Origin of the sequence: Sutterella wadsworthensis 2_1_59BFAA (assembly GCF_000297775.1) — a bacterium.
Taxonomy (GTDB): Bacteria; Pseudomonadota; Gammaproteobacteria; order Burkholderiales; family Burkholderiaceae_F; genus Sutterella; species Sutterella wadsworthensis_A.
In genome coordinates this window covers 229035-280016 of sequence record NZ_JH815513.1, presented here as the reverse complement: position 1 = coordinate 280016, position 50982 = coordinate 229035, and the positions used below count along the sequence as shown (strand labels likewise).

Below are 50982 nucleotides of genomic sequence, written 5' to 3'. Positions count from 1 at the left end.
TGTTCTTCTCGAGCACTTTGACGGCGGCGTCGAAGGATTCGGTCAGATCAGGCTGGTTCGGGAACTTCTTGACGGTGTTGCCCTTCCACTGGTGGCGGTCGACCCAGCCGTCCATGTTGCCGGTGTGAAAGAGGCCGAGCAGGCGGTCGGGCGTCTGGCCGGAGACGGCGCTGAGCATTTCCGTGCGGTCCGTGACGAGCTTGTAGCCGGCGTCGCCGAACTTCTGGATGTAGTTGATGCTGTCCTTGCGCTTGGAGCCGGCGGTTTCCTTCGGGAGGAAGTAGGCGGAGCCGCCGCCGAGGATGACCTCGGGCTTGACGTTGTAGAACATCCCGACGATGTCGGCCTTGTCGGCGCGGCGGCGGGTGTGGGAGACGACGGAGGCGGGCGTGGCGTCCTCGATCTCGGCGTCGCTCACGACGCCGATGGCCTTGTTGGTCTTGCGGCGCAGAAGCTCGGCGATCGTCTCCTGCTTCGGATCGTCCTGGCTGGCCTGGGTGCGGTCGGCGTAGACGCCGAGGGCGTTGACGCTCGACTTGTGGCCCGTCATGTAGGCGGAGGCGGTGTTGGCGCTGTCGGCGGCGATCGTGTCGACGGAGCTCGTGCCGAGAAGAGCCATGTGCGGCATGTCGTCCATGGCGAGCGGAGCGTTGTACATGCCGTTCGTCACGCCCTTGGAGAGGATGCGGGCGGCGGTGCGGTGACCGACGGAGAGGCCGTCGGCAAGAAGAATGATGACGTTCTTGGCAACCGGCTTTTCTGGCGTCGTGTAGATGTCCCAGTTGGCGCGCATTTCGCCTTCGGGGCTCTTGACGATGACTTCGTAGCGGCCGGGCTTCTTGATCTCGACGTCGCGGACGACGAGGGCGGAACCGTGGACGTTATCCTCCTTCTCCATCCAGACTTCCTTGCCGGAGAGCGTCTTGGAGTAGTCGGCACCGTTGATCTGAACGGTGACGTCCTTGCGGGCGAGGCTCTTGTCAAGCTCGATCTTGAAGTCGAAGCGGGCGTTCGTCATGAAGCGGGCCTGATCGACGGGATAGATCTGGGCGGCGCCGGCCTGGCCGGCGGCAATGAGGGAGAGAAGCGCTGCGGAGACGGCAGCGGTCGCGGTCTTGATTTTCACAATGAATTCCTTCAACAAACAATGGTCCGAAGGCGCCGGGCCTTCGGATGGAGCAAAGTCTAGGAATTCGATTTGACGATCCCGTGTCGGCTTCGTGAATTGATGATGACCGCGAGGAGGAAATGATGACGGAACCGTGTCGGACGGGACTCAGTCGGCGAGAAGGCTCCAGATGCCCGCAAGGCAGAGGCCGATGAAGGCGAGGAGCGCGATGCACTTGAGAAGCGCGACGGCGGACTTAAGACCGCCTGGCGCACGGGCGGGCGCCTCGGGCGCGGCGGCGCTTTCCGTCACGGGATCCGTCTGCTCGGGCGCTTCGATCTCCGCGTTCGTCTTTCCTGCGCTGCGGCGTCGGCCTGCAGGCTTGTCGAGGCGGGTGCGGCTGTAGATGCCCGTGCCCGGCAGCCCAGCGTTGAGGTAGGTGCCGCGCTTGCCGACCGAGACGCTCGCGCCCTTGCGGCCGACCGTGGCGCTGACGCCCGACTTGGAGAGGTTGAGCGTGACGCCGGGAAGAATCTTGATGCGCTTTCTGAAAAAGAGTGCCATGGCTGTTCGGGAAGCTTGGGAAGCTCTTCAAAAGCCCTCTTTAACTTTGCGCCCCGAGAACTTTTGTCTATTACACAGGCTAAATTTCTATGCAAACGATTGTTCAGGGTACTTTTGAAGAGCTTCCCTTGTTTGCCGGGAGGATTCAGGCTCGGACGGCGCAGGCGTGCGCGGCCAGAGCCCAATAGCAAAAAAGGCAGAAAGCCGAAGCTTTCTGCCTTTCGAATTCTGGCGGAAGGGGAGGGATTCGAACCCTCGATACGGAATTTCCGTATGCCGCCTTTCCAGGGCGGTACATTCAACCACTCTGCCACCCTTCCATAGGTGTTCAGCGAACATGCCGGCCGTGGTGATTGGCTTTGTCGACACGTCGAATTTGCTGAGGAGACGAAGTATGCCTGAGTTTTTTGAAAAAGTCAAGAAACGTTTGAAAAAAAAACTGCAGACGGCATGCGGGATGTGCCGGGACGCCGCCGCACGCATGAAAAAAGGCAGGAAGCCGAAGCTTCCTGCCTTTCTGAATCTTGGCGGAAGGGGAGGAATTCATGAATTAAGGCATAGCAACGGTTGTAGAGGCTTTAATGTCAAAAGACCCACCAAAAGACCCACCGACGAAAAAAAGAAGACTAACGGTTTTTTTTGCTTGTGGCGTTGCGAGATTCTCTGGCTACGCGACTCAGGAACTCGCGTAGAGCTGCGATGGGGTACGCAGTAATGCCTGGATAGGCTACAGGGTCCGGGAAGCCGCTTTCCAATGCCCAACGTCGAAGTGTCGGCTCTGATGTATCAAAGGCGGCGATGACTTCATCTCGCGTTAGAAATGCATAGTCAGGAACTGCCGGATCAAAGAGCATCGCGCGAATGCTCTTTCCGTCTAGTGTATTACCTATTGCCATAGTTTGGTCCTCACGATGCCAGTTCAAGCCGTTCGTTCCTGGTGATCTTGCCTTCCTTCAACAGCTCCTTGTAAAGCCGGAAAAGCCCCTTCGGCGTCACGTGCGCCGTGACGGACACGCTCGGTCCTTTTTCAGGATGATCGAAGTTCGACACGCGCGGGCGAAGAACACCTTGCTTGACTCTGTCGGCATAGGGTTCGTTCTTCGCAGTGAGCCACGAGTGCGTGCGCAGCCAGTCGAAGAGGTGCTTGGCCGGATAGCCGAGCGTCTTTGCCGCCTCTCGAATGAGCATGTCGCCGTAGGAGGCCTCGACAGTCTCAGCAAAGGCAACCTTAGGAGCGTCCTCGGCGATCTTGTGTTCAAGCGCTGCGGTCTTCTCCAGAGATGAGGCCAGCTGTCGCAGCGCCGTCGGATAGTCCGGCAACGCGGGAGCGGATACCTTGGCCTTCGCAAGTTCGTCGCGACAATCGCTGAATGCTTTGACGAGGCGAATTTTGAAGGTGCGGGCGATCTCTGTGTTCTTCAGGTAGGTGAAGAGGAGCATTGCCTGGTTTTCGTTGAATAAGGCGACCTCGCGTTTTTGAGTGCCGCCATTCGTTTCAAAGGGTCGGGTTTCAAATCCAACCCTTCCGAAGGAGTTGAAGTCGTCCTCATACTTGCGCGTTAGCTTCATCACCGAAGCGTGTTCGATTTGAGCGCCGTCAGCGATGGTGAGAGAGTCGACGACCGGTTGGCCGTTGGTGAGTTTGATGATTTCATTCATTTGCGTTTTCATCCGTTACGGAAACGACAAGTTCAGCGGTCTCGATGAGGGCAGCCGCTGTTGCGATAGACGATTGGATGTCTTTGTAGGAGCTGAGAACTTGAGGGTTTTCGGTGGCGTCGAAAACCATTGTCAGGATGCTGCGTGCCTCTTGGCAGAGCGAAAGCGCCTGAGAGTGGGCCTCAGCTGAGGACAGAGAGTTGGAGAGCAACCCTCTGATGACGAAGGGCAAATTGAATGTTGACAGTGTCGCGGACGCGACAGCAGATTGACTGGCTTGCATAGCGAGTCTCCTTTGGGTGTTGCTGGAGCCTCGCGACCACTTTCCACGGTGGTGAGCGAGGCGCTACGGGGTGGAAATACCGTCCCAAAGGTGCCGGCCGCCGCAAGGGCGCCCGTAGGCCTCACTCGTAAAAGTGATATGCACGCACACAAAAAATCCGCTCGAACGAGAAGACGTAAGGCGGTTGTGCGCCTTTGGGGTTCGTCCGGGTTTCCACGCCCGATCACGCTTTTTCTCACGTGATGGGCTCATTGTATGCATGCGTTTGTCAGTTTGTCAACATTCGTTGCCGTATGATGTTGGGTGAGCTCGCGTCGTCACACGCGAGCCCACCATTTCTCACACTCGGAGTAAGCGAGCATGAAAACGTACCCGTACCCACAAGACCAGATCATGGAATACCTGCAGGAAGCGGCTGATAATGGAGAAGTGATTCAGCTGACCTATTACGGCGGAACTCGTCCTGGTGAGGCGCGTTCTGTTGTTCCGACAACGGTTTATAAAACTCGTTTTCATGGAATTTGCATAGACTCCAATATTGAAAAAACATATCTGTACGAAAAATGCTACTTTCCGAAGATGTTTGGTGTTCAAAAGCGTAATGCTTTAGCAGATACTCCATCACGGTTTGCGGGAAGTTCAAAAAGGTTCGATACCTTTTCTGAAAGTGACTCAAATGCACGAGAAATCCGTAGATTGGAAGACCTAAAGAGAAGCAAAGAGAAACTTGAGAAAAGCAAGAAGGAGCTTGCAGACTCTGTGGGAGAGCTTAAGGAGTCTTGGAACGACTTGGCTCATATCGTCAAGACACGGGGCGGTACAAGACCGATTCGTCAGACAGCCCAGGAGCCGTTAACCACAGAAGAAAAGCCTTCAATCAGTCAGCGCGGCTGGTTCATCTTGGTTTGGTATGTTGTTTTCTTTCCGGTTGGTGTCACACTCACCTTGGTGAATCCGAGATACAGCAAGCAAAAGAAAGCAGTCATCGTGTTGTTGTTCGTTGCATTTTTATGCGTGATTTGGTCGATGCCTCAGCCTCAAACTCCGCCAGCGTAGTTCCCTTAAAACGGTACTTCGCCGTCGTCATAGGTCTGGGTATGCTCTTGTGCGCGTGATCGCCTTGCCGGCTCTTCCTGTCGCTGTTCTCCACGATCCTTCGCGCTCTGGACGAACTGGAAGTGTTCGCAGATGACTTCCGTCACCCATCGGTCGGCGCCGTTTTTGTCTTTGTACTTTCTCGTTTGAAGACGGCCACGTACCCAGATCGGCGACCCCTTGTGCAGATACTCGGCAATCGTCTCGGCAGTCTTGCCAAAGGCGACGACGGTGTTCCAGTCTGTGACGTTTTCGTATTGACCGTCCGCGTTTTTTACTCTACGGTTTGTGGCGACGGCCAGGGAAACGAAAGCGAGGTTGTTCGTCCCATATCGGAGGTCAGGGTCGCGGCCAAGGCAGCCGCAAATGGTCACTTCGTTGATGTTCAGCATTGTTGTTCCTTTGAAATTCGGTTGATTTGTCGTTCGATCTTTTCGTGCATTACCCGGTCGACCTTGGCGCTGAAGCCGGGAATCAGAATGCGGAGCTGACTGATCATTACGAGGCAGTCGGCGCATTCCTCTGCAAGGTCGTTTTCAAGCACGGTGATGCACCGGTACTTGCCGCCGGATGCTTCAGCCTGTCGTGCGAGCGCAAGACGTGAAGCCGCAGTTGCAGCCTCTCCGAACTCTTCGGCAGCCTTGAGCGTCTGATGGTCTCGCCCGTAGTGTCTGGCAATGTCTTTCAGTTCTGCGTCGATCATTCTTCGTAGTCCTCACACCAAGGACGGAAAGAAAGCTGATACCTGCTGACGTCCAGCTGTCGATTGTGCTCGTCGAACCAGTCCCGTCCGTTGAAGTACGCGTACATGCAGAATCCTTTGTGTCCGTCACGAGGGACGAGGCTGATCTGGTAGTGCCCGCGTTCCGGGCGCTCTTTCTTAAAGGAGCGCCATTGTTCGTTGTCATGTTTGTTCATTGCTGCTCCTTGATCTCTTCAATGTCCTGCCACTCAATTCGGACGTGCGCGAGGCAGGCGCCTATCCAGATGCCGACCGTGATGCCCTCGGCAAACTCCTCGTCCGTCACACGACCGGCTTTGTGAGCATCCGCAAAGGAGGCTGCATACTTGTTCAGACGCTCGTGGAATTTGCCACCGGACAACGTCTCTAGTTTTCTTCGCGCTTTTTCATCGCGCACTCGGTACTTCATTCGATCAGTCCTTCCTCTTTCATGACACGGACCGGCTTCAGGTGATGCTTCATCACGTAGTGAAGAGCCTGGTCCATCTCTTTGTAGGTGAAGCCCTTGAATAGCTCGATCAGGCTCTGCAACAGGGCTTCTGCTTGCAGAAGGTTTTCTTTCGCAATAACGTGCTTCTCTTGCCAGATGCGCCAGGCGGCATCGACCTGACGCCATGCCGGCTCAATCTCACGCCTGAACTCTTCGCCTTCTTCGAGGTCGTAGGACAGGCGATCCGCGAGAAGCAGAAGCCCAACGAGGTAAGCCCACGATTCGTGCGAAGGCTCCGTTCTGAAGGACTGCAGGTGAATGCGGTAGTCAAGCTCGATACTGGCGGCGGCGCGATCGCTGAGCCCCTTATTCGCCGAGATGTCGAGCATGTCGAGGTAGCCGATGCGGTGTTTCTTCGGGTTGTATTTCTTTGTTCGCTTTTTCTTGGCTTTCATTCCTCGCTCTCCTTCTGTTTGACGAAGCAATCAAGCGGGTAAAGCGTTGGCTCAATCTTTCCTTTGACTGGAATGTGGAGGAGATAAAAGCCGCCAAGCGTTCCTGTTGCGTCGATTGGACCCATGTACAACCGTCCATCGCACTCCGCTTCGGCTTTGCGAATCGCTTCTTGCGTTGTGCCTATCATGCAAGCGACCCGCTTGCGGATTTCCTTTTTCATTTCGACTGGCATTCTTCGTTCTCCTTGATCTTCGATAGCAAGAACGTCTTGAGCACGAACGCCGCATCCTCGTGCGAAACACGGCGCACGTCCTCCGTTACCTTTGTGAATATCGTCGTTCCGGCTTTGTTCAGGATGACGCATGTACGGGTTTTCTCGTCAGTCGTGAAGCGGACTTCGTAATGCTCGCGGTTCACGTAGAACCGATAACCCCACACGGACTGGACGCCTTCAATCTCGCAGTTGAGACGCCGCATTTGCGATCTCGACCACTCTTGTTGAGCTTTCATGAATGTCTTTGCGTCATTCGCTGCGTTGAGAATAGCCTTACCGATTTGCTCTGCTTCGAAGTACCACATGTCGGCGAGATAGCCCGATTCTTCGACAAGCACTCTTACAGAGACTCCGCTCCTTTCAATAATCGCGAGACAGTCGCGATCCTCGTCATGCGTGTTGTCGTAGTAGTCCTTTGTCCACGGCATGCCGACGATCTCAGAAATCGCGGCCTGAGCGGCCTCATCAATTTTTACTGTCTGGCTCATTCTTCGTCCTCCCACAGAGCGTATCTGGCGGTCACATCCTTATGCCCAAAGGCGTTTAGCCGGCCGTCCCAAAAAATCGGCAGCCGGTGGAACGAGCCGAACGGGATGAAGTCTTGGCCGTCGAAAACCGCAAACCCCTGAAAAAGGGTCTTGCCGAAGTAGGGTTCCGGCGTGCCAGTGTTTTGATCCTTTTCTTTGACTTCGAGCCTGAGCGGCAAGCCGCGCGGCGGCGTCGTGTCCGGATACGTTTTCCATTGCGTCATTCCTTATCCTCCTTACGGAAAGCCCCGCACGAGGCGGGGCATGAGTGGGTTACTGGTGCTTGAAGCTCAAGCGAATGTCGCCGTTGTCTTCAACAGTCATGGACGTTCCAGCGATCTTTTTCAACGCTTCTGGATCAAACGCGGGCGTCTGTTCAACGGGCACCGTTTCAGCTGTGGGTTGTTCGTCGAACTCCTCCTCTTCTTCAGCTTTTTCTTCAGTGTCGTCATAAGCAAACAACAGAGCGCTGATCTCGTCGCTTTCGATTTTGGCGCGCTCGATTGTGAGTGCGTAGTTGCAGACGGAATGGGCGATATTCTGGAGGACTTCCTTGTGTTCGCTTTTGTGGCTTTCGAAGGCGATCAAGAGAGCAGATTCGACGAGGAGAGAAGTGTCGATGTCGTCGATCCGGTTGTCATACTGATTGTTGATGTCGAACAGAGCGGACCGGATGATTTCATGGGAGGTTGCTTTTTTAAGCATGAGCTTCTCCTTGTAGAGATAATGGATTAATTGTTTTCGTGGATTTCGTCGTCAACGACCGGGGCTTCGAGATACTGCTCTGCAGCGGTGCCCTTCTCTATGAACTCGCCTTCAATGAAGTCCTGCTGCGTTACTGCTTCGCCACGGTCCGACTTCTCGTCGATCTCGACGGCGCGGACGGCCTCGATGCTGACGGGGAGGTACTTGAATAGGCGACGAATGACGGTCTTCTTTGCCATCTCGTCCCAATGCGAGGACCAGGGGCCAGAGGTGCCGGCTTTTGAGGTCTTGCGCACAGCTTCAATCTCTGCGCGAGACATAACCTCGAATTGAACCCCACCGCCCTTGAGCTTCGCGACGGCATAGACGTGAGTGACCTTTCCTCGATCCGCAACCGATGCAGGGATGTGCTCGATGTCCGGATCAAGACCGAGCTTGTAGTTGAAGGTGTCCTGTTCGTGCACGCAGTATGCGGAGAGGCTGACGATCTGGCCGGATCGACGTGCGAGGTCGATCATTCCTCGGTAGCCGATGATGAGCTGGGCGTTCGGACGACCAGCCTTGTCTTTGCCATTCCCGAAGGGCAGCAGGTAGCAATGCCCGAGCGCGGAACCGGGCTCAAGGCCGAGAGCAGCGCACTGGAGGACGGCGCCGTAAAAGCTCTCAGGGGCGCACTTCAGAAGAGCCGGTGCCTTGCGGCACTCAGTCATGACGATGCGCGTCAGGCGATCAGCAGTCATGCTCTTCGGAAGTGCCAGGGCCATCTGAGCCTGAAACTTTTTCGAGCGCACGACGTCGATGACGGTTGCGGCTTTGACCTGTTGCACGACGGCGGTCTGTTCGGCGGCAGGTGCGACCTGAGATTTGAGAACATCAGTTGTGGACATTGGTTTTCCTTTGTGTTAAGCGAGTCGAAGGATGCGGGTGGTGGAGGTCTGTACGAAGTCCCTGTACAGGTCCGGGTGTTCTTTCTTGAATGCGGTGGATGCGAAGCGGGAGCTGTTCTGCGCCTTGTAGGTCACGGCCTTCTCGCCGCCAATGAGTAGTCCTGACTTCTCGCCGATGGCTAAAATCACGCGGTTTGCGACGGCCTTTTCCTGGTCTTGGAGCTCCTTGATGCGCTCTCTGATCGTGCGCAACTCGCCAATGTCGGCCGCTTCATCGTTGCTGGCCTCGACCATCTCGCCGTCATCGCGGGCGTACAGCTTCTTGATGTCGTCGGCATTGATCGGATCGGGAGGGACGTCAGCGAGGACCTTCTTGAACCAGAAGGCGTGGCACTTTTCGACGATGGCTTTGATCACGTCCTCGTCGCGCCGCACTTCGTACATTCGGAAGTCTTGTCCGCCGATGAGAACAGCGACATAGAACTTCTTGATTCCGGTAACGGCCATGTACCACTGAATCTGCGTTTCGTAGTAGAGCGGAATCTGGTGCTCGGTGACGACATTGCCGGACACGATCTCAGCTTCCTGCGAAGGTCCCCACTTGTCAGCCATGAAGGCGTTGGCGGTCTTGCATTCAAGGCCAACGTCGGTCGAAAGCATGAGGCCTGTTTCGGCTGCCTTTTCGGGCTTGTGGACGCGGACCGTCTTAGCAATCTGCTCGTTGACGATCGCCCGGTCGATGTTGCCGCGCATCCAGCCTCCCTCGCCGGTTGAGAGTAGGAAGTTCACGCGTTGAATTTTCATTCCGGTGCGCTTGCTGAACTCTTTTGCAACCACGTCTTCAAGCGTCGTTCCCCAGTAGGCTGCCTCACCTGCCTGTGAGCCTTTTGTCTTGCCGGTCTTCTCTTCCCACAAGCTCAATGGCGTCTTGTAAGGGTTGAGTCCGAGGACCGTTGCAACGTCTGAGCCGCCGATGCCCTTCGTGCGTTCTTGCAGCCAGGCATCGCGTTCCATCTCTGCAGTCTTAATTGCTGCCATTCAAAACTCCTTGAAAGAGCGCGGCCGCGACAATTGCGAGCGCTCCTACGAGAACAACGACCTTCCAGATCAGCGAGGGGTGTTCACACGAAAAAGGCTCGACGTTCTGCCGAGCCTGCTTTGCTGCGCGCCGCTGTTCGAGCGGTCGCTTTCGAGTAATTCGTTTCATGTCGAAGTCCCTTGGAATGTGGTCAATGATCTTGACTGGGGCTGAGTAGCTCATTGTGTTACCTTGAAAATCCCGCGTTGAAAAGCTTTGTAGACTGCTTCTGCGGCAGTTCTCGCGCAAAGCACGCTCATCATTTCTTCGTGGTAGTACTTGACGGTCGTTATCGCGATGCCCATCTTTTCGGCGATTTCGCGTCGTCTGAGACCTTTCGCGACGAGCGTGAGGTACTCGATTTCGCGCGGTCTCAGGTTTTTGCGCGGTTCTGCCTTCATTCGAGCACCTCGCCTTCGTCTTCGTCATCTTCGTCGTAACCGTGTTCGTCCTCGTCTTCTTCGTCAGGGTCGGGGCCGCACCATTTTTCGTAGTCGTCAGGACCACATCCGTCAGGGTAGTTCCATGCCATGCCGATCTCCTTAGTCAAAAATCCAGTGGTAGAGAGTGGCCGCAGCCATTGCCGGCAGGATCACCAGACCGAAGAAGCCGATTAGCCCTTCGAACGCGTCGAGGAAAAAGCCTGCAGCGCCAGAGCGGTGATATTCCGTGCCATCAGCGCCAAAGAGGGTGCGCTTTGCAAGGGTTTCGAGGTAGTTGAAAAAGCGCTTCATGACGCCTCCGAAAAAAGAAAAGACATTCAGACGCCCTCGCTCGGAAGAACTGCCGGCTCGTGATGGCACGGGCAAGGGCGCGTGAATGTCCTTTTTGTTAGTGGTGGGTGAGGGAGCAGGGGTGAACGCAAAAGCCTCTCGTCTGCAGATGCCCCTGCTTTGGAATCTGGCTCGAGTCATCGACCAGACCGGCTCATATCTGCGTCAAGCCGTTTTCCCTCGAAGTCGTTACGGAAGTTCGTCCAGGATGCACTGGACGTTGCACGCGACCTGCTCGTACTTCTCCGCTGCGGGGCAGTGGATGACGGTCGGCTCGGTCTTCATGTAGAAAGCGAGCGCGGCGGCGTTCGCGATGCTCATGAGCGCGTACTCGTGGACATCAGCTTCGCTGCAGGTCTCGCGACCGATCGAACGGAGGTGATGCGCCAGTCGGGCGTCGAAGTCGTTGCGCTTCATTCTTCGCCCTCCTCGTCGTCATCGTTGAGCAAACCAGTCAGAAGGGCGTCAGCGGAGTTGAGTGCACCGATGTACGCATCGTCGTCGCCCCGGATGTAGGCCTTAGCGGCCTCATCCATGAAGTCTTTGATGTACTCGAGGTAGTCGAGCTTGTCCTTGTCCGTCATTGTGTTCTCCTGATAAGCCGTCCCGCGTGTCGCTCTTTGCGTGTGCCTGCGAGACGGCTGTGATCTTTATGAAAGTCCATCCAAGCGCTCTCGCGCCAGCCCCCTACGCATTGAACACATGCGCAAGAACGCTTGAATCGACTTTCTGCTGTGCACGGTCCCGCGTTTTCCGCAGGCAACCGCTCGGGTCTTCGTGACCTCTGCCTCTCTCGGCTGCATCAGCTACGTCCGCCGCTCCACGTCCCTCAACGTCTGCCACCTCGCGTCCGCGTTTTCATGTCGGCCCTCCCGGTTGTTGCCGGTAGGTTGGTGTTGAATGGTTTCTTCTTGCTATGTGCTGTTGAAACCAATCAACACCATCGATGTTACACCAAAATAAAACCAATATGGTTGCCGTAGGGTGTTGGTGAGGTGTATAAATTGGGGAGTTATTGACGCGCATCAATGGCACTGAAATTAAGACAAAAAAAGCCCGCCTTGAGTGGCGGGCTTGATTTGGTTGTGTTATGGGGTTTGGTTTAGTAGGTGTTGAATGATCCGCAAACGACGCCGACGACCTCTAAACCGTGTTGCATGGAGTGAAGGATTGGATAGTCTGGGTTCAGCGGCTTCAGATCAAAGAGTTCTCGACCTTGATCGTCGTATCCGGTGACGACGTATTTCTTGAAAGTCGTCTCTGTGAGAATGCCAGACGTAGAACGTGCGATGACGAAGTCTCCAGGTTTTGGCAGCCTATTGGGGTCGACGAAGAGCAGTTGTCCTTCTTGGAAATTTGGCGACATGGAGTCGCCTCTTACGCGAAGAGCAAAAGTTTTCTCCGGCAATGTTTCTGGGACGATCGCCCATTCATCGTATTGTTCTTGTCCGTTGTCTGTAAGCATTCCCGCCTGCACATATGAAAGGATTGGTATGCGCTTGAAACGTATCGTGCTTACTTGGGGGTTGCCGAGTTCTGCGTTTTCCGTGTCAAGTGTTCCTGGAGGAAGGCCAAGCTTATCTTCAATCTCTCTAGCGATTCGTGCTCCAAAAGACTTCGTTCCTCTGATCATGTCATTGATCTGCTGCGGAGCTTTGCCCAGTATCTCGGCCAATCGAGACCGCGAGCCATTCAGCTCTGCCAGACGACTCAGGTTTGCAATGCGTATCCGCTTCAGGGCGTCTTTTTCATTCGTACTCATAAGAAGTACCTCCCTTCCGCAATAGTAGTGTGAAAGGTGTATGCGCGGCAACATGTTCGGCAACCAACAAAAGCGGCGAAAATGTTGTATTATGGTTTAACACCAAAACAACACCGAGAGGTCTGAGATGACGCCTCGAGCGCTCGAATATTTCAAATCGCTAAAGCCTATCGAGAAGAAGGCCTTGTGCCAAAAAGCAGGCATTTCTGTCCGCTGGCTTCACAACTGCATGTATGTCCCGTCGAAGAACTTCAGCCCGGAAGTCGCTGAGAAGATCGAGATGGTTTCTTGTCGAAAAGTGACGCGCGAAGACCTGCGCCCAGATATTGACTGGTCGCTTATTCGCTAAGGGGACGCCATGAGCTTCAAGGTTTCCGCACTGGCATGGATGGTTCCGGTTGAGAAGTCAACCGAACGTCTTGTGCTCCTCGCTCTTGCCGACCGGGCCGATGACGAAGGCAAGAACTGCTACCCGTCCGTCGAGACCATTTGCAACATGACGCAGATGAATCGAAAGACGGTCTTTGCTGTGATTTCGAGGCTTGCGGAACGTGGCGTTTTGTCCGTGCGCAAGCGAGAGGTACACAACTCAAATGAGTACCTTCTGCACATAGAGGATTGGCCCAAAAACGGAAGTACCGAAAACGGGACAACCCAAAAACGGGACGACCCAAAAACGGTACGCCAGTTGTCCCGAAAACGGTACGCCAGTTGTCCCGAAAACGGTACGCCAGTAGTACCGAAAACGGGACACGAACCTATCAATGAACCTATCAAGAACCAATCAATAACCAGTAGAGAAGACGCGCCGCCAAAAACCAGAGCCAAGAAAGGCGAAGCCTGGAAAAAGTGGATCAAGGTCGAAAAACCGGACGAAGTTCCTGATGACCTCTGGAAGCAATTCGGAGAGATTCGCGCCCTGAAAAAGCGGGCTTTGACTGAAAGTGCGCTTGAGCTTCTTCGATCCGAAGGGGAGAAGGCTCACATGACGCTGCTTCAGGTCATCGAGCATTGCTGCGCCAATGCCTGGGCAGGCTTCAGAGCCTCCTGGTTGACGAGGACGAGCGGTAGCACCTACCGAAAGCCTCAGAACGTCACCCAGACGGCTGAATACCGAGAACGACTTCAGGCCTGCTGCCGAGGTGAAGGCAGAACCGAAAAACTCGCCGACGACGGCGTAACGATCATCGTGGATTGAGGAAAACAACATGAAAAAAGCAGAAGGCTTGGTCGGCCTGTTGGGCTTTGCCGAGGGTGAGGAGGAGCGGGAATGCCCCGTGCACGGGCGATATATCTCTCACCTGACCTACCTGAAGGGAGAGCTCAAGAACGCGAGCGGATGTCCGAAGTGCCGAGCGATCCAGTTGCAAAAGCAGCGGGAAGCTGAAGAGCGCGAGCGCAGGGAACGCGAAGAGCTTGAAAAGCGCCGCGCGTATGAGCAGACGCTGGACCGAACGGCCATCCCGACCAAGTACCGATCCAGAACGCTTGCATCCTTCAGAACCGATGGGAACGACCAGAAAGCGAAGGTGCTCAAGATCGCCGAGTCCTACATCACAAAGTTCGACGCGCTTCGCCAGTCCGGCATAGGGATGGTTTTCATCGGCGAATGCGGGACCGGCAAGACCCATCTGGCGTGTGCGGTGCTTCAGGAACTCTTGAGCAAGTGTGCCGGCATCTACACGACGGCGCATGAGATGGGGCAGACGGTTGCTGACTCCTGGGGATGCCGAGAGCCGGGAAAGACGACCGCAGACGTGAAAAGAGCCTACAAAACCTGTCCGCTGCTTGTCGTCGATGAGGTCGCAAAGGAAGACGCGAAGCCGATCACAAAGGAAGTTCTCTCAGAGGTCTTGTACGCCCGCTACGACACTCAGCTTCCGACCATCTGGATCACCAACGCCGATCCGGCGCTGCTGAAGACCGCGATAGGAGAGCAGGAGTACGACCGGCTCAAAGAAACGTGCAAGTTCATCCGGCTCTCGTGGCCGAGCATGCGGAAGAACGACATCGATTTTTAACAAAGGAGAGGTCATGACAGACCAGAAATCAAATGAGCGAGACGGGCAACCGGAAGCAGTCCAGTCGCCCGAAATCACAACGGATTTCAGTTCTCTTGAGCTGGAGACGCTAGATACCGCCGAAGAAGAAGGAAAACGTCTTATTCGTCATTACGTGCAACGCGCGAAACAGCTTCATCGAGAACATCTTCGTCGCTGGGGCAGACCTGATCAAGCCAAGCAAGAACTGCCTCAAGGCGTGAAACGTTGATCGAAACCAAAGACTGGACTTCTTCTGTGCCTGTGTCGCCCGTTGCGGAAATGTCGATCGGTTCGAGTTTCACCGCACCTGCAGCGCACATGGCGAGTAAGGCTGTTTTGGGGTCGAGTTTAGTAACAGGCATTTGTTTAAACCTCCGTGGGTTGGTTGATGGACGTGTTGGGGAACACAGCCTCAATCATCTCACGGGGGACCTAAAAAGGAGGAGTCATGAAAGAAAGTGACGAATACCGCCTCGGACGATCTGCCGCACAACGCGGTGAGCCGATGGCGAAATATCAGGGCTTGACGGCTCGAATGAATCCCAAAAAGAGAGCGGCCTTTATTCAAGGCTATTACGACGGACTGAGGAGAAAGGAAAAATGATTAGTTTCACGATTGAGGGGGTTCCAGTCCCCAAAGGACGCCCGCGCTTCACTCGCAGCGGCCACACGTACACGCCGGACACGACGCGAAAGTATGAGGCGCTCGTGACGGCCAGGGCAAAGGAGGCAATGATTGGCAAGAGAAAGATCGAAAAGCCGAACGCAGTCCGTGTGGACATTCTCGCCATCTTTCCTGTGCCCTCGTCATGGTCTAAGAAACGCCGCACAGCGGCTCTGCAAGGTGTCGAGCATCACGTCTCAAAGCCGGACCTTGACAACGTGCAGAAGGCGATTCTTGACGGCATGAACGGGATCGTTTTTGAGGACGACTCGCAGGTGATCGACAGCCGGACCAGAAAGGCATACGGACCCGAGCCGGGTGTAAAAGTTTTTATTGACGAGGTGAAGCATGGATGATGCAGACCGAGCCGCCAGAAGCGATGAGTGGATCATGCGAGCGGCAAGAGAAGAGCGCAGACCTGAAGGCCCGAGGCCTAAGATCGTGTCGGTATGCCTTTTTTGCGGAGAAGAGATCGAACAGATCCCTGCTACGATGGAAGGCATCAAGCACGCTCGTCGATGGTGTGATGCTGAGTGCAGGAATTTGTGGGAGAGAGACCATGAACGAATTAAGTAACTTTAGGCGTGTCGACCTTACGGGGAGAAAAATTGGATTTCTGACTGTCCTGTGTTTCGATCATACTGACGGCTCTCGATATTGGAAGTGTCGGTGTGAATGCGGCAATGAGGTTGTGAGAAGCGGAAAGAATCTCCTTCGCTACGAGCGTGAAGGAAAGATGCCGTCTTGCGGGTGTCACTCTCGCGATAATTACAAGCCGCACCAAAAGCACGGTCTTAGCCAACACAGGCTTCACAAAATCTGGCGAGGGATGCGCGACCGTTGCCACAACCCGCGGAACAAATACTGGCGTCATTACGGTGGCAGGGGCATTGTGGTTTGTGAGCGATGGGCGGATTTTCAGAATTTTTTCGACGACATGGCTGCGTCATGGAGTCCTGGACTTACGTTGGATCGAATCGATGTAAACGGGAACTATTGCCAAGAGAATTGTCGATGGGTTACGCAGAAGGAGCAAACAAGAAACACTCGCCGAAGCGTGAAAGTTAATGGGGTAGCGCTTTGCGACCTGGCCGAGCGAACGGGGATGAATGTCTACACGCTGTACGACAGGCATAAGAGCGGATGCCCTGATGAGTTTTTGACGTTGCCTCACGACGAATACGTGAAAGCGAAGAAGATCTGGAGCAAGGAAAACGAATGAACGCTGAAGAAAAGATGCTCGAAGACCGCCTGCTCAACTGGGGGCGATGGAACCAAGATCCGAAACGACAGGGACGCTCTCCGTTGTGCGCCTTTATGGAAGCCGTGCCGGACGATGATAAGGACAATGACCTGCCTGTCGAACGGCATGACGGACCGCCGCCGGTGGATGTCAGCGATGCCCTGCTTGTGCAAAGGGCGTGGGAACGACTCCCGGTTGCACCAGAGCGCTACAGAAAGGCGAAGATGGTTGTCGGTGTTGCATACGCCTTCAACGTGCCTTTCATGGACCTGAAGCGCATCCTGAGGAAGTATCACCGCATCAATCTTCACGAGCGGGAGTTTGATGGACTGGTAGAGATGGGCAGGAAGATGATTCGAAACAATCTGCTCAAACTCGAAGGAATGCCGCCTAAATGAGTTATACTAAAAGGACAATTTGAAGCTGTGTGATCAGCGGGGCCGTTTTCTGGGATAGGTGCATCTTCAGAAAACGGCATGCCTTTTTGCGTAGGCGGGTTCGAAACCCAGAAGTAAGCCTGTAGGAGTGATCCTGCGGGCTTTTTTTCGTTTACAACACCGCGCAAGCCTAGCCGGGGACGGATTGTCCCCAGGAAGCTCACTCCGCGCGGTTACCTTTTCGCTACCTTAGGGCAGTTTGCTCCGAGGTCGGGGCGGGGAGAAATCCTCGCCCTCTCTAATTCCTTGGGTTACCTATGAAGAAAGCTATTGTGGCGGCCATTGCGGTCGCCTTTTTCGTTTCTACAGCAGCTGAAGCACGAGGTGGTCGTGGGTTCAGCGGCGGTCGTTCGTTCTCCCGTCCTGCTCCCACGAAGAGCTATGCACCGAAGCGCACGACCGTTGTGAAGAAGAACACGACCGTCATCAACCAGACGGTGCATCAGGTGCCGGCTTCTTCCAACAATAGCTTCTGGTCTACTGTCGCCGGATCTTTCGCAGGATCGATGGCAGGCAACGCTGTCTACGATGCTGTGACTGATGACAAGAACCAGGAGCCTGTGCTGGCTCAACCTCAGCCTCTGCCCGCTCAGTGATGGGGCGTCGAATGAGCGACGGAGAGAGCTTGGGTCCTCCCGGGGCTTTTTGACTCATGCGGGTCGGACGAACCCCGAAAACGGTCTAGATGCAAATTTCAAAAGGGTGTTCATGAACATTTCACTTTACGCTTTCCGTGAACGCTTTACGCTTGCCGGTGCCTGCCGGTATTGAAGCGAGAGCGCGAACGCGTGAAGATGGAATCAACAAACAAATAACGAGGTGTTGGCATGGCGAACGGCGTCAGCATGCGAGAGTTTGCACGCCAAGTCGGACGTAGTGCCGCATACGTTAGCGGAAAATGCAAGACTGGCGAGCTGCCTCTTGTCGACGGAAAGATTCCGTTAGAAGAAGGCCTGAAAGCCTTCAAGGCTCTGGTCAAGTCTGAAGAAAAGAAAAAGGCGAGCCGCCGCACGTCCAGAAGGACGGCGGAAGTGTTCACGGGCGATGACGAAGACGACAAGCAAATATCGTCTGCGCTGAATGTTAACGAGGCCTTCAACAAGGCCCGGCTTGCAAAAGAGGTCGCGACCGCAAAGATCAAAGACCTCGAGTACAAAAAGCTCAAGGGTGAATACGTTGCAGTTGCTGAGGTTGAGGCGGACGCGAGGGAGGCAGCAGCGATGCTCCGAAACTTCGCGATCTCCGCCCCGACTCGTTATTCAGCGCTGCTTGAAAACAGAACGCAGCGCGAAGCTGAGGAAGTCCTTGAAGACATCTTCCGCGACCTTCTGAAAACAATCAACGGCTCGCGGTTTGCAAAGGAGTGATGACATGGGCATTTGGTCCAAGGCGTGGGCGCAAGCCTGTCGCCCGATCTCTCGTTTGACTGGGAGCCAGTGGGCTGACAAGTTCCGCGTCGTCGCTTCCGGTACGTCTCCTGAGGCTGGTATGTGGCGCACAAGCCGAACGCCGTATTTGCAAGAGCCGATGGATTCAGCAACGGATCGACGGACAGAAATGGTCGTCATGTGTTGCTCTTCGCAGCTCGGCAAGTCGGAGATGCTCCTGAACATCATGGGCTACTACGCCGACCAGGAGCCCGCCCCTCAATTGATGCTACAGCCGACCGTTGAAATGGCCGAGGCGTTCTCGAAGGAGCGCATCGAGCCCATGTTCCAGAACTCTCCCGGCTTGCAAGGAAAGCTCGAAGAGGGAAAGGACGGTCGAGGCTCTGCGAAAAAGTCCAGCACGACTATTCGCATGAAGCATTTCCCTGGCGGGTATCTGGCTTTGGTCGGTGCGAACTCACCGGCAGGCCTTGCATCTCGTCCGATCCGCGTCCTTCTTTGTGACGAAGTGGATCGATACGGCGTGACGAAGGAAGGTGATCCTCTGAAGCTCGCGATTCAACGAACGCAGAACTTCGGGAACAGAAAGATCATTCTTGTCAGCACGCCGACGATCAAAGGCGCGTCGAAGATCGACGACTGGTACGAACGCAGTGATCAACGTCGCTTTTTTGTCAAGTGCCCTCATTGTGGTGAGGAACACGTCCTTCAATGGGCGAACGTCACTTGGCAGAAAGATGATGAAGGGAACGCGTTGCCGATGACGGCAAGTATGCATTGTCCGGAGTGTGGCTGCATAACGAGAGGCGCGTACAAGCCCGACCCGAAGCTGCTGCAGAGCGGACGTTGGATTGCAACGAACCCGGGCAGCAAGATCAAGGGCTATCACGTCAACGCGCTCTATTCGCCTTGGGTCAATTTGCACGACCTGGTGGAGGAGTTCGTTTCCGTGAACCACAACCGCGACAAACACGGTTTGATGGAATTTGTGAACCTGAAGCTCGGTGAGGCATGGGAAGAAATCAACCCAGATGCCGACAACTGGGAGCAGTTGTACAACCGGCGCGAAAGCTATCCGGCAAACGGCGTCCTCCCGGAAGGCGTCTTGCTTCTGACAGCCGGCATCGACGTTCAGCATGACCGACTGGAATGCACGGTCTACGGATGGGGCGTTGGTCGAGAGTGTTGGGGCATTGAGCACCGAGTGCTTTATGGCCGTCCGGATGATCCGCGAACTTGGCAGCAGCTCGATGCGGTCCTACAGCGTCAGCATTCGATGCCGAACGGCGTCAACGTTGCAGTTGCTTGTGCCTGCGTCGACTCTGGTGACGGTACCTACACAACGAATGTCTATCAATACACAAAGGCTCGCGAGCGGATGCGCGTCTTCTCTGTGAAGGGGCGCGGCGGCATCGGTGTTCCGTTCATCAACACGCCGACGAAGAGCAACGCGATGAAGGCAACGCTCTTCACGCTCGGCGTTGACAGCGGAAAGTCGCTCGTCATGAACCGGCTTTCCGTGCAGGAGCCTGGTCCGAACTTCGCGCACTATGCGGCGCAGGAGGACAGGGGCTTTTCTGAAAACTTCTTCAAGCAGTTGACCGCTGAGGTACTTGAAAAACACTTTGAAAAAGGCGTCGTGAAAATGGCGTGGAAGAAAATCCGTGAACGAAACGAAGCCCTTGACTGCGCGGTCTACGCGACTGCCGCACTCGAATTGCTGAACCCTAACTTCGAATACCTTGCCGATTTCTACCAGAACGGCGGGGCACTCAAGCAGCAGACCGCTCCGCGTAGGTCGCGCGGAACCCTTTCAAAGGGGATCACCTTGTAAAGGAGTTGAAGCCTAGTGGCACAACAGAAAACGCAGATCGAATACATCAACGTTGACGATCTGAAAGCGTACGAGCGAAACGCCCGAACGCACAGCGACGAGCAAATAAAGCAAGTCGCAGAATCGATCAAGGAATTCGGTTTTACAAACCCAGTCTTGATTGATGAACACAATGAGCTCATTGCAGGCCACGGTCGAACATTGGCCGCGAAGTCGATCGGCATGAAGGAAGTGCCGGCGATTCGCCTGAATGGGCTCACCGATGCGCAGAAGAAAGCGCTGCGCATTGCCGACAACCAGTTGGCACTCAACGCCGGGTGGGACGAAGAGCTTCTTCGCATCGAGCTCGGCGAACTTCAGGAACTTGACTTCAATCTCGACGTTATGGGCTTCTCTGACGAGGAGCTCGACCTTCTGCTTGATGGAACCGGCTCGATTGATGACGACGAAAGCCATGGGCAGGACGCTGAGGAAATCGCGGAACCGTCTGAAGACCCTGTTGTCAAGCCCGGCGAACTTTGGCTCTTGGGCGACCATCAGCTTTTATGCGGAGACTCAACGCGCATAGATGAGCTTGTTCGCTTGTGCGAAGAAGGCAGCGTCGATCTGTATCTGACCGACCCGCCTTACAACGTCGCATACGAAGGCAAAACGAAAGACGCCCTGACGATTGAGAACGACAACATGTCGGACGAGGACTTCAGAAAGTTCTTGCTTGACGCTTTCTCTACTGCGGACTTCGCCATGAAGCCCGGGGCATCTTTTTACATCTGGCATGCGGACAACGAGGGATACAACTTCCGAGGCGCGTGCCGCGACAACGCTTGGAAGGTGCGCCAGTGCCTTGTGTGGAACAAAAACTCTCTTGTTCTTGGTCGTTCTGACTACCAGTGGAAGCACGAGCCGTGCTTGTACGGCTGGAAGGAAGGCGCGGGGCATGCCTGGTACTCGGACCGTAAACAAACGACGGTTCTCGACTTCGATAAGCCGTTGAGGAACGGGGATCACCCGACGATGAAGCCGGTTGATTTGTTTGAGTATCAGATCGGCAATTCCACAAAGAAGGGCGACGTCGTTCTCGACAGCTTTGCCGGCTCTGGCACGACCGTCATTGCTTGCGAGAACACAGGTCGTAAGGCTCGGGCGATGGAGCTCGATCCACGTTACTGCGACGTCATCATCAAGCGATGGCAGGACTTGACGGGAGAGGACGCGGTTCGTGAAGACGGCGTGACTTTCAACAACTGCAAGTAATCACAAACAAGGAGGCATCGGAATGTCTTGGATCACCATAGACGAGGCCCGCGCGAATCTTAAGATGTGGCTCGATGCCGAACGCGCGGTTGCCTCTGGCCAGTCGTACAAGATCGGCACCCGCAGTCTGACGAGAGCCTCGCTTTCGGACATTGCGGCTCGCATCAAATACTGGCGAAACGAGATTGACAAGCTCGAAACCGGACGTAAGGGGGCACGCGTGATGCGTGCCGTCCCTCGCGACCTGTAAGGAGGCTTGCAAATGAATTTGCTTGACAAAGCGATCAGGGTAATTAGTCCTGAGCGTGCGTTGAAGCGTTTTGAAGCCCGTCGAAAGCTTGAAATTCTGAATTCGGGTTATTCGCGGCACGGTGGCTCATACGCCAAGAAGTCACTTATTGGATGGCTATCTGGCGGGAGCGACGCAGACGCGGACATCGTCGACAACCTTGAGACGCTTCGAAATCGATCGCGCGACCTCTACATGGGGGCACCTCTTGCAACCGGCGCACTCAAGACCGTTCGAACGAACGTCGTTGGGTCCGGGCTTGCTTTGAACGCCCAGATCGACGCCAAGTTCCTCGGCCTCACGGAGGAGCAAGCGAAGGAGTGGGAAGAAAACACCGAACGAGAATGGCGGCTGTGGTCTGAAAGCGTGAACTGCGACGCTGAAAGGCGACAGACGTTCTTTCAGCTGCAGTCCTTGGTGCTCCTATCTGCGCTGATGAGTGGTGACGTCTTTGTGACGATGCCGATCATCCCGCGCAAGGGCTGCGCCTACGACCTGAGAATTGGCCTCATCGAAGCCGACCGCGTGTGCGATCCGCTGAATCCGCCGACGACAGCAAATGTCCTCGGCGGTATCGAAGTCGGAACTTACGGGGAGACCGTTGCCTACTGGGTTGCGAAGCATCATCCGGGCGCGATCCCTCGCATCGGCCAGAACCTGCGACAGGAATGGAAGCGCGTGCTTGCTTTCGGTACGACGACCGGGCGACGCAACGTCCTGCACATCATGTCAGACGTTGAACGTCCGGCACAACGCCGAGGCGTGCCGATGCTTGCTCCTGTCATCGAGGCCTTGAAGCAACTTTCCCGATATTCAGAGGCAGAGCTGATGGCGGCGGTCGTGTCCGGCATGTTCACGGTCTTCGTCAAGAGCAACACTCCCGATTCTCCACTCGGGCAGGCTTTCAATCCCGCGATGCAAGTCGACAAGGACCCGAACGCATATGAGATGGGGAACGGCTCGATCGTTGCTCTTGATGAAGGCGAAGAGGTGCAGATTGCGGACCCGAGTCGTCCGAATCCGAACTTTGATCCGTTCGTTATCGCTATCTGTCGTCAGATCGGTGCGGCGCTCGAGATTCCTTACGAACTTCTCGTGAAGAACTTCACAGCGTCTTATTCGGCTTCGCGTGCTTCGCTTCTCGAGGCTTGGAAGATGTTCCGTATGCGCCGCGAATGGCTTGTGGGGAACTTTTGTCAGCCGATTTACGAAGAGTGGTTGACCGAGGCCGTTTTGAAGGGGCGTGTGCAAGCGCCAGGCTTCTTTGACGACCCGGCGATCCGTGCTGCTTGGTGCGGTGCGGACTGGTACGGCGACGCGCAGGGACAGCTCGATCCGCTGAAGGAAGCCAATGCCGCGAAGGTCCGTGTCGATGAAGGCTTCAGCACTCGCGAACGTGAGGCAGCTGAGCTAACTGGCATGAAGTACGACCAAGTCCACGCGGTGCGAAAGCGCGAGGAGGCAATGCGCAGGGAAGACGGTCTGAGTGCGACAGCTCCGGCGCAACCGGCGACGGAACCGGAGAAGGAGGAAACAGATGAATAAGTTTTGGAACGTCAGGGCCGAGGGGAAACGGGCGCAGCTCGATCTCTTCGGCTATGTCGGTGGGTCGAAGGACGATCCGTGGGGGAAGGGCTTCAACGAGTCTGAATTCCTCGCGGACTTCCGAAAAATCCCGTCCGATAGCCATCTTGATATTTCGATCAATTCGTTCGGCGGGGCCGTTTATACGGGCTTGTCCATTTATTCGCTTCTCAAGGCGCATAAGGGACAGATCACCTTCCGAATTGACGGCGCTGCTATGAGTGCCGCGACGATCATCACGAGCGTGCCTGGCGCGAAAGTCATCATGCCGAGGGGCTCAATGATGATGATCCACAAGGTCAGCTCGGTTGCCATCGGTACGACGGACGACATGAGGAAGGCGGCTGACGACATGGAGAAGCTTGAGGAAAATCTCATCAACATCTATGTCGAAAAGACCGGTCGCACGGTTGACGAGATCAAGGAAAAGGTCAACGCCGAGACGTTCTTCACTGCAGAAGAGGCTGTGGAGTTTGGTCTGGCTGACGAGATTGATGAAACGACGGAAGTCAAGAACACGGCTTCTGGCAGCTTCGTCATGTTAAACGGCCTGCAGGTAGATTCGCGTTTCTTTGCGAATGCGCCGAAGGGTTTCATTCACGCGGAACAGCCTCAGGCGTCCGCAGTTCAAAAGGAGGTTCACAAGATGAATCTAGAAACGTTGAAGGCGGAACACCCTGACTTGGTGCAGGCGATCCGCAACGAAGCTATTTCCGAAGGCGCCGAACAGGAACGCGCTCGCATTCAGGCGATTGAAGACATCGCTATCGTGGGTCATGAAGACCTTGTGAACGCTGCGAAGTTTGACGGCAAGACGACCGCCGAGGCGCTTGCTGTGCAGATTCTGAAGGCGGACAAGGCTCGCGGCGCACAAATGCTAACGGCTCGCATGAAAGATGCGAAGGCACTTGAAGGCATCGAACCCGAAGGCAACGAGGGACTCAATCCGAAGGCCGAAGAAAAGGCAAAGCAGGACGCCGAAATGAAGGCTGTCATTGAAGCCGGTGCACGCGCTTTTGCGCGTAAGTAAAGGAGGGACACATCAATGTCTATGCAGGAAAAGTTTGAAACGACGATGGACAACCTGTTTGCCGCGTCGCAGATCATGCCGGTTGTTAACGACAGCATGACGATCAAGAAGAGCCAGGGTGTTCTCAAGCGTGGGGCGCTCCTGGACAAGGACGGCAATCTTTGCACTGTTGACTCAGGCAAGACGACCATTTCTGAGGTCTATGCCGTGCTCGCGGAGGATGTGGACACGGCTTCCGCTGACAAGAGCGCTCCCGTCTATCTCACGGGCGAGTTCAACGAAGACGCTCTGAGTTTTAAGACGGAAAACAGTGCCGCGATTGCGGACTTCAAGCCGTCTGCTCGAAAGGTCGGCATCTTCTTCAAGAAGAGCATCTAATCAGGAGGGACAACAATGGATATGTTTACTACTCGCACTATGCTCGCGATGGTCGAGGAAGGCCAGAAGAGCAATTCCACGTGGCTGCGCGATCGTTACTTTACGAATCGCCCTACGTTCAACACGCAGAAGATCGACTTCGACATCATCGGTCGCGGTGGTCGCAAGATTGCGCCGTTCGTCAACCCGAAGGTGGGCGGTGTCGTCCTGACGCGTGAAGGCTTCCGCACTGAAAGCTACGAAGCGCCGGAAGTTTCTCCGATGCGCGTGACGACTGCAGAAGACATGCTGAAGCGTCTGCCTGGTGAAACGATCTACTCCGCCAAGAGCCCGACGCAGCGCGCCGCAGAAATTCTTGGCAAGGACCTGTCCGACCTCGACGACATCATCACGCGTCGTGAAGAGGTCATGTGCGCCGAGGCTCTTTTCCAGGGCAAGGTGACGGTCAAGGGCGAAGGCTACGATGAAGTTCTGAACTACTGGGCTCACCTGGAGACGAAGGAGCAGCCGAAGACTACTTTGGGCACGAAGTGGGACTCTGCTGACGCCGCTCAGATCATGGGCGATCTTCGTACGCTTCGTCGCACGATGATTCAGTCCGGCGGCTTTACGCCGCACGAGCTTATCTGCGGCTCGAAGGTGCTTGATACGATCCTCGATAAGCTCACGACTGCCAAGCAGCTCGATATGCGTCGTGTTGACATGGGCGCGATTGATCCGCAGCACTTGCCGAATGGTGTGACGTACTGGGGCTATCTCAAGGACTCCGGTCTTGACGTCTACTCTTATGACGAGTGGTACACGGATGACGCCGGAAAGGAACAGCCGATGGTTCCCGAAAAACTCTGCATGCTTGCAAGCCCGAACGCCAAGACGATGCTCGCTTACGGTCTTGTTGCGCTGACTGGTGACGAAGCGATCAAGTTCTACGAAGGCGCTCGTGTGCCGGACTCTTGGGTCCAGCGTGCGAATCCTTCCGGTCGCATCGTGCAGATCAAGAGCCGTCCGCTTCCGATCATTCAGCAGATTCACGGCTTCCACGTCATCGAAGCTCTCGCTTAAGAGCGACAAAAACCGAATTAGGGCAGGCAATACGACCTGCCCTTTTTCGTAGGAGGGACAGAAATGAAAGTTGTTCTTTTAGAAAACCTTCTCATTTCCGGCAAACGCTACACGGCAGGTGAGGAGATCGAGGTTGACGAGACGGTCGGCCTTCAGCTTCTCAAGGAAAATCTGGCGCTTGTCGGCGTGAATGAGGTCGAGGACGCCCCTGTCGAAGAAGCTCCATTGCCGACGCCGGAAGCTGCTTTTGCTCCGATTCCCGAAGCAGAAGATGAGCCAGAGGTTGAAGTCAAGCAACCTGTCAAGCGTCGCACGACGAAGAAGGTGGCGGGATGAGTGCCTTTAAGGATTTCGTTGCTGCTGACGTGCAGAACGTCTTCATCAACCTCGACGAGTTTGCCGAGGAGCACGAAATCGGCCATGAGGTTGTGCCGTGCATTCTTGACAAGATCATCACGCAGGCGAACGGCGACGATTCATACCTTGGAGTTTTTGTCAACCAACTGACGATCTACGTCGAAGTCGGAGTGATTGAAACGCCTGTCGAGGGCGAGCTTCTCAACATCGACGGCGCGCTTCATCTTGTCAAGTCTGTCAGCAATGAGGGCGGCGTACTTGTCATCGTGACGGAGGGGAATGAGCAATGAGTAAACCGCTAGAGGTAATCGTTTCCGACGGGCAGGGGCGGAACAAGAACGCTCTTGAGAAGGCGGCCAAGTTGCTCTCGGAAGTTCCGAACGGATACGAGGCAGCCGTCAGTCGTTCGATGAATCGTGCGGCCACTGCCGGACGCTCTGCTGCGGTCTCGACGATCCGGCAGGAGTACACGATCAAGGCTTCAACGGTTCGCCGTAACTTCACAATCCATAAGGCGACGCGCTCAGACCTTGAAGCGCTGGTCACGAGTAAGGGGCCTCGCATCCCGTTGGTGAATTACAAGACTCGTCCGAAAACTGACACGACCGGCAATGCACGAAAGCCGGTGCGCGTCGCCGTCAAGGCACGGGGAGGCTTGAAGCCTTTGGGTAAGTCGTTCGTCTACCGGGGAAAGATTCTTCAGCGTTTGGATACGAGTTCGCTTCCTGTGCAGGAGGTCTACGGTCCAGCCATTCCGGTGCTGTCTGGGAATAACGAGGTCGTAGACAACGTCGAAAAGACGATGCAGGAGACCTTCCTCAAGCGTCTGGATCACGAAACCGGCTATCTCCTCGGCGGTGGGAAAACCAACAAATACACCAAACACAAGGGGTGATTCGTATGGTCGAAAACGAGCTGACCCGCGCACTTCGCGGGCTGTGTGCCGAAGCCGTGAAGAACTTCGCCTTGCCGACGAAGTCAGAACGCGGACAAGAGAAAGAGGAGCTTCGTGCTCCTCAAATCATAAATGGCTACCTACCGCCGAAGCGGTCAGGGCAGAAGGACGATTTTCCGTTCGTTCTCGTGCGGGCCGATGAGGGTACGACCGACCAGGACTCCACAGAAGTGCAGGTGTCGATCATAGTCGGGACCTACTCCGAAGAGTACGACGGCCACGAGTATTGCCTGAACGTCATGTCCCGCATTCGCACTGCGCTGTGCTCCTTGCCGGGGATGGTTCTTGCTAATCGGTATCGGCTGAAGCATCCGATCAAGTGGAGCACCTACGCCGAGCAGCCCTACCCGTACTGGCAGCTAGACATGCAAACGACGTGGGACATCCGCACGCCGCAGCCAATCAATCAAGAGGAGGACTTCTGATGACTACGAAGAAACCCACAACTAAAAAGGCGCAAGCCACCGAGGGAAAGGCTGTCGTTTATATCGGCCCGACTCTTGGCGGTGGTGCACTGATGCGCAATGCGGTTTTCCGTGCAGGGGAGTTTCCTCCGCACATCGTATCGATGCGCGAAAAGAGTGAGGCCCTGCGCGGTCTCTTTGTCCCGGTGTCTGAACTGGCGACAGCGCGAAAGCGCATCACGGTGCGAGGAGACATTCTCAACACCTATGCGCGTCAAGTGAAACATGACATCTAAGAAGGAGGTCATCAAATGGCATACAACCACGGGGTAAAAATCTCCGAAGTGCCGACTTCTATCCTGCCGCCGGCGCAGGTGGAGGCGGCCATTCCTTTCATCGTCGGGACGGCTCCGGTCAATATGACCGATCCGACCAACGTCAACCGCCCGACGCTTTGCTATTCGTACGATGAGGCGGTCGCTGCCTTTGGCTACGTGCCGCCGGTAGAGGACAGCGCAAGCGGTCTGAAAAAGTACGATTTCACGTTGAGTGAGGCGATTTATTCGCAATTCGCTCTCTTTGGCGTCGCACCGATCATCGTCGTAAACGTGCTTGATCCTACGAGGCACAAGAAGACGGCGACGGCAACGACAGTGACGCTTGATTCCAAGACCGGTTCTGCAACGATTGCTGAGGCCGGCATCATCCTGTCTACCTTGAAAATCTCTCAGGACGTTACGACATATCAGGAAGGCACGGATTTCGTCGCGACCTTCAATGACGCGGGTCATCTTGTCATCACGTCGAAGAAGGACGAGGACAACTTCAAGGTTCCGGTTGGCGCATCTTTGACGTTCGCGGCCGAAAAGCTCGATCCGTCTGCTGTGACGAACGATGAAATCATCGGCGGCGTATCCGTCGACGGTGCAAAGAGCGGCCTTGAACTTGTCGGAGAGTGCTTCCCGCGCTTCCGCCTTGTTCCGGGGCTGATCGTCGCTCCGAAGTATTCGAGCGATCCTGAAGTGGCGGCTGTGATGGCGGCCAAGGCTGTCAACATCAACGAACACTTCCGTGCGATTGCTCTTATCGATGTGCCGACCGACACGGTTGATGTCTATTCCAAGGTGACGGAATGGAAAAACAACAATAACGTCGTCGATGAGGCGCAGGTGACGTGTTGGCCGATGCTTGCTCTTTCCGGTACGGCGTATCACATGAGCACGCAGCTCATGGGACTCATCGGCAAGGTGGACGGGGACAACGACGGCACTCCGTATGTCAGCCCGTCGAACAATAACTTCCAGATGACTTCCATGGTCCTAGCGAACGGCAAGGAAGTCTGGTTCGGTCCTGAGACCGGTGCTTATCTGAATAGCCAGGGCGTCGTGACGGCGCTCAACTTCATCGGAGGTTGGGTGTGTTGGGGTAACCGCATGGCTTGCTACCCGGGCAATACGGACGTGAAGGATTCCTTCATCTCTGTGCGACGCATGTTCAACTGGGTCGGCAACACGCTTGTTCAGACCTTCTGGCAGCGCGTGGACGCTCCTCTGAATCGTCGTCAGGTCGACACGATTGTTGATAGCGCAAACGTCTGGTTGAATGGCCTCGCGGCTCGCCAGTACATCCTGGGCGGCCGTGTGGAGTTCCTTGAGAGCGAAAACCCGAACACGGACCTGGTGGACGGCATTGCACGTTTCCATGTGTACATCACGCCGCCGTCCCCGAATAGAGAGATTCAGTTCGTCCTTGAGTACGACGTGAACTATCTCTCGGCCTTGTTCGAGTAAAGGAGGAATGAAGAATGGCAGGAAACAACAAAGTCCCTGAAAGATTGATCAATTTCAGGGTGTATGCAGAAGGCAATGACCTTCTGGGGGTCGCAAACGTTGAATTGCCGTCTCTCGAAGCGATGAGCGACACAGTCAGCGGCGCGGGCATTGCCGGTGAGGTGGAAAGTCCGATCTTGGGCCATTACGGCTCGATGACAACGACCTTCACCTGGCGAACGATTTCTGCAGATCTGACACGACTTGCGGAGCAGAAGGCGCATGCGCTTGATCTTCGCGGGTCTCAGCAGGTTTACGACGCCGCACTTGGAGAATATTCGACGGTTCCCGTGCGTGTTTCTCTTCGTGCGGTGCCGAAGTCGATCAGCCTTGGCTCGTTCGAAGTTGGGGCCTCGACGGATAGCGAATCTGAGTTTGAAGTGCTGTACATCAAGGTCGATGTTGGCGGCAAGACGCTCGTCGAAATCGATAAGTACAACTACATCGCTCGTTTCAACGGCGAAGACAAGCTCGCAAGCGTTCGCAAGGATCTGGGGTTGTCGTAACGATAAACGCCGGTCTGCTTGAGATTGCCAGACCGGCAAGCACTAATTAAAGGAGAAATCACATGAAGTACATCCTAACGAAAGAGTACGAGTTTGAAGGTACGAAGTACACCGAAGTCGAGCTCAATATTGATGAACTGACTGGGAAGGACGTGTCTGCAGCGAAGCGCGTTTGGGCGAAATCCGGTAATTATTCGCCGCTGATGGCTTCGGATTCTGACTTCTGCATTTACCTCGCGGCTAAGAGCGCCAAGCTTCCTGTGGAGTTCATGGAAAATCTGCCGGCCAAAGACTACTGCGCAATTGCTCAGGAAGTCTCGAATTTTTTGATGGGTTAGGGTTTGAAGATTCAGACCCGGACGATCAGATAAAAAACGCGTCGGTGGCAATCGCAAGAGTCATGCGTGGTAGTGCACTGGACTGGATGCATGAGCCATTGTCAGAACTCAGCTCGTGGAATCGTGCGATTGTTAAAAGGCTGGAAGCTGAAGAGCGTGCCAGCAAAAAGAAGTAAGGGGTGGATTCGTCCACCCCTACTTGATTAGGAGGGTAACGAATGTCAAAGGTCTATGACATTGCATTCCGAATCGCCGGCAAGCTATCGAGCCAGTTCACGGGCAGTTTCAAGAACGCAGAAAAAACGGTCGGTGTATTCAACCAATCGTTGAAAGCGCTCAATGCGGGGGCTGCCAGTATGGAAGGTCTCATCAAACTACGCGAGCAGGTCAGTACAAATGCCAGAAGCGTAATCGATGCGACCAAAAAATTTAAGGGGATGCAGGCTCAGTCTGATCGACTGAATGCCAGAACCGAGGCCCTTTCACGGCAATATGCGTCGGCAAAACGTAGCGTGACTGTTTATGCAAATCAGATTTCCAAGTGTGGCGTGCCAACGCGCGAGCTTGCTGAGAAATTTGCGCGTGCTTCGGAGAAGGCGAAGGCGCTTGAAGCAGAGCTAAAAGTAGCCTCTCGTGAGAGTAAGAGCTTCGCTGTGCAAACAAACGAAGCAAAAAACGCCTTGGAAAGGGCACGGGCCGCGCTAGACCGAAACCGTTCGTCTCTTCGAGAAATGGACTCTCAGATGGGGACGACCGGCACGAAGATGCAAACGCTCATTGAACGGCAAAACAACCTTGCCAAGGCTGCAGATCGTGCTCGACAAGCTCAAGAGAGACTTGCCAAAGTGCAGGGGCTGCAGGATAAGGTCAGCTCTGCCCAGGCGTCGAGTACCGGTGCTCTAATGGGAATTGGCGCTACGGTTGCGGCTACGGCAGGCGCGCCGGTAAAGCAAGCAATGAACTTTGAAGACCAACAGGCCGAGCTTCGCAAATTCTCCGATGAATACAAGGAGGTTTTTGCAGGGATTCAGGATCTGTCTTTGAAGTACGCGAAGAGCACCGGAGACATGACGGCGATGGCCTCGAATGCCTTTCAGTCCGGGATCGCAAAAACAGGCGAAGAGGCTCTGAAGCTCATCGAAATTCAGAACCAGATGGCAATTGCCTTCGATATGACTGGCGATGAAGTAGGTTCTTCGTTTGCCGACATTCAGAGCAAGATGGGGATGACGATTGATCAAAGCCAAGAGGTTTTCGACATCGTCAATCAGATCGGCAATACCACGTCGGCTAAGTCAAAAGATGTTGTTGAGGTGCTTCAACGATCCGGTGGTGCCTTGGCGGGGCTTACAAAAATGTCAGGGAAGCAGATTGCTGCACTTGCCGGTGCGTTTCGTTCGGCTTCGGTGTCCTCAGAGACGGCAGCAACTTCGATGCAGTCTTTCATCAACACGCTGACATCTGGCTCTGGGGCTACGAAGGGGCAACGAGAAGCATTCAGCAAACTCAATATCGATGCTGAAAAACTGGCAAAGGCCATGACGAAGAGTCCGGAGAGCGCACAAAAGGCCATTCAGGATGTTTTGGCGCGACTCGGGAAATTGCCGAAGGCGGAACAGTCTCCGATGATCGGTGCGCTGTTTGGAAATGACGCGGGTATTAAAGCGGCAGTTGCGACGCTTGTTGATAAGCAGCACTTTGTAGGAGACAACTTTAAGCTCATTTCTGATCCTGCAAACTATGCGGGGTCGATGCTTAAGGAGTTTCAGGCCAGAGCAGATACGACGTCAAACTCGCTTGAGATTATGCAGAACGCCATCAAACTGGTGGCAGGTGGTATCGGGACGGCGCTTTTGCCAGCTGTTAGAAAGTCTGCTGAAAGCTTTGTTGCAAACAGCAAGGCAGTTATCACGTGGGTTAACCAGAACCAAGAGCTCATTTTGAGTGCGATGAAGGTTGCAGGGGCTGTTGTCGGGGCCGCTGCAGGATTTCACGTTTTGAGGTTGGGTTTGACTTTTATCGCGAGTCCTGTTCTTTCTCTTTACAAGGGTTTCTTGCAGGTGCATAAGGCCGCCATCTTTATGAAAACCGCAATCATGATGGCTGGTGGTCCGATGAAGGCTTTGACAATTGGTGTCAGGGCGTTTGGTACAGCGATGAAGGGATTGTTCCTAAATCCTGTCGGACTGGCGATCCTTGCTGCGACAGCTTTGGTGGCTGCAGGCGTCGCTATCTACAAAAACTGGGATTCGATCAAAGCGAAGGCGGTCGAACTATGGGCCATCTTTGCTGAACAATTTCCAAACATCGCCGCGCTAGGACAGTTGCTTTGGACCGGTCTGAAGTACGCGTTTGATGGGATTTCGAGTGTGTTTCAGTCTGCCTGGAGCGGCCTTCAGTTTTTGGGGAGTGTTTTCTCTACCTCCTTCTCGATTATGGTGAATGCCGCGAAAGTTTTTCTTGGCGGCATTGTTGATGTCTTTGCAAACGTTGCAGGCATTTTTGACAACATCATTGGTTTGGTAAAGAACGTCTTCACAGGTCAGTGGTCGGCGGCGTGGGACAACGTGAAGGGTATCTTCTCGAACGTTTTTGGCGCATTGGCCGGCATTGCGAAGGCACCGATTAACGCTGTTATTGCTCTCGTCAATGGAGCCATTGGTGCGATTAACGGAATTTCCGTTGACATCCCTGACTGGGTTCCTAAGTTCGGAGGGCAGAAGTTCGGCGTCAACCTTCCAACAATCCCTCAGCTTGCAGAGGGTGGGATTGCGACGCGTTCGACGCTTGCAAACATCGGCGAAGGCGGAGAGCCTGAGGCGGTTATTCCGCTCTCGAAGCTCTCGTCAATGCTCGGTGCCGGGGTCGGCATTGGTGGCGGTATCACTGTCAACTTTGCTCCTGTCATCAACGTTTCGGGCGGCTCTGGTGATGCCTACGCCGACGTGAAGCGCGGCCTTGATGAAGGTCGACGACAGCTTGAAAAGGACCTGCGCCGTCTTCTGTCGGATCAGCAGCGTCTGTCTTTTGCATAAGGAGGCGGGAACGTGAAAACGTATGAGACCCGCGCGATGGATACCTGGGACATCATTGCCAAGCGAGTCTATGGCTCCGAGGCGTTGATGGACAAGTTGATTCGCGCGAACCTACAGCACCGGAAGACGGTGTTCTTCAGCGCAGGCGTTGTGCTCAATGTGCCGGACATTGACACTGACTCGATGGAGTTTGCAGAGAACCTGCCGCCTTGGAAGCGTCCGGAGGGAACGCGATGAGTGGACCTATCCAGACGTATCTGAGGCTCCTCTTCACCGAAGCCGGCACTTCGGTGACGCAGGACATCCTGCCTGATCTCCTTTCCTTTTCATACGACGACAAGGAAACGAATGAGGCGGACGAAATAAGCATTACTTTGAAGGACCCGACTGGAAAGTGGGCAAGCAAATGGAAACCGGACGGCGGTGAAGTCGTCCGAGCTTACATCGCATCCGGGACGGTTGATGGGAAGAAGGGGCGCGAGCTTTTCTGCGGGAAGTTCTTCGTGGATTCGCTCCGAACCAGTGGCTCGCCTCGTGTCTTCGAGATGCGGGCTGTGTCGATCCCGATGAACACTCCGATCCGACGCAAGATGGTGACGAAGGCCTGGGAGAAAAAGACGCTCAAGGGCATTGCTCAGGAGATCGCGGCGGCCGCGAAAGTCAAGCTCCTCTTTGATTCTAAGGAGGACCCTAGCTACGACCGCCAAGACCAGAAAGCCGAAAGCAACCTGAAGTTTCTCTCGCGACTATGTGAAGACGCCGGGCTTTCGATCAAGGTGACGGACTCGCAGATCGTGATCTTTGACCAGGCTTCCTATGAAAAGAAGAAGCCTGTAAAAACACTAACGCTGGGCGTTTCGGACATTCTTTCGTGGGACTTCGAGTCGCAACAGTCTGAGACGTACAAGAGCTGCACGATTTCGTACCGCAACCCGAAGGAGAAGAAAAAGGGAAGCTCAGGAAGCTATGTCACTGGAGACTTCGGCGACATTGACAAAAAGGCGGTCGCTGTGGCTTCCGACGGAGATTACGACATCAATGCTGACCCGAAAAAGAAGGTCAACCCGGCTGTAATGACGTACACGTACACGGACCCTGATGCTGAAGAGAACGGGCAGGAGTATCAAGTCAAAAAGCGAGCGTCATCCCTTAATGAAGCTAAACGCATTGCGAAAGCCACGTTGCGGAAGCTCAACCTTCGCAGCGTAACGGGAAGTCTTTCGCTGGTTGGGGACACAACGCTTGTGGCAGGTGTCGTTGTTGAGCTCAAAGGGTTCGGCAGCTTTGATGGTCGGTTCTACATTGAGTCGGCCTCGCACTCTGTTTCAACGAGCGGATATGTGACAAGTATCTCTGTCCGGCGCGTGAACAGTAACTATTAAGGAGGTGGCCTCATGCCACTGTTTGAACAACAGTCCCTTCCCGATCTGATCAAAATCGGGGAGGTCAGTAGCGTTGACCCTGAAAAATGCACGGCCAGAGTGGTGTTCGATGACGAAGACTCGCTAGTGTCTTACGACCTTCAGATTCTGCAACGTAATACCTATGAGAACCAGGATTATCAGATGGTCCATCCGGGTGAGGACGTTGTCTGCCTCTTCTTGGGACCGGGGCAGGAAGACGGCTTCATCATCGGCTCGCTATATGCAGGGGAGATTAAACCGCCAGAGGCGTCGCTTGACAGGCGAACTGTCGTCTTTAGCGACGACACGCGCGTCTGCTACGACCGTCAGGAGCACAAGCTCACTGTGACGATCGAAGGCACAGAGATTGTTTTCGATAGGCAGGACGGCTCCATCACGGTGCCGAACGCTGTGACGATCAACTGCACAACTGCGACGGTCAAGGCGTCGTCGAGCGTAACGCTTGACACGCCGAAGACCGATGTAACCGGTGTTTTGAATGTGACAGGACTCATCACCGGGAAGGGCGGCCTCGCTGTTAGCGGTGGCGGCGGTGCGGCCGTGACGGTATCCGGAAACATGAATCTGGAAGGTCAGATCGATGCGACGAGCGATGTTGTCGCAGGCGGCATCAGCCTCATGAACCACACTCATAAAGAACAAGGCGACGGTTCTCCGACGAGTCCGCCGCTGTAAGGAGGCGAGAAGATAATGGGCCTGGGATTTTCGGCAGTTGGTCTTTTCGGCAAGCTGCCTTTTTTATGTAGTAGCGCAGTGACCTTTACGTTCAAGGACTTATCGGTTTCGCGTAGCACTCGGTGGGCGACGCACGAGATTATCGGAAAGAAGCCGGTGCTTGAGTACATCGGCCCAGGGCTTACAGAGGTCAGCTTCAACATTCAGTTGAATTCGATGCTCGGGACTCCGCCTTTGGCAGCGCTCATTCAGCTCAAGAAAATGCTCGAGAAGAAACAGGCAGAGCGTTTGCTCATCGGACCTGACTATCTCGGAAAGTTCGTCATCGAATCAATAGGTGAAGAGCGCAAGTATCACAACAACCTGGGCATCTGCGTCTCTGCAGAGGTCAGCATCACGTTAAAGGAGGCGGCATAAATGGCGCAATACACAGTAACGCTGTCCAGTCAAGTCGACTTCGCGCCGCCCGACGAGGTGCGTGAGATTCTGCAGAACGTGAGGACGATCCTCAGCACACGCAAAGGCTCCGTGCCTCTGGACCGAGACTTCGGCCTTACGTGGGCGCACGTAGATAAGCCCCTGCCAGTCGCAAAGATGTTGATGCGGTCTGAAGTGATCGATGCGATAGAAGAGTACGAGCCGAGGGCAACGGTCGTTTCTGTCGACTTTGACGAAGATACGGCGAGCGCGATGGACGGTATTTTGAAGCCGCGTGTTGTCGTCCAGATTGGAGGAGATGAGTAAATGGCAGAAGTACTACCCAGATGGGGATTGCCAGACGTCGAATTTTTGGAGACGGACGCCGAGACCATCAAGGCTGAGATCATTACTGGTTATGAGCAGGCAAGTGGTCGTACCCTTGCAGCAGGGGACCCTGTTCGCCTCTACCTGTTGAGCCTCGCTGCCGTCATCATTCAACAGCGCACAGCTGTGAATCTTGCGGCGCAGCAGAACCTCTTATCGATGGCTCAGGGCGAATATCTCGATGCGCTAGGCACGCTTTTGAGCGTTACGCGTCTTGCCGAAAGCAAGGCCGTCACGACGATCAAATTCACGCTTTCGCAGGCTCTGGCGACGGTCTACACGATTCCCGCAGGAACCGAGGTGACGAACGGCGTTGTGACTTTCGCGACGGACCATGAGCTCAATATTGAGAAAGGTAAGCTCGAAGGGAGCGTCACGGCATCCTGCACCGTTGCAGGGACGGTCGGCAACGACTACCTTGCCGGGCAGGTCAACACCATCGTCAAGCCGATGACGTTCGTTGCAAAGGCTGAAAACACGACCATTTCGACTGGCGGATCGGAAGCTGAAAGCGACGAGTCCCTTGCAGAACGCATTCGACTCGCACCGAACAGCTTTTCGGTTGCGGGGCCTGAGAAGGCGTACATCTACCACGCAAAGAGCGTGTCGAGCTCCGTGCTTGACGTGTCCGTTACTTCCCCGACACCTGGCGAGGTCGATGTCTATGTGCTTCTTGCTGGCGGCGAATTGCCGTCTCAGGAAACGTTGGAGCAAATCGCGGCGTACTTGAGCGATGAAACGATCCGCCCGTTGACGGACTTCGTGAAGGTGCTCGCACCAAAGGCCGTGAATTACGACCTCGAGCTTCACTACTGGATCAGTCGAGAGGACAGTTCTCGTGCTGAACAGATCAAGGCTGATGTCGAAAAGGCGGTCGAAAAATATCGCGTGTGGCAGCAGGGGAAAATCGGTCGCGACATTCTCCCCGCAAGGCTCATTCAGTACGTCATGCAGGCGGGAGCTTCGCGGATCGATAACCCGACGATGAAGCCAGTTGACTTCCAGAAGCTCGAAAGCGACCAGGTCGCGCAATGCACTGGCGTGAAGATCGTTTACGAGGGCTACAAGGATGAGTAAAGAGCTCTCGGATGTAAGGCTGAGCGACTTACTTCCGGACTCAATCGCTCAAGACGACAACGTAAGACACAGCGCGGAGGCGCTCGATAAACAGTTGCTTGACATGACGTCGGCGGTTGATCTTCCGTCGATTTACGTCAGCATTGACAAACTCACAAGCACTCAGCTCGATCACGTTGCCTATGGATGGGACGCGAGCGTCTGGCGCGATTCGTGGCCCGTCTCGATGAAGCGCAGCGTGCTCAAGAACGTCGTGCGAGAGAAGCGAAAGAAGGGCACGCTCCGGGCTGTGAAGGATGCCGTTGCGTCGATCGGTTCGGCAGCAACCATCAAAGAGTGGTGGCAGCAGGAGCCGAAGGGCACCCCTCACACTTTCGAGATTCAGGCGACGCTCGGCAACATCGAGGGCACGCTCGACTCGGAGATGCAGGAGGACCTTTTCGCGCTCATCGACGACGCGAAGCCTGTCCGCTCGCACTACACCTTCGTGCTTGTGCGACAGCTTCAGGGCGGCATGGGGGTGGATGGCTATCTGCGCCCGGTTGCCTATTCACGCATTCGAAGCGAAGCGGTGGAGAGTGCTGACGTTGACGCCGTTGCGGGTGTTTTTGTTGCGGCTCGACCTATCGCCATGCGCTCGCTTGTCGGGCTCGCAAAGTAAGGAGGAATTCTCATGGACATCGTTTTGACGACGGTCGGCATTCAAGCCGTCATCAACGCACAAGAGACCGGGACCAACGCAGTCACCATTTCTGAGATCGGTGTTGGGACCGGCAAATATACAGCCAACAAAGAGCAGACACAGCTACAAACACAAGTCAAGCGCCTGCCGATTCTTGAGGGTGGGCAAGCAGGAGACAATGCGATTCACGTCGCATGCAAGGACGACGGGCCGGGCGCGTACGAGGTGTGCGAGTTCGGCCTTTTTCTTTCTGACGGGACGCTATTCGCTGTCTATTCGCAGAGCACGGCGATCGTGACGAAGCAGACGGAGACGTCTCTTCTTCTGGCTATCGACGTGAAGCTCGAAGGCGTCAATGCACAGAACATTTCGTTCGGTGACGTGACCTTCTCTTTCACTGCCGCAACGTCTGAGAACGCAGGGATCGTCGAACTTGCAACGGATGAAGAGACAAGGGCGGGAACCGACAGACAACGCGCCGTGACGCCTGCAAGCCTGAAGACCTTGACTTCCACCTCAGAACGTGCGGGTCTCATCCGCACAGCAACGGAAGCCGAAGCGAAGGAAGGCAAGGACGGTGTGGCTCTGACCCCAGCAAGCCTGAAAGGCGCTGCGGCTTCCGAGGCGGAAACCGTCGAAGGAAAGTCGGGAACGCTCTACGTGACGCCTCTCGGACTTCGAGCCTTGAAGGCTACGACCGGACGAAACGGTCTGGTCGAACTGTCGACAGAGGACGAAGCGAAGGCTGGTACGGATAAAGAGCGGGCTGTGACGCCTGCGGGTGTGAAGGCCGTTGTGGATGCGGCTACGCCCGAAACGAGCGAAGCAGCGCCTGGGTTAATTCAGATCGCTTCCGAGGTTGAGGCAACGACAGGGCTTGTCTCAACGAAAGCCATGACGCCGCTCACAACGAAGGCTGTTCTCGACAATCGAATCGCGACCGTCGAAGAAACGCAAGTGGGCACGTCAAACACGAAATTCATCACGCCTGCGACGCTCAAAGCGGTCGTTGATGCGGCTGTGGCGGCCGCACTGGCGAAGCAAGGAGGTGCTAAGTAATGGCGACCACCAATTCGATTCTGATCACTGACGCGGGGCTCGCCGAGGTTGTCAATGCGGAGCAGTCGGGGACAGCGCCCGTCGTCATCACTGAGGTGGGCTACGGCACGGGACAGTACACGCCGACCGGTGGCATGACGGCTTTGAAGGAAGAGTTCAAGCGCCTCACGACAATCGCAGGCGGTGCGGTCGGCGACAACGTCATCCATCTTCAGGCTCGCGACGATTCAGCTGACGCCTACACGGTCTATGAGGTCGGTCTCTACACGGCAAGCGGCACGCTCTTCGCGGTTTGTTCGCAGACCGTTCCGATCATCCAGAAGGCTTCGCAGTCTCAAGCGCTTCTTGCGATTGACCTTGCGGTGACGGACTTCTCGGCGGATTCGGTCGCGTTCGGCGATACGAACTTCCTGAATCCACCGGCGACGACCACGACTCTGGGTGTCGTTGAACTTGCAACGAACGAAGAAACGATTGCAGGAACAGATGGGACGCGTGCTGTCACGCCGAAGAGCCTGAGTGCTCGAACGTCTACGGAAAGCCGCACCGGTTTGATCCGCATTGCGGTGCCTGCGGAAGTGCTTGCTGGCAAGGACAACACAAAGGCTGTGACGCCGTTTGGCTTGCTGTCTGCTTTTTTGAAGGATCACAGCGACAGTGGATTCCAGAAGTTGCCGAACGGTTTGATTGTGCAGTGGGGTAAGGCTTCAATTGCCGCCGATGGTTCGACCGTCGTTGCCTTCCCTGTTGCTTTTCCGACAAGCGCTGTTTTCGCGAATGCTGCGCCTACTGGTGACGTTGCTGCGGACTTTGTCGCCACAGGGTTTACGAAGGGGAACGCGACCTTCAAACACAACGCGAATGGAAAGGTCTCGGCGCTCTGGATGGCGCTCGGATTCTGAAAGGAGAGGACAGGATGGCTTACTACTACAGCGCGTCTCAACGCGCTTTTTACTGCACGGAGATTGTATCGGTGGACATTATGCCTGCCGACAAGGTTGCCGTGACAGACGAAAGCTACAAGGCTCTGATGGCCGCCCAGGATGCGGGGAAGTTGATCCGACCTGGTGCAGGCGGAGCTCCCGAAGCCGTCGATCAGACGGGCGCTGCTGCAACTGGCATCGTCCACGAACTGACGGCTGCAACTGCTGACAAGTTGGGCCACATCAAGATCGGCAAGAACGTCGATGTTGAGGCTGACGGAACGATCTCGGTCAATCTCTCGAAGGACGTTGGCGATCAAAGGGACCGCGCTCCTGAAAAGCCCGATTACGGCCTGAGTTGAGGGAGGTGGAAACATGGCAGCGGTCAAAAATTTCACGCTTGACCAAGGCTCAGATAAGACGGTTTCTTTCGTTCTGAGCGACAAGAACGGTCCGCTTGACCTGACTGGATATTCAGCCGCCATGCAGTTGCGCAGGTACGCATTCAGCGAGGAAGCAATTGACACGCTGACGACGTGTAATGGTCGTCTTCTGCTCGATGAGTCGGCGGGAAAGGTCACAGCGAAATTCAATCATGAAAACACCGAAAGGTACCCGGGCGACACGGTGCTTTACGACTTGGAGCTTCAGTCTCCGGACGGCGAAATTACGCGTGTTGTTGAAGGAAAAATCAAGGTCTCACCGGAGGTGACACGTGTTAAATGCGCGCACAAGGCGTGAGCTCGCAATCACTGCGCAAATCACGTCAGAAGAAGAAATTCAAGTCGATGCGAATTGTCAGGACATCGTTCCACAAGTTGTGACTGTTGAGGTTCCGGGTATTCAGGGGCCGCCCGGGAAGGACGGTGCGCCCGGGAAGGACGGAGAGGACGGCCAGGATGGCACCTCTTTCGTCGAAAGCATCGACAACTCTTTCATTGACAATCTTTTTTAATTGTAAAGGGAGTGAGAAAAATGAGTGCTTTGAATGCTTTTTTAGACAAGCAAGGCTTGACTCATTACGACAGCAAATTGAAGACGGTTGTTGCCGGATCGATGACAATCGAGGGACGTACCATCACCTTGAAGAGCGTTTCAGGCGCAACGATCGCTACGGTGACGATGCCGCAGACGATCTATGAGCTTGCAACGGCTCAGAAAGACGGTCTGATGAGCAAAGAAGACTTCGCCAAGTTGCAAGGTATCGCGGCTCAGGCGACGAAGGTCGAAAACTCTGAAACGAACGGGAACATCCAGATCAATGACGTGGAGACGCCCGTTTATGTCCATCCGACCGTGACGGCAGGTTCTCTTGCGTCTGGGCTCTACAAAATCACGACCGACGGCAATGGACACGTTACCCTCGGTACGAAGGTTGTCAAGGGCGACATCACGGCACTCGGTATTCCGGCGCAGGACACGACGTATGGCCCGGCCACGGCTGATGCTGCGGGGCTGATGTCTGCTGCCGACTTCACAAAATTGCAAGGAGTCGCTGTGGGAGCTCAGGTCAACGTACTCGAAAAAGTGAGCGTCAACGGCGGTGCTCTGCCGGTCAGTTCGAAGGGCGTCAATATCGATCTCACGCCGTACGCTCTAAAAACGGACATTGCGAGCGCCGTGAACTACAGGGGCTCCGTTGAAAACTATGCAGCTCTGCCGACCGAGGGTGTGAAGGCAGGCGATATGTACAACGTTGAGACCGCCGACCCTGCGCATCAAATCGACGCAGGGATGAATGTCGTCTGGAACGGCGAAAGTTGGGACGCGATGGCTCCGATGATCACGATGACTGGCATTACGAACGAAGAGATCGACGCCCTCTTCGCGTAAGGGGGTGTGCTCATGGCTAACAGTTTTCTCGACTTAATCGGGCTCGCCCATTTCAAAGCGAAGCTTGAGAAGAGCCTTAGCGATGAGTATGCGAAGAAAGCCGAGGTCGTCACCAAGGAGGAGGCCTCGGCCTTCGCAAGGCTCAAGACATGCAGCGAGATCCGAGACCGAGCACCGTCAAAGCCGGACTACGGCTTATCAAAAACAAAGGAGGGGGCTGAATAATGGCTCTGAAAGAACAAGACATCGTCTTTACGACGACGGATGAAGCAGGCAACACCGTCATCCAGATGCCGATTACTCGTGTAGAAAATGTCGAAGACGCCGTTCGGACCGTGAACAGTATCAAGCCCGACAGCAATGGCGACATTCATATCGATGTTGACATGAGTCATCTGGCGACAAAAGATGAACTGACAAAGGGGTTGGCGAATAAGCGAGATCACACGATCCAGATCGCCAACGCGGACTTGAACACGCTGCTTGAGGACAAAACATGGGCCTGCAGTGGGACGCTGAAAAACACGCCGATCCCTTGCACTTTCTGCATTGTGCAAGCCTACGACACGGGTGCTCCTGTCAGCGGGAACATCGTGCAGGTCTGCTACATCCCGAATCAGACGAACAACACGGTTCGAGCTTTCTGGCGCAACTGCCTCAATGGGGCGGCCTTCGGAGCATGGTCGGAATCAGGAGCTGTGAAGACGGTCAATAGCATTGCTCCGGACGATGCGGGGAACGTCAATGTTCCGAACGCTACGACGAGTAAATTTGGTCTTGTGCGCCTTGCTGCCGAAGAGGACGTTTTGAACGAAGCTCCCCAGACGGCGGTCTGCACTCAGCTGATCTACGAAATCAACGAGTTCAGACGCAAGTCAACGGCGTACCAAGTCGGCGACAAGGTGGACTGCGCCTTCCAGTACGAGCGCTTCCTCGAATGCACGAAGGCGGGGAAGACGAGCGCGGAGCTGCTTGATACGCGAAATGTCACGCATGGTCATGTCATTGCGGACGGCATGGTTGAATGGACCGTTCGTACTCATGTTCGAAGCGTGAATGGGAACGTCGCCGGCGCGGACGGTAATGTTCTGGTTGATGTTGGGGTGAAGACGGTCAACGGGAATCGGCCGGACGGAAGCGGGAATGTTTCCATTCAGGCTGGTATTGAATTAGTGAGGTGGTAACGGTGTATATCGTGAAAGATAAGACGCTAGGCGACTGCGTTTTCGCGAACGGCTTTACTCGAAAATATTTTAAGACGATTACCGTTAGCGGCGAACGCGAGTGGGAAAACCCCGCGATTTCAGAATTGGGAACGATCGGGGGCAGTACGTTCGCCTGTGCTGCTACTGGAGACAGAGGCAATAACGGCATAAATGTGGCGTTTGATAAAAACCAAAGCACATCATATTTCAACCGTTGCGGAAGCGGCGCAGGTATAGACTATCTGACTATTACAATGTATAACCCTGTTGCAATTAGGGTTAGGTCGATAGAAATCGTTCCGGCTTACTACAGCTTAAACAAAGGCATCCTCCAATATTCCGACAACGGGAGCACGTGGACTGACATTAAAGCCGTTACAAAAGGGCAAAACGATGTTCCCGATGTTGGTTTGCACAAATATTGGAAGATCAGAGCTATAGAAGGCGTCTACAGTGGGGGCTTTAGAAACGTGCAGGTCTCCGAAATCTACCTCCGAGGATTTGAGCCTTACACCTATCAAAAAGAGGTAGAGGCAACGGCGGACGACTATGACCGTTACGAAGACCATTTAAACATTTTGCGAGGTGAAATAAAATGAGCGTGAAGAAAATTCACCTATTCCCGTCAGAGGAAAGCTACGTGGCCAATAGTGGTAGCGTTGAGGCTGATGATGTGGCTTTGGTGCCGTTAGTGCTGGCACCTGTCGCGAAGTCGGGGAGCTTTAACGATTTGAACAACCGTCCGCAAGCCTACATCACGGAAGCTTGGCGAAGTGGGACAGCTTGGCATCGAGTTTGGTCTAATGGGTGGATTGAGCAAGGGGGGCACGGGACTGGTAGTAGTTGTACTTTTAGTAAATCGTTCTCGAATAAAAATTATTCCTTTGTGGTAAACGCTTCAAACGATTACACGTCACATCCCGATTATCTGGCTGCGTATGAAAAAAGGGGAAGTAGAACGACTTCCAGTACTGGTATTACGACGTATTCAGGTGGCGCTGATGGCTGGGATTGGTACGCATGCGGAAATTAATAGAAGGAGCAATGAACATGGGCTTTGAAATTGGACAAATCTTTGATGGCGAATATCCGCCCGAGTGCGCCGTTTGGTGCAATAGGCACGGCGACCGATGGATCAAAGAAATTGAACCGCTCGAAGGCGTGCGTCGTTTTCAGATCGTAAAGTCGCCGGAGCCGACGCCCGAAGAAATCGCCGCGCAGGAACTTGAACAGGCAAAGATCGAACGCGCGGCGGCTGTGGCGGCAATCAAAGTCGAGGTCGACGGCATGATCTTCGACGGAGATGAGGAATCTCAGCAACGCCTCACGCGAGCGATCCAGGTCGCAGAGATCACGGGCATGGAGTCGACGCAGTGGGTGCTTGCTGACAACACCGTCGCTACGATCACGGTCGAGCAGGCAAAGCAGGCGCTCGCAAAAGCAATGCTCGCTATGGGCGAACTGTGGACGAAGCCTTATGAGCTGAGATCGTGAGCACGCCAACATGGCCGCGAGTACTAATGGCTTATTTCCAGGAGCCTCTGTAATGATGTATGACCCGAGTGTTCTCTGTGATGGTTTGGGGCACAAACAAATCTCGAGGCAGGATCACTGTGCCATCCGATAGCGTTAATCGCTTTCCGTTCAGCCGTGATCCATAAATGATTCTTGTTAATTTGGATATGAAGCGCACGTTGGCCGTAAGTCGATATGCTGACCTCAAGCGAATGAATTTGTAGAAATCAAGAAGCGTCCCGATATATGGGTGATTTGGTTTTGCTCCAAATGTGCTTATGGAAATTTGGCATGGCGCTTCGTAGCTTGCAAAGCAATCCAAGGATAAAAGGTCATCAAAAGCATCCGGCCTAATGACCTCGTTATTCGTGTCCATGTAAAGGCCGCCGTACTTGTAAACGGCATGCAGTCTTGCAACATCGGAAACGAAAGCGTAGATGCCCTTGTTATATGCGTCTACGGCATAGGGGTAAGATTCAATAGGAAAATTGTTTTCATCCCACCTAACGATTTCATAATCTGGTAAGAGACGACGCCACGTATCGATGTTTTTTTGTCGATGCTCAGGGATTCGACCTCCACCAAACCAAGCAAAATGAATGGTTTTTGGGATTTGCCTTGATGGGATGTAATCTCGTTTTATAGGGCTGAATTTTCGACGTAGGAAAAATTCAGCCAAGTCCAAGTGAAGGAAACTGTTAACGATGAAATTCGGCGTAGGGGGGGGGTAACATCTTGAAACACTTTTGATTTGGCTACAAAACAGCTCACGGCCGTCGAAACCATGAGCGGGATTCATATCCGTAACTTTATCACACCGCCTTCTGGCGGTTTTTTTATATGTGGAATTTTATTGTCAAGGCGCTGAAAGATGCGCTAAAGGAAAAGGTGACTGAAATGACAAAGCGAGAAGTGAAGGAGCTGCTCGACAAGCTCGGCGTCAAGGTCGAGGAAGTGACGGACGAGATCGTCGCCAAGGTGCAGGCTCAGAAGGCGCTGCTCGATGCTGAGACGCGACGCAAGACGCGCCTCTTCTGGGGACCTGTCGGCTTCATTGCCGGGGTTCTCGCTTCGTGGCTATACAGCGTCCTCTTCTGAGGATAGATGCAACGAGCTGTGAGAATCGGCGCGATGTGACTAAGGGCATGCTACTGTGTGCTCATGGCCGGGGGACTGTCCCTCGGCCTTTTTTATAAGGAAAGCCATTGTTTTATTACGGCTTCATTAACGACCAGAGCATTTGCACTGGCACGTACGGTTTCCCGACAGAGGTGACCATTCCTAACTACATCTACATCGGAACGACTGACGACAAGACCGTCATCGGTAAGAAGTGGACGGGCAACGGCTGGGTTGAAGTGATCTACTTCTTCTACGCTCAGCTCAACGAAAAGGACCTCTGTATCGGCGTGCAGGAGTATCCGACCGAGGTGATCGATGCGCGTTTGATTCGAATCGAAACGCTCGACGAATCTCTCATCGGCTTCTGGTACGACCGTTCGGATTCGACTTTCAAGCCGGCTCCGATCCGCGTGCTCGCAGATCACTCCACCGACGTTGTGAACTATCGCGACGAAGACCGTTGGCTTTCGGACGTGCTTGACGAAAAGGCAAACAGCCTCACGATCTACAGCAAGACCGAAGCGGACGCTCGCTTTGCCCTCAAGGGCGAAGGCGGCTCTGGTGGAACCCCGGGCGCTGACGGCGCTGATGGTTTGAGCGCTTACGAGGTGGCTGTCGCCAACGGCTTCATTGGTAGCGAGGTTGAATGGCTCGAGAGCCTTGTGGGTGAACCTGGCCTGCCTGGCAAGGACGGCGTTGATGGCAAGGACGGCATCGACGGTGCTCGCGGTGAGCAGGGCCTCCCGGGCAAGGATGGTCTTCCCGGCGCTGAAGGTGCGCCCGGTAAGGACGGCGCTCCTGGTAAGGATGGACTTCCTGGTCGAGATGGCGAACGCGGTCCGCAGGGCTATCCGGGTGCCGATGGTCGCGATGGAACGAATGGCCGAGATGGTCAGGACGGCCAGGATTTCGGTGGTTCTGTAGCTTCTGACGTTATTCGCCTCAACGGGACTCAGGCGCTCTTCAAAACGTCGTCCATGATGACGCTCGCGACGAACAGCCTTGAGACGATGATTGCCGGTTCGAAAATCTACTCGAAGACGGCCATCAGCGTTTCGTCGGACGTTCGACTCAAGGAAGGAATTGCGAAGGTCGATGCCGATCGAGCGATTGCGTTCATTCGCAAGCTCCCAGTTGTCACCTATTCCTACCTCGGCGAGGAAGACGGTCAGAAGCACATGGGGCTCATCGCGCAGCAGGTCCAGAATGCGGACCCGCAGATTGCGAAGCTCTTTGTCAGCAAGTCGTCTGAGGGCTATCTGGCGGTGGACTATGCTTCGCTCGTTTGTCCGTTGATCCTCGCGGTTCAGCGACTTTCGGAAGAGGTTGAGCGACTTAAAAGATAAGGCTTAAAGCTCCATAACAGGGGGACGGGAAACCGTCCCCTTTTTTTACGCCTGTAGTGATGGCAGGCGTGTCAGGGCTAGGGATTTTGACGGTCGTTGAATATGGTGAAGGGGAGAACAAACAAGGAGGTGATTTATGGAGAGAGGGTTTGTGCAGACGTTCATCGACTACATGTCGTTGCTCGTACCTGCTAAAGGGGAGGCGTATTTGATGCTCGCTTCAGGGGCTGTCGGAAGCGCACTGGCTTGGGCGCTAGGAGGTATTGACCTGCAGTTGCAGTGGCTGTTGATGTTCGTCGCCGTGGACTACGTGACGGGGACCATCGCTGCAGGAAAGACCGGCGAGTGGAACAGCCGTGTCGGCTTTCGAGGGCTTTTCAAAAAGGTTTTCATTTTCGTCGTCGTGATGCTTTCGCATGGGCTTGACGTAATCGCAGGCACAGACATGCTGCGCAACGCGGCTATTGCGGCTTACGCCGTTAATGAACTCGGCAGCACGCTTGAGAATCTTGACCGCCTTGGCTTTGGCGGCATGATCCCAGGCTTTCTGCATCGAGCGATTAAGGAAATTAAGAGTAGGGAGGTTGTCAAGAAATGAGTAAGAAACTGACTATCGTGCTGGACCCGGGGCACGGAGGTACTGATCCGGGGGCTGTGAATGGTCGCTACAAAGAGGCTGAAGCGGCCTTGGGTATCGCAAACAAAATTGCGGACAAACTAAAGGCGAAAGGGCATCGCGTCGTGCTCACTCGAACGAAGGATCAGGCGCTTCTGCTTCAACAGCGATGCGACATTTCGAACGCTGCCAAGTCGGACGCGTTCATTTCGATCCACTGCAATAGCGCCGAGAACAAGGACGCAAGCGGAATCGAGACGTTCAAATATCCGGGTGTTGGAGGCGTGACGAAACGCCTTGCCGAAAACATCCAGAACGGTCTGGCTTCAAGCTTTCCTGAAGAAAAAGACCGAGGTGTCAAGGAGGCGAAGTACTACGTGCTGAAGCACACGAACGCACCGGCCGCACTCGTGGAGGTCGGGTTCATCTCGCATGACGAGACAGCCGAGAAACTGTTCCGCTTCAGCTACCAAGACAAGCTCGCGAGAGTGATCGCCGAAGGTATCGAAAAAACTTTTTCTTGAACGGGATATCAAAAATTCTTGTTCGCTATTAGGGTTTACGATATACTGATTAGGCATGTACAAGCTCAGACAGAAAGTGACGCGTAAGTATCACGAAGTCTCGGAAACGCCGTCACACCGGGCTTTGTCCGCCCAATCAAGTTACTGTTGTAGTAAATTCTGTAGCGTCCTACAAGACACGAGAAAAGCCCCTGAAACCTACTTGCGGCGCGGTTTCTGGGGCTTTTTAACTTTCAGAGAATTACGGGGAAACGCCCTGTTTTAAAGTGCGTAAGTGACACGTAAGTTACACGACACGCCTAGAAAAAAGCCTTTCGGCTTGACTTTCCCAGTTCACTGAATTGTCACACTATGTTCACTTGCAATTTGTCGATTGCTTCAATCAGGTCGTTGATGTCCTTGTGCGTGTAGTGCTCTGTGACGTTCGAATTCGAGTGGCCGACGATCCTTTTCAGGACCACTGAGTTCGACGATACGCCGCAAGAATCCATCAGAGAGACGAACGTATGTCGGAGCGCATGAGGCGTGTGCGAGACGCCCAGGCTCTCCATATACGGGTCGAAAAAGTGCTTCTTGTACTGGTCGTACTTAATAGGCTTGCCGTTCGCGTTTTCGATCAGGTGCTCGCCATCGAGGCGCTTTGACAGGATTGGTGCAAGCTCTCGGTGGATCGGCACGATCCGGTCTGCGTTTTCGGTCTTTGTCCCGCGCACGTGGATGATGCGCTGCGCAAGGTCCACGTCTTCAGTCTTGACCCCGAGGAGCTCTCCTATCCGCATGCCGGTGTAAAGCATGATGAGCACCGTGTCCGCAAGCCGCAGCTCGGCGTAGGACTTTTTGCCGGTCGGGAATTGCACCGCGAAGTCTTGCGAGCCAAATACAATGCCGAGCTCCTCTGCCGTGAAGAACTTTTCCTTCGCGGCTTTTTTCTTTTTGGGCGGTGTGATCACCAGGAACTGTGAGTAGTCTTTCGTGACGACGTCGTTCTCTATGCAGTACTTGAACGCGTTCTTGAAGATCGATTTCACCTTGCCCTGGCTCTCCTCCGACATGTGATTCATGCCATCGAGGATGTCCTGCATGTGGACTTTCTTGATGTCGGCCATCTGCATGTCGTAGAGCGGTGCGCAGCGCTTGTAAGCTGACCTTAGCCCTGCAGCGCTGCTCGGGTACTTCTTGAAGTGCGGCGGCGTCCAGATGTCCCAGACCTCAGCAAAGGTGAGCGTCTTTCTTGTGAGGTCGATCGGGTTCTGGTGATACTCGGCCAAAGCGATCATCGCTTCTTTTCGGCTTGCGTAATAACCAAGTGTGGACGTGAGCTGCTTTGCCTTTCCCGTCTCTTCGTTGATCTCCCATCCGGTCGTGATGCGTACCCAGAAGGGGCGGCGACGGTTCCCGGAAAGCTTTGTGATGCCGCCCATGCCGTTCGCGTTACGCATCGCCTCCACGCCCTTTCTCTTGATACTCCCTCAAGAAATTCTCCATTCCAATGCGCTCGGTTTTCGATAGCTGCTTGAGGAAATCCGTCTGAACTGGCAGGCCTATCAGCAACGCAGGATTCACTCTCAGTTCGACGGCCATATCCCTGAGGATGTTTCGCTTGATGTTCGTGACCTTTCCGCTTTCCCATTTTTGGACCGCAGCGGCCTGCACGCCAAGTCGCTCACCGAGTTCTGCCTGCGTCAGATTTCGAAGCATCCTCGCGCGTTTGATGATGTAGCCTATTTCTTTGTCGGATAAATACTCCATTAAACCCTCTCCCTTTGTTGTATAAATATCCAATTTGGATATTTATATCTAATTTAGATCATTTAATTTATCAAAGCAAGAGGAACGATTAACTTCCAAAAATTCACTATTGAACTCAATTGTCTGATTTCGTACTATTTTTTTGAAAGGCAGTGAGAGGCACCGTGCGATCGTGCGCGATTTTTTTTAACCGCAACTGTCTAAAAAAGATGAAAAAGGAGATGTTTTCCATTGAGAAACCTAACGGTGAACGATGTCGCTAAGGCGCTCAATAAGTCGCCCCAGTACATACGAATCTGTCTGCAAAAGGGATTGCTTCCGTTTGGAACGGCTGCAAAGATGCCGGGGAGCAATCAGTGGTCTTATTGTATCTTCCCAAAGAAGTTCAAGGAATACGTTGGCGATGAAGCCGTTTGAGAGAGCTGCGTTGAAGAGGGCACGCAGGGAAGCGGGGTTCACGCAGGCGGAGCTGGCCGCGCTTGTCGGATGCGGACAGCAAACAGTCTCAAAACATGAGAGCGGTGCCGCGACACCGGCGCACTTCAAGACGTTGCGAGCGTATGAGGAAGTGCTCGGCGTTCCGGCTTGCGAGCTCTTTCCGGACGTTTTCGGGGCGGAGGAATGAAAAAGGCCCCGCCGTGACAGTTCGGCGAGGCTATCGAATGAAATGAGGGGAGGAATTCGCTATCTCTAGTATGACATCCCCCGAAGAAAAAGCAATAAGCCCAAACATGTCGGGCGTAAAGCACCATTTCAGCGTGTCGGTTGCCGTCGAGGTCGGCGTCAACGCAGCCGTCGTTTTGGAGAACATCGCGTTCTGGGTCCGAGCGAACAGGAAAGCAGGTCGTCACAAGCACGATGGCAAGCACTGGACCTATGGCAGCACGCGTCACTTTGCCGAGCTCTTCGACTATCTGAGCGAGAAGCAGGTGAGGGGCGCTCTGGATAAGTTGATAACCTGTGGATACGTGGAAACAGGGAACTTCAACCGATCGGCATATGACCGGACCAGGTGGTTCACTCTGACCGAAAAAGGCGAGCGCGCGACCCAGGAGCGGCAGTCCGAAAAGCCGACAAAGGCGAAAGGTGCAGCCGGTAATGGGCGACCTATACCAGATAAAAACAAGAAATCGAAAACGGGATATATGACAGATGCAACGCCCGGGCACTACCGCCGGGACCCGTTTGACTTTTGAGGGAAGGAATGAGAATGAATGGCTTTGAGGGAAGTCGATCTTTCGCACATTCGCAACGGGCGCACGAAGCCCGCAATCTGCACCACACATGGTGCATTTACGGACACGGGAGTAATGATCCGCGACCGGATCATCTGGATGGGCTGTGCGCAGTGTGCGCTTGAAGCCCGCGACCGTGAGAACGCCAGACTGGCGAAAGAGGCTACAAAGCGCAGCGAGGCGGTGAAGGCTTGTCGCATCATCGGTGACGCGGCCATACC

The 50982-nt window shown here is 54.6% G+C and carries 75 protein-coding genes and 1 tRNA gene (2 of these 76 running past the window's edge); 51 read left to right on the top strand and 25 right to left on the bottom strand.

Going from position 1 to position 50982, the window contains the following annotated elements:
- The 3 genes from HMPREF9465_RS01285 to HMPREF9465_RS01275 form a co-directional block, all read right to left on the bottom strand.
- Positions 1 to 1126, bottom strand: partial view of an alkaline phosphatase gene (locus HMPREF9465_RS01285; RefSeq protein WP_005433344.1) — the 5' portion only. The gene continues 626 nt to the left of window position 1, outside the view; only the first 1126 of its 1752 coding nucleotides appear in the window; its start codon is at positions 1124 to 1126; its stop codon lies beyond the left edge, outside the window.
- Positions 1127 to 1276: 150 nt separating this feature from the next.
- A complete protein-coding gene (locus tag HMPREF9465_RS12660; RefSeq protein WP_005433343.1) occupies positions 1277 to 1672 on the bottom strand; it encodes a DUF4236 domain-containing protein in 396 nt (131 codons plus the stop codon).
- A 229-nt stretch (positions 1673 to 1901) separates the two neighbouring features.
- A tRNA-Ser gene (locus HMPREF9465_RS01275) sits at positions 1902 to 1992 on the bottom strand.
- Positions 1993 to 2066: 74 nt separating this feature from the next.
- Between HMPREF9465_RS01275 and HMPREF9465_RS13070 the strand changes: the two genes are divergently transcribed.
- Entirely contained in the window at positions 2067 to 2387 is a 321-nt protein-coding gene (locus HMPREF9465_RS13070) for a hypothetical protein (protein WP_147645201.1), read from the top strand.
- A gap of 191 nt (positions 2388 to 2578) precedes the next feature.
- Here HMPREF9465_RS13070 and HMPREF9465_RS12125 read toward each other — a convergent pair whose 3' ends face one another.
- Both HMPREF9465_RS12125 and HMPREF9465_RS01260 read right to left on the bottom strand, forming a co-directional pair.
- Positions 2579 to 3331, bottom strand: a complete 753-nt coding sequence (locus HMPREF9465_RS12125) for a phage antirepressor KilAC domain-containing protein (protein WP_005433341.1) — start codon at positions 3329 to 3331, stop codon at positions 2579 to 2581.
- Positions 3324 to 3614, bottom strand: coding sequence for a hypothetical protein (locus tag HMPREF9465_RS01260; protein ID WP_005433338.1), 291 nt, complete (start codon positions 3612 to 3614; stop codon positions 3324 to 3326). Before HMPREF9465_RS01260 ends, HMPREF9465_RS12125 begins: the two co-directional genes overlap by 8 nt.
- 393 nt (positions 3615 to 4007) lie before the next feature.
- Between HMPREF9465_RS01260 and HMPREF9465_RS13065 the strand changes: the two genes are divergently transcribed.
- Positions 4008 to 4670: a hypothetical protein gene (locus tag HMPREF9465_RS13065; RefSeq protein WP_147645200.1), complete on the top strand. Its 663-nt coding sequence runs from the start codon at positions 4008 to 4010 to the stop codon at positions 4668 to 4670.
- 5 nt (positions 4671 to 4675) lie between these two features.
- On the opposite strand, the gene HMPREF9465_RS01250 is transcribed toward HMPREF9465_RS13065, so the two are convergent.
- From HMPREF9465_RS01250 to HMPREF9465_RS01175, 17 genes are all read right to left on the bottom strand, one after another.
- Complete coding sequence (locus tag HMPREF9465_RS01250) at positions 4676 to 5101, bottom strand: single-stranded DNA-binding protein (protein WP_005433334.1); 426 nt, start codon at positions 5099 to 5101, stop codon at positions 4676 to 4678.
- On the bottom strand, positions 5095 to 5412 hold the full coding sequence (locus HMPREF9465_RS13365; protein ID WP_005433333.1) for a hypothetical protein: 318 nt from the start codon (positions 5410 to 5412) through the stop codon (positions 5095 to 5097). Before HMPREF9465_RS13365 ends, HMPREF9465_RS01250 begins: the two co-directional genes overlap by 7 nt.
- Positions 5409 to 5627 (bottom strand): hypothetical protein, encoded by a 219-nt coding sequence (locus HMPREF9465_RS01240; RefSeq protein ID WP_005433332.1) that lies wholly within the window; start codon positions 5625 to 5627, stop codon positions 5409 to 5411. The genes HMPREF9465_RS13365 and HMPREF9465_RS01240 overlap by 4 nt, the downstream gene beginning before the upstream one ends.
- Positions 5624 to 5860, bottom strand: a complete 237-nt coding sequence (locus tag HMPREF9465_RS01235; RefSeq protein WP_005433331.1) for a hypothetical protein — start codon at positions 5858 to 5860, stop codon at positions 5624 to 5626. Before HMPREF9465_RS01235 ends, HMPREF9465_RS01240 begins: the two co-directional genes overlap by 4 nt.
- Positions 5857 to 6336, bottom strand: a complete 480-nt coding sequence (locus tag HMPREF9465_RS01230; RefSeq protein WP_005433330.1) for a hypothetical protein — start codon at positions 6334 to 6336, stop codon at positions 5857 to 5859. The genes HMPREF9465_RS01235 and HMPREF9465_RS01230 overlap by 4 nt, the downstream gene beginning before the upstream one ends.
- Positions 6333 to 6569, bottom strand: coding sequence for a hypothetical protein (locus HMPREF9465_RS01225; RefSeq protein WP_005433329.1), 237 nt, complete (start codon positions 6567 to 6569; stop codon positions 6333 to 6335). Before HMPREF9465_RS01225 ends, HMPREF9465_RS01230 begins: the two co-directional genes overlap by 4 nt.
- The gene (locus HMPREF9465_RS01220) at positions 6554 to 7099 is read right to left on the bottom strand and encodes a hypothetical protein (RefSeq protein WP_005433328.1); all 546 of its coding nucleotides are present in this window, start codon (positions 7097 to 7099) and stop codon (positions 6554 to 6556) included. Before HMPREF9465_RS01220 ends, HMPREF9465_RS01225 begins: the two co-directional genes overlap by 16 nt.
- Entirely contained in the window at positions 7096 to 7362 is a 267-nt protein-coding gene (locus HMPREF9465_RS01215; protein WP_005433327.1) for a hypothetical protein, read from the bottom strand. The genes HMPREF9465_RS01220 and HMPREF9465_RS01215 overlap by 4 nt, the downstream gene beginning before the upstream one ends.
- Before the next feature lie 49 nt (positions 7363 to 7411).
- Positions 7412 to 7843, bottom strand: coding sequence for a hypothetical protein (locus tag HMPREF9465_RS01210; RefSeq protein ID WP_005433324.1), 432 nt, complete (start codon positions 7841 to 7843; stop codon positions 7412 to 7414).
- Positions 7844 to 7869: 26 nt separating this feature from the next.
- Positions 7870 to 8730 carry a recombination protein RecT gene (gene recT, locus HMPREF9465_RS01205; protein WP_005433322.1) on the bottom strand — a complete coding sequence of 287 codons (861 nt, stop codon included), beginning with the start codon at positions 8728 to 8730 and terminating at the stop codon, positions 7870 to 7872.
- Between the two features lie 15 nt (positions 8731 to 8745).
- Positions 8746 to 9768 (bottom strand): YqaJ viral recombinase family protein, encoded by a 1023-nt coding sequence (locus tag HMPREF9465_RS01200; RefSeq protein WP_005433320.1) that lies wholly within the window; start codon positions 9766 to 9768, stop codon positions 8746 to 8748.
- Positions 9769 to 9987: 219 nt separating this feature from the next.
- Complete coding sequence (locus HMPREF9465_RS01190; RefSeq protein ID WP_005433318.1) at positions 9988 to 10209, bottom strand: response regulator transcription factor; 222 nt, start codon at positions 10207 to 10209, stop codon at positions 9988 to 9990.
- Complete coding sequence (locus HMPREF9465_RS13865; protein ID WP_005433316.1) at positions 10206 to 10340, bottom strand: hypothetical protein; 135 nt, start codon at positions 10338 to 10340, stop codon at positions 10206 to 10208. Before HMPREF9465_RS13865 ends, HMPREF9465_RS01190 begins: the two co-directional genes overlap by 4 nt.
- 10 nt (positions 10341 to 10350) lie before the next feature.
- A complete protein-coding gene (locus HMPREF9465_RS01185; protein WP_005433314.1) occupies positions 10351 to 10542 on the bottom strand; it encodes a hypothetical protein in 192 nt (63 codons plus the stop codon).
- Between the two features lie 228 nt (positions 10543 to 10770).
- Positions 10771 to 10998, bottom strand: coding sequence for a hypothetical protein (locus HMPREF9465_RS01180; protein WP_005433313.1), 228 nt, complete (start codon positions 10996 to 10998; stop codon positions 10771 to 10773).
- Positions 10995 to 11165, bottom strand: coding sequence for a hypothetical protein (locus HMPREF9465_RS13060; RefSeq protein WP_005433311.1), 171 nt, complete (start codon positions 11163 to 11165; stop codon positions 10995 to 10997). Before HMPREF9465_RS13060 ends, HMPREF9465_RS01180 begins: the two co-directional genes overlap by 4 nt.
- A gap of 518 nt (positions 11166 to 11683) precedes the next feature.
- The gene (locus tag HMPREF9465_RS01175) at positions 11684 to 12343 is read right to left on the bottom strand and encodes a LexA family protein (protein ID WP_005433310.1); all 660 of its coding nucleotides are present in this window, start codon (positions 12341 to 12343) and stop codon (positions 11684 to 11686) included.
- Positions 12344 to 12470: 127 nt separating this feature from the next.
- Between HMPREF9465_RS01175 and HMPREF9465_RS13995 the strand changes: the two genes are divergently transcribed.
- From HMPREF9465_RS13995 to HMPREF9465_RS12090, 42 genes are all read left to right on the top strand, one after another.
- Positions 12471 to 12692, top strand: a complete 222-nt coding sequence (locus HMPREF9465_RS13995) for a YdaS family helix-turn-helix protein (RefSeq protein WP_005433308.1) — start codon at positions 12471 to 12473, stop codon at positions 12690 to 12692.
- 9 nt (positions 12693 to 12701) lie between these two features.
- Positions 12702 to 13541, top strand: a complete 840-nt coding sequence (locus tag HMPREF9465_RS01165) for a helix-turn-helix domain-containing protein (RefSeq protein ID WP_005433306.1) — start codon at positions 12702 to 12704, stop codon at positions 13539 to 13541.
- Positions 13542 to 13551: 10 nt separating this feature from the next.
- Complete coding sequence (locus tag HMPREF9465_RS12120; protein WP_005433304.1) at positions 13552 to 14364, top strand: ATP-binding protein; 813 nt, start codon at positions 13552 to 13554, stop codon at positions 14362 to 14364.
- Positions 14365 to 14377: 13 nt separating this feature from the next.
- Positions 14378 to 14614: a hypothetical protein gene (locus HMPREF9465_RS13055; RefSeq protein WP_147645199.1), complete on the top strand. Its 237-nt coding sequence runs from the start codon at positions 14378 to 14380 to the stop codon at positions 14612 to 14614.
- Between the two features lie 219 nt (positions 14615 to 14833).
- Positions 14834 to 14989: a hypothetical protein gene (locus HMPREF9465_RS13050; RefSeq protein WP_005433301.1), complete on the top strand. Its 156-nt coding sequence runs from the start codon at positions 14834 to 14836 to the stop codon at positions 14987 to 14989.
- Complete coding sequence (locus HMPREF9465_RS01155; protein WP_005433299.1) at positions 14986 to 15405, top strand: RusA family crossover junction endodeoxyribonuclease; 420 nt, start codon at positions 14986 to 14988, stop codon at positions 15403 to 15405. The genes HMPREF9465_RS13050 and HMPREF9465_RS01155 overlap by 4 nt, the downstream gene beginning before the upstream one ends.
- 862 nt (positions 15406 to 16267) lie before the next feature.
- The gene (locus HMPREF9465_RS01145; RefSeq protein ID WP_005433295.1) at positions 16268 to 16690 is read left to right on the top strand and encodes a hypothetical protein; all 423 of its coding nucleotides are present in this window, start codon (positions 16268 to 16270) and stop codon (positions 16688 to 16690) included.
- Between the two features lie 296 nt (positions 16691 to 16986).
- The gene (locus tag HMPREF9465_RS13045; RefSeq protein WP_147645198.1) at positions 16987 to 17325 is read left to right on the top strand and encodes a hypothetical protein; all 339 of its coding nucleotides are present in this window, start codon (positions 16987 to 16989) and stop codon (positions 17323 to 17325) included.
- A 231-nt stretch (positions 17326 to 17556) separates the two neighbouring features.
- Positions 17557 to 18096, top strand: coding sequence for a hypothetical protein (locus HMPREF9465_RS01140; RefSeq protein WP_005433294.1), 540 nt, complete (start codon positions 17557 to 17559; stop codon positions 18094 to 18096).
- Between the two features lie 4 nt (positions 18097 to 18100).
- Complete coding sequence (locus HMPREF9465_RS01135) at positions 18101 to 19951, top strand: phage terminase large subunit family protein (protein WP_005433293.1); 1851 nt, start codon at positions 18101 to 18103, stop codon at positions 19949 to 19951.
- 15 nt (positions 19952 to 19966) lie between these two features.
- Complete coding sequence (locus tag HMPREF9465_RS01130) at positions 19967 to 21205, top strand: site-specific DNA-methyltransferase (protein WP_005433292.1); 1239 nt, start codon at positions 19967 to 19969, stop codon at positions 21203 to 21205.
- Positions 21206 to 21227: 22 nt separating this feature from the next.
- The gene (locus HMPREF9465_RS01125) at positions 21228 to 21455 is read left to right on the top strand and encodes a DUF6148 family protein (protein WP_005433291.1); all 228 of its coding nucleotides are present in this window, start codon (positions 21228 to 21230) and stop codon (positions 21453 to 21455) included.
- A gap of 12 nt (positions 21456 to 21467) precedes the next feature.
- Positions 21468 to 23039 carry a phage portal protein gene (locus HMPREF9465_RS01120; RefSeq protein WP_005433290.1) on the top strand — a complete coding sequence of 524 codons (1572 nt, stop codon included), beginning with the start codon at positions 21468 to 21470 and terminating at the stop codon, positions 23037 to 23039.
- Complete coding sequence (locus tag HMPREF9465_RS01115; RefSeq protein WP_147645197.1) at positions 22981 to 24108, top strand: head maturation protease, ClpP-related; 1128 nt, start codon at positions 22981 to 22983, stop codon at positions 24106 to 24108. Before HMPREF9465_RS01120 ends, HMPREF9465_RS01115 begins: the two co-directional genes overlap by 59 nt.
- Positions 24109 to 24123: 15 nt before the next feature.
- Positions 24124 to 24486 carry a head decoration protein gene (locus tag HMPREF9465_RS01110; protein WP_005433288.1) on the top strand — a complete coding sequence of 121 codons (363 nt, stop codon included), beginning with the start codon at positions 24124 to 24126 and terminating at the stop codon, positions 24484 to 24486.
- A gap of 15 nt (positions 24487 to 24501) precedes the next feature.
- The gene (locus tag HMPREF9465_RS01105; RefSeq protein WP_005433286.1) at positions 24502 to 25548 is read left to right on the top strand and encodes a major capsid protein; all 1047 of its coding nucleotides are present in this window, start codon (positions 24502 to 24504) and stop codon (positions 25546 to 25548) included.
- Positions 25549 to 25611: 63 nt separating this feature from the next.
- Positions 25612 to 25884 carry a hypothetical protein gene (locus HMPREF9465_RS01100; RefSeq protein WP_005433283.1) on the top strand — a complete coding sequence of 91 codons (273 nt, stop codon included), beginning with the start codon at positions 25612 to 25614 and terminating at the stop codon, positions 25882 to 25884.
- Positions 25881 to 26195: a hypothetical protein gene (locus tag HMPREF9465_RS01095; protein WP_005433281.1), complete on the top strand. Its 315-nt coding sequence runs from the start codon at positions 25881 to 25883 to the stop codon at positions 26193 to 26195. Before HMPREF9465_RS01100 ends, HMPREF9465_RS01095 begins: the two co-directional genes overlap by 4 nt.
- Positions 26192 to 26800 (top strand): phage tail protein, encoded by a 609-nt coding sequence (locus HMPREF9465_RS01090; RefSeq protein WP_005433280.1) that lies wholly within the window; start codon positions 26192 to 26194, stop codon positions 26798 to 26800. The genes HMPREF9465_RS01095 and HMPREF9465_RS01090 overlap by 4 nt, the downstream gene beginning before the upstream one ends.
- 5 nt (positions 26801 to 26805) lie before the next feature.
- A complete protein-coding gene (locus HMPREF9465_RS01085) occupies positions 26806 to 27285 on the top strand; it encodes a hypothetical protein (protein ID WP_005433278.1) in 480 nt (159 codons plus the stop codon).
- Entirely contained in the window at positions 27285 to 27560 is a 276-nt protein-coding gene (locus HMPREF9465_RS01080; RefSeq protein ID WP_005433277.1) for a hypothetical protein, read from the top strand. Before HMPREF9465_RS01085 ends, HMPREF9465_RS01080 begins: the two co-directional genes overlap by 1 nt.
- 15 nt (positions 27561 to 27575) lie before the next feature.
- Entirely contained in the window at positions 27576 to 29054 is a 1479-nt protein-coding gene (locus tag HMPREF9465_RS01075) for a phage tail sheath family protein (RefSeq protein ID WP_005433276.1), read from the top strand.
- A 14-nt stretch (positions 29055 to 29068) separates the two neighbouring features.
- Positions 29069 to 29599: a phage major tail tube protein gene (locus HMPREF9465_RS01070; RefSeq protein WP_005433275.1), complete on the top strand. Its 531-nt coding sequence runs from the start codon at positions 29069 to 29071 to the stop codon at positions 29597 to 29599.
- A gap of 62 nt (positions 29600 to 29661) precedes the next feature.
- Entirely contained in the window at positions 29662 to 29937 is a 276-nt protein-coding gene (locus HMPREF9465_RS01065) for a phage tail assembly protein (RefSeq protein WP_005433274.1), read from the top strand.
- 218 nt (positions 29938 to 30155) lie between these two features.
- Positions 30156 to 32972 carry a phage tail tape measure protein gene (locus tag HMPREF9465_RS01060; protein WP_005433273.1) on the top strand — a complete coding sequence of 939 codons (2817 nt, stop codon included), beginning with the start codon at positions 30156 to 30158 and terminating at the stop codon, positions 32970 to 32972.
- A 12-nt stretch (positions 32973 to 32984) separates the two neighbouring features.
- Entirely contained in the window at positions 32985 to 33209 is a 225-nt protein-coding gene (locus HMPREF9465_RS01055; RefSeq protein ID WP_005433272.1) for a tail protein X, read from the top strand.
- Complete coding sequence (locus tag HMPREF9465_RS12115; protein ID WP_005433271.1) at positions 33206 to 34354, top strand: phage late control D family protein; 1149 nt, start codon at positions 33206 to 33208, stop codon at positions 34352 to 34354. Before HMPREF9465_RS01055 ends, HMPREF9465_RS12115 begins: the two co-directional genes overlap by 4 nt.
- A gap of 12 nt (positions 34355 to 34366) precedes the next feature.
- Complete coding sequence (locus tag HMPREF9465_RS12110) at positions 34367 to 35071, top strand: phage baseplate assembly protein V (RefSeq protein WP_005433270.1); 705 nt, start codon at positions 34367 to 34369, stop codon at positions 35069 to 35071.
- A gap of 15 nt (positions 35072 to 35086) precedes the next feature.
- Positions 35087 to 35488, top strand: a complete 402-nt coding sequence (locus tag HMPREF9465_RS01040) for a phage tail protein (RefSeq protein ID WP_005433269.1) — start codon at positions 35087 to 35089, stop codon at positions 35486 to 35488.
- Positions 35489 to 35815 (top strand): GPW/gp25 family protein, encoded by a 327-nt coding sequence (locus HMPREF9465_RS01035; RefSeq protein ID WP_005433268.1) that lies wholly within the window; start codon positions 35489 to 35491, stop codon positions 35813 to 35815. It begins immediately after the preceding gene.
- The gene (locus HMPREF9465_RS01030; protein WP_005433267.1) at positions 35816 to 36952 is read left to right on the top strand and encodes a baseplate assembly protein; all 1137 of its coding nucleotides are present in this window, start codon (positions 35816 to 35818) and stop codon (positions 36950 to 36952) included.
- The gene (locus HMPREF9465_RS01025; RefSeq protein WP_005433266.1) at positions 36945 to 37613 is read left to right on the top strand and encodes a phage tail protein I; all 669 of its coding nucleotides are present in this window, start codon (positions 36945 to 36947) and stop codon (positions 37611 to 37613) included. Before HMPREF9465_RS01030 ends, HMPREF9465_RS01025 begins: the two co-directional genes overlap by 8 nt.
- A 12-nt stretch (positions 37614 to 37625) precedes the next feature.
- Complete coding sequence (locus tag HMPREF9465_RS12105) at positions 37626 to 38693, top strand: phage tail protein (RefSeq protein ID WP_005433265.1); 1068 nt, start codon at positions 37626 to 37628, stop codon at positions 38691 to 38693.
- Positions 38693 to 39595 (top strand): gp53-like domain-containing protein, encoded by a 903-nt coding sequence (locus HMPREF9465_RS12100; protein ID WP_005433264.1) that lies wholly within the window; start codon positions 38693 to 38695, stop codon positions 39593 to 39595. Before HMPREF9465_RS12105 ends, HMPREF9465_RS12100 begins: the two co-directional genes overlap by 1 nt.
- A 14-nt stretch (positions 39596 to 39609) precedes the next feature.
- Positions 39610 to 39978: a hypothetical protein gene (locus HMPREF9465_RS01010; RefSeq protein WP_005433263.1), complete on the top strand. Its 369-nt coding sequence runs from the start codon at positions 39610 to 39612 to the stop codon at positions 39976 to 39978.
- Positions 39979 to 39991: 13 nt separating this feature from the next.
- Entirely contained in the window at positions 39992 to 40357 is a 366-nt protein-coding gene (locus tag HMPREF9465_RS01005) for a hypothetical protein (protein ID WP_005433262.1), read from the top strand.
- Between the two features lie 234 nt (positions 40358 to 40591).
- The gene (locus HMPREF9465_RS00995; protein WP_005433260.1) at positions 40592 to 41449 is read left to right on the top strand and encodes a hypothetical protein; all 858 of its coding nucleotides are present in this window, start codon (positions 40592 to 40594) and stop codon (positions 41447 to 41449) included.
- A 12-nt stretch (positions 41450 to 41461) separates the two neighbouring features.
- On the top strand, positions 41462 to 41674 hold the full coding sequence (locus HMPREF9465_RS00990) for a hypothetical protein (RefSeq protein WP_005433259.1): 213 nt from the start codon (positions 41462 to 41464) through the stop codon (positions 41672 to 41674).
- Positions 41674 to 42633, top strand: coding sequence for a pyocin knob domain-containing protein (locus tag HMPREF9465_RS12095; RefSeq protein ID WP_005433258.1), 960 nt, complete (start codon positions 41674 to 41676; stop codon positions 42631 to 42633). Before HMPREF9465_RS00990 ends, HMPREF9465_RS12095 begins: the two co-directional genes overlap by 1 nt.
- A gap of 11 nt (positions 42634 to 42644) precedes the next feature.
- Positions 42645 to 43253 (top strand): hypothetical protein, encoded by a 609-nt coding sequence (locus HMPREF9465_RS13040; protein WP_147645196.1) that lies wholly within the window; start codon positions 42645 to 42647, stop codon positions 43251 to 43253.
- Positions 43250 to 43687, top strand: coding sequence for a hypothetical protein (locus tag HMPREF9465_RS13035; protein ID WP_147645195.1), 438 nt, complete (start codon positions 43250 to 43252; stop codon positions 43685 to 43687). Before HMPREF9465_RS13040 ends, HMPREF9465_RS13035 begins: the two co-directional genes overlap by 4 nt.
- 17 nt (positions 43688 to 43704) lie before the next feature.
- Complete coding sequence (locus tag HMPREF9465_RS12090; RefSeq protein ID WP_005433254.1) at positions 43705 to 44148, top strand: DUF4376 domain-containing protein; 444 nt, start codon at positions 43705 to 43707, stop codon at positions 44146 to 44148.
- A gap of 31 nt (positions 44149 to 44179) precedes the next feature.
- Here HMPREF9465_RS12090 and HMPREF9465_RS13990 read toward each other — a convergent pair whose 3' ends face one another.
- Entirely contained in the window at positions 44180 to 44968 is a 789-nt protein-coding gene (locus HMPREF9465_RS13990) for a glycosyltransferase family 32 protein (RefSeq protein ID WP_005433246.1), read from the bottom strand.
- A gap of 98 nt (positions 44969 to 45066) precedes the next feature.
- Here HMPREF9465_RS13990 and HMPREF9465_RS00975 point away from each other — a divergent pair, with 98 nt between their 5' ends.
- The 4 genes from HMPREF9465_RS00975 (at position 45067) to HMPREF9465_RS00960 (ending at position 47777) form a co-directional block, all read left to right on the top strand.
- Positions 45067 to 45267: a hypothetical protein gene (locus HMPREF9465_RS00975; protein ID WP_038006043.1), complete on the top strand. Its 201-nt coding sequence runs from the start codon at positions 45067 to 45069 to the stop codon at positions 45265 to 45267.
- A 173-nt stretch (positions 45268 to 45440) separates the two neighbouring features.
- Positions 45441 to 46637: a tail fiber domain-containing protein gene (locus HMPREF9465_RS12085; RefSeq protein ID WP_147645194.1), complete on the top strand. Its 1197-nt coding sequence runs from the start codon at positions 45441 to 45443 to the stop codon at positions 46635 to 46637.
- Between the two features lie 151 nt (positions 46638 to 46788).
- On the top strand, positions 46789 to 47235 hold the full coding sequence (locus HMPREF9465_RS00965; RefSeq protein WP_196793838.1) for a phage holin family protein: 447 nt from the start codon (positions 46789 to 46791) through the stop codon (positions 47233 to 47235).
- A complete protein-coding gene (locus HMPREF9465_RS00960; protein ID WP_005433238.1) occupies positions 47232 to 47777 on the top strand; it encodes an N-acetylmuramoyl-L-alanine amidase in 546 nt (181 codons plus the stop codon). The genes HMPREF9465_RS00965 and HMPREF9465_RS00960 overlap by 4 nt, the downstream gene beginning before the upstream one ends.
- Before the next feature lie 344 nt (positions 47778 to 48121).
- On the opposite strand, the gene HMPREF9465_RS00955 is transcribed toward HMPREF9465_RS00960, so the two are convergent.
- Both HMPREF9465_RS00955 and HMPREF9465_RS00950 read right to left on the bottom strand, forming a co-directional pair.
- Positions 48122 to 49216 carry a tyrosine-type recombinase/integrase gene (locus tag HMPREF9465_RS00955; RefSeq protein WP_005433236.1) on the bottom strand — a complete coding sequence of 365 codons (1095 nt, stop codon included), beginning with the start codon at positions 49214 to 49216 and terminating at the stop codon, positions 48122 to 48124.
- Positions 49209 to 49526 carry a helix-turn-helix domain-containing protein gene (locus tag HMPREF9465_RS00950; RefSeq protein ID WP_005433234.1) on the bottom strand — a complete coding sequence of 106 codons (318 nt, stop codon included), beginning with the start codon at positions 49524 to 49526 and terminating at the stop codon, positions 49209 to 49211. The genes HMPREF9465_RS00955 and HMPREF9465_RS00950 overlap by 8 nt, the downstream gene beginning before the upstream one ends.
- Before the next feature lie 403 nt (positions 49527 to 49929).
- On the opposite strand from HMPREF9465_RS00950, the gene HMPREF9465_RS00945 reads away from it, so the two are divergent.
- The 3 genes from HMPREF9465_RS00945 to HMPREF9465_RS00935 form a co-directional block, all read left to right on the top strand.
- Positions 49930 to 50151 carry a helix-turn-helix transcriptional regulator gene (locus HMPREF9465_RS00945; protein WP_038006040.1) on the top strand — a complete coding sequence of 74 codons (222 nt, stop codon included), beginning with the start codon at positions 49930 to 49932 and terminating at the stop codon, positions 50149 to 50151.
- Between the two features lie 70 nt (positions 50152 to 50221).
- On the top strand, positions 50222 to 50722 hold the full coding sequence (locus HMPREF9465_RS12080) for a hypothetical protein (protein WP_147645193.1): 501 nt from the start codon (positions 50222 to 50224) through the stop codon (positions 50720 to 50722).
- An 18-nt stretch (positions 50723 to 50740) separates the two neighbouring features.
- Positions 50741 to 50982 carry the start of an ATP-binding protein gene (locus tag HMPREF9465_RS00935; RefSeq protein WP_005433228.1) on the top strand. Its footprint extends 547 nt past the window's final position, so the window shows 242 of its 789 coding nt (coding positions 1-242); the start codon lies at positions 50741 to 50743; its stop codon lies beyond the right edge, outside the window.

Excerpts from the sequence above, each read along its gene's own strand:
- HMPREF9465_RS01120 (WP_005433290.1), top strand. The coding sequence starts at position 21,468 with ATGAATTTGCTTGACAAAGCGATCAGGGTAATTAGTCCTGAGCGTGCG.
- HMPREF9465_RS13865 (WP_005433316.1), bottom strand. The coding sequence starts at position 10,340 with ATGGCATGGAACTACCCTGACGGATGTGGTCCTGACGACTACGAAAAA.
- HMPREF9465_RS01100 (WP_005433283.1), top strand. The coding sequence starts at position 25,612 with ATGAAAGTTGTTCTTTTAGAAAACCTTCTCATTTCCGGCAAACGCTAC.
- HMPREF9465_RS01060 (WP_005433273.1), top strand. The coding sequence starts at position 30,156 with ATGTCAAAGGTCTATGACATTGCATTCCGAATCGCCGGCAAGCTATCG.
- HMPREF9465_RS01260 (WP_005433338.1), bottom strand. The coding sequence starts at position 3,614 with ATGCAAGCCAGTCAATCTGCTGTCGCGTCCGCGACACTGTCAACATTC.
- HMPREF9465_RS01065 (WP_005433274.1), top strand. The coding sequence starts at position 29,662 with ATGAAGTACATCCTAACGAAAGAGTACGAGTTTGAAGGTACGAAGTAC.
- HMPREF9465_RS01180 (WP_005433313.1), bottom strand. The coding sequence starts at position 10,998 with ATGAAGCGCAACGACTTCGACGCCCGACTGGCGCATCACCTCCGTTCG.
- HMPREF9465_RS12100 (WP_005433264.1), top strand. The coding sequence starts at position 38,693 with ATGGCGACCACCAATTCGATTCTGATCACTGACGCGGGGCTCGCCGAG.
- HMPREF9465_RS13990 (WP_005433246.1), bottom strand. The coding sequence starts at position 44,968 with ATGAATCCCGCTCATGGTTTCGACGGCCGTGAGCTGTTTTGTAGCCAA.
- HMPREF9465_RS01140 (WP_005433294.1), top strand. The coding sequence starts at position 17,557 with ATGGCGAACGGCGTCAGCATGCGAGAGTTTGCACGCCAAGTCGGACGT.
- HMPREF9465_RS01105 (WP_005433286.1), top strand. The coding sequence starts at position 24,502 with ATGGATATGTTTACTACTCGCACTATGCTCGCGATGGTCGAGGAAGGC.
- HMPREF9465_RS13045 (WP_147645198.1), top strand. The coding sequence starts at position 16,987 with ATGAAGAAAGCTATTGTGGCGGCCATTGCGGTCGCCTTTTTCGTTTCT.
- HMPREF9465_RS01215 (WP_005433327.1), bottom strand. The coding sequence starts at position 7,362 with ATGACGCAATGGAAAACGTATCCGGACACGACGCCGCCGCGCGGCTTG.
- HMPREF9465_RS13060 (WP_005433311.1), bottom strand. The coding sequence starts at position 11,165 with ATGACGGACAAGGACAAGCTCGACTACCTCGAGTACATCAAAGACTTC.
- HMPREF9465_RS01135 (WP_005433293.1), top strand. The coding sequence starts at position 18,101 with ATGGGCATTTGGTCCAAGGCGTGGGCGCAAGCCTGTCGCCCGATCTCT.
- HMPREF9465_RS01235 (WP_005433331.1), bottom strand. The coding sequence starts at position 5,860 with ATGAAGTACCGAGTGCGCGATGAAAAAGCGCGAAGAAAACTAGAGACG.
- HMPREF9465_RS01040 (WP_005433269.1), top strand. The coding sequence starts at position 35,087 with ATGGGCCTGGGATTTTCGGCAGTTGGTCTTTTCGGCAAGCTGCCTTTT.
- HMPREF9465_RS12095 (WP_005433258.1), top strand. The coding sequence starts at position 41,674 with ATGGCTCTGAAAGAACAAGACATCGTCTTTACGACGACGGATGAAGCA.
- HMPREF9465_RS01200 (WP_005433320.1), bottom strand. The coding sequence starts at position 9,768 with ATGGCAGCAATTAAGACTGCAGAGATGGAACGCGATGCCTGGCTGCAA.
- HMPREF9465_RS01070 (WP_005433275.1), top strand. The coding sequence starts at position 29,069 with ATGGCAGGAAACAACAAAGTCCCTGAAAGATTGATCAATTTCAGGGTG.
- HMPREF9465_RS01125 (WP_005433291.1), top strand. The coding sequence starts at position 21,228 with ATGTCTTGGATCACCATAGACGAGGCCCGCGCGAATCTTAAGATGTGG.
- HMPREF9465_RS00995 (WP_005433260.1), top strand. The coding sequence starts at position 40,592 with ATGAGTGCTTTGAATGCTTTTTTAGACAAGCAAGGCTTGACTCATTAC.
- HMPREF9465_RS12120 (WP_005433304.1), top strand. The coding sequence starts at position 13,552 with ATGAAAAAAGCAGAAGGCTTGGTCGGCCTGTTGGGCTTTGCCGAGGGT.
- HMPREF9465_RS13050 (WP_005433301.1), top strand. The coding sequence starts at position 14,834 with ATGAAAGAAAGTGACGAATACCGCCTCGGACGATCTGCCGCACAACGC.
- HMPREF9465_RS01225 (WP_005433329.1), bottom strand. The coding sequence starts at position 6,569 with ATGCCAGTCGAAATGAAAAAGGAAATCCGCAAGCGGGTCGCTTGCATG.
- HMPREF9465_RS01230 (WP_005433330.1), bottom strand. The coding sequence starts at position 6,336 with ATGAAAGCCAAGAAAAAGCGAACAAAGAAATACAACCCGAAGAAACAC.
- HMPREF9465_RS01085 (WP_005433278.1), top strand. The coding sequence starts at position 26,806 with ATGGTCGAAAACGAGCTGACCCGCGCACTTCGCGGGCTGTGTGCCGAA.
- HMPREF9465_RS00975 (WP_038006043.1), top strand. The coding sequence starts at position 45,067 with ATGACAAAGCGAGAAGTGAAGGAGCTGCTCGACAAGCTCGGCGTCAAG.
- HMPREF9465_RS01190 (WP_005433318.1), bottom strand. The coding sequence starts at position 10,209 with ATGAAGGCAGAACCGCGCAAAAACCTGAGACCGCGCGAAATCGAGTAC.
- HMPREF9465_RS12115 (WP_005433271.1), top strand. The coding sequence starts at position 33,206 with ATGAGTGGACCTATCCAGACGTATCTGAGGCTCCTCTTCACCGAAGCC.
- HMPREF9465_RS13995 (WP_005433308.1), top strand. The coding sequence starts at position 12,471 with ATGACGCCTCGAGCGCTCGAATATTTCAAATCGCTAAAGCCTATCGAG.
- HMPREF9465_RS01110 (WP_005433288.1), top strand. The coding sequence starts at position 24,124 with ATGTCTATGCAGGAAAAGTTTGAAACGACGATGGACAACCTGTTTGCC.
- HMPREF9465_RS01185 (WP_005433314.1), bottom strand. The coding sequence starts at position 10,542 with ATGAAGCGCTTTTTCAACTACCTCGAAACCCTTGCAAAGCGCACCCTC.
- HMPREF9465_RS01005 (WP_005433262.1), top strand. The coding sequence starts at position 39,992 with ATGGCAGCGGTCAAAAATTTCACGCTTGACCAAGGCTCAGATAAGACG.
- HMPREF9465_RS01035 (WP_005433268.1), top strand. The coding sequence starts at position 35,489 with ATGGCGCAATACACAGTAACGCTGTCCAGTCAAGTCGACTTCGCGCCG.
- HMPREF9465_RS00990 (WP_005433259.1), top strand. The coding sequence starts at position 41,462 with ATGGCTAACAGTTTTCTCGACTTAATCGGGCTCGCCCATTTCAAAGCG.
- HMPREF9465_RS01095 (WP_005433281.1), top strand. The coding sequence starts at position 25,881 with ATGAGTGCCTTTAAGGATTTCGTTGCTGCTGACGTGCAGAACGTCTTC.
- HMPREF9465_RS12080 (WP_147645193.1), top strand. The coding sequence starts at position 50,222 with ATGACATCCCCCGAAGAAAAAGCAATAAGCCCAAACATGTCGGGCGTA.
- HMPREF9465_RS00950 (WP_005433234.1), bottom strand. The coding sequence starts at position 49,526 with ATGGAGTATTTATCCGACAAAGAAATAGGCTACATCATCAAACGCGCG.
- HMPREF9465_RS00955 (WP_005433236.1), bottom strand. The coding sequence starts at position 49,216 with ATGCGTAACGCGAACGGCATGGGCGGCATCACAAAGCTTTCCGGGAAC.
- HMPREF9465_RS00960 (WP_005433238.1), top strand. The coding sequence starts at position 47,232 with ATGAGTAAGAAACTGACTATCGTGCTGGACCCGGGGCACGGAGGTACT.
- HMPREF9465_RS01025 (WP_005433266.1), top strand. The coding sequence starts at position 36,945 with ATGAGTAAAGAGCTCTCGGATGTAAGGCTGAGCGACTTACTTCCGGAC.
- HMPREF9465_RS01080 (WP_005433277.1), top strand. The coding sequence starts at position 27,285 with ATGACTACGAAGAAACCCACAACTAAAAAGGCGCAAGCCACCGAGGGA.
- HMPREF9465_RS01090 (WP_005433280.1), top strand. The coding sequence starts at position 26,192 with ATGAGTAAACCGCTAGAGGTAATCGTTTCCGACGGGCAGGGGCGGAAC.
- HMPREF9465_RS12105 (WP_005433265.1), top strand. The coding sequence starts at position 37,626 with ATGGACATCGTTTTGACGACGGTCGGCATTCAAGCCGTCATCAACGCA.
- HMPREF9465_RS00945 (WP_038006040.1), top strand. The coding sequence starts at position 49,930 with ATGAAGCCGTTTGAGAGAGCTGCGTTGAAGAGGGCACGCAGGGAAGCG.
- HMPREF9465_RS13055 (WP_147645199.1), top strand. The coding sequence starts at position 14,378 with ATGACAGACCAGAAATCAAATGAGCGAGACGGGCAACCGGAAGCAGTC.
- HMPREF9465_RS12125 (WP_005433341.1), bottom strand. The coding sequence starts at position 3,331 with ATGAATGAAATCATCAAACTCACCAACGGCCAACCGGTCGTCGACTCT.
- HMPREF9465_RS12090 (WP_005433254.1), top strand. The coding sequence starts at position 43,705 with ATGGGCTTTGAAATTGGACAAATCTTTGATGGCGAATATCCGCCCGAG.
- HMPREF9465_RS13065 (WP_147645200.1), top strand. The coding sequence starts at position 4,008 with ATGGAATACCTGCAGGAAGCGGCTGATAATGGAGAAGTGATTCAGCTG.
- HMPREF9465_RS01075 (WP_005433276.1), top strand. The coding sequence starts at position 27,576 with ATGGCATACAACCACGGGGTAAAAATCTCCGAAGTGCCGACTTCTATC.
- HMPREF9465_RS01210 (WP_005433324.1), bottom strand. The coding sequence starts at position 7,843 with ATGCTTAAAAAAGCAACCTCCCATGAAATCATCCGGTCCGCTCTGTTC.
- HMPREF9465_RS01240 (WP_005433332.1), bottom strand. The coding sequence starts at position 5,627 with ATGAACAAACATGACAACGAACAATGGCGCTCCTTTAAGAAAGAGCGC.
- HMPREF9465_RS01010 (WP_005433263.1), top strand. The coding sequence starts at position 39,610 with ATGGCTTACTACTACAGCGCGTCTCAACGCGCTTTTTACTGCACGGAG.
- HMPREF9465_RS12660 (WP_005433343.1), bottom strand. The coding sequence starts at position 1,672 with ATGGCACTCTTTTTCAGAAAGCGCATCAAGATTCTTCCCGGCGTCACG.
- HMPREF9465_RS01030 (WP_005433267.1), top strand. The coding sequence starts at position 35,816 with ATGGCAGAAGTACTACCCAGATGGGGATTGCCAGACGTCGAATTTTTG.
- HMPREF9465_RS13035 (WP_147645195.1), top strand. The coding sequence starts at position 43,250 with ATGAGCGTGAAGAAAATTCACCTATTCCCGTCAGAGGAAAGCTACGTG.
- HMPREF9465_RS01165 (WP_005433306.1), top strand. The coding sequence starts at position 12,702 with ATGAGCTTCAAGGTTTCCGCACTGGCATGGATGGTTCCGGTTGAGAAG.
- HMPREF9465_RS01250 (WP_005433334.1), bottom strand. The coding sequence starts at position 5,101 with ATGCTGAACATCAACGAAGTGACCATTTGCGGCTGCCTTGGCCGCGAC.
- HMPREF9465_RS01155 (WP_005433299.1), top strand. The coding sequence starts at position 14,986 with ATGATTAGTTTCACGATTGAGGGGGTTCCAGTCCCCAAAGGACGCCCG.
- HMPREF9465_RS13070 (WP_147645201.1), top strand. The coding sequence starts at position 2,067 with ATGCCTGAGTTTTTTGAAAAAGTCAAGAAACGTTTGAAAAAAAAACTG.
- HMPREF9465_RS12110 (WP_005433270.1), top strand. The coding sequence starts at position 34,367 with ATGCCACTGTTTGAACAACAGTCCCTTCCCGATCTGATCAAAATCGGG.
- recT (WP_005433322.1), bottom strand. The coding sequence starts at position 8,730 with ATGTCCACAACTGATGTTCTCAAATCTCAGGTCGCACCTGCCGCCGAA.
- HMPREF9465_RS01145 (WP_005433295.1), top strand. The coding sequence starts at position 16,268 with ATGAACGCTGAAGAAAAGATGCTCGAAGACCGCCTGCTCAACTGGGGG.
- HMPREF9465_RS01220 (WP_005433328.1), bottom strand. The coding sequence starts at position 7,099 with ATGAGCCAGACAGTAAAAATTGATGAGGCCGCTCAGGCCGCGATTTCT.
- HMPREF9465_RS13365 (WP_005433333.1), bottom strand. The coding sequence starts at position 5,412 with ATGATCGACGCAGAACTGAAAGACATTGCCAGACACTACGGGCGAGAC.
- HMPREF9465_RS01175 (WP_005433310.1), bottom strand. The coding sequence starts at position 12,343 with ATGAGTACGAATGAAAAAGACGCCCTGAAGCGGATACGCATTGCAAAC.